Origin of the sequence: Actinophytocola glycyrrhizae (genome assembly GCF_042653545.1) — a bacterium.
Lineage (GTDB): Bacteria > Actinomycetota > Actinomycetes > Mycobacteriales > Pseudonocardiaceae > Actinophytocola > Actinophytocola glycyrrhizae.
In genome coordinates this window covers 1-48277 of the sequence record NZ_JBHSIS010000014.1, presented here as the reverse complement: position 1 = coordinate 48277, position 48277 = coordinate 1, and the positions used below count along the sequence as shown (strand labels likewise).

Genomic DNA, 48277 nt, shown 5'->3' with positions numbered 1-48277 from the left:
ATCTACACCACCGCGTCAGCGGCCTGAAAACAGTCAGCCCCCGGTGACAACCGAAGTCTGGGCAGACCCCTCCGACCGCACCACGACCAGAACCGACAAGGCCGGTACGTCCGAGGCGAAGACCACTGATTTCGCCTACCTCGGGTTGACGGACAAGGTTGCTGCGGAGGAGATCGCCGGGCAGCTCGACCGCACCTACCAGTACGACGCGTACGGGCGCCGGCTCACCCAGCAGAAGAAGGACACTGACGGGTCGGGGCCGGAGGTCGCTGAGGACTCCTTCTACGGCTACAACCCGCACACCGACGTCGAAACCCTCACTACTACTGCGGGGGACACGAAGGCTACGTACGGCTACACCGCCTACGGCAACAACGACGAGCAGTCGTTCAGCGGGATCGACAAGCCGGATGCCCAGAACCCGGGCAAGGAGCCGTTCAACTTCTACCGCTATACCGGCAAACGGTTCGATCCAGACTCCGGCGGCTACGATATGGGGTTTCGCGACTACCAACCCGGTATCAACCGCTTCACCGTCCGCGACACCTACAACGGCGCCCTCGCCGACGTCAACCTCGGCACCAACACCTGGACCGGCAACCGATACAGCCTCGCCGGCGGCAACCCCATCACCGGCATCGAAATCGACGGCCACATTGCCTACCTCGGTGGAAACACCAGCGTCAGCATCCCCCGCGCCGCTGCCTCTGACGCAGCCATCGCAACAGCACAGAACCTTGTCTCTGCCAATCCGGTCGGCAGCCATGTAGAACTACCCGCACTTGCCGAACCGAGCCAGACATCCTCTATTTTGCCGCCAGGTACGGGACCCGACCAGGATCCGAGTGTTCCAGGAAGGGGGGAAGAGACCGGCGAAACCAACGTCAGGCGGACTCCTCGGTTCAATTCTTATTGCGATGTCCCAGGTATTGGCCAGCGACTCGCCCCAGCAAGAAGGCATTCAAGTCAACATCAATGAACAGGCTAAAAATTGCCTGAACGCTGATACGTCGTACGTTGCAGAAATATTTTACCATCCACTCGATCGTGACACTCGTCGGGCAACTGGGGCGGAAGCCTGCCTCCACGGACGCGTTGTCAAGAAGGACGAGGCAGGTCGGTTCACGCCGCCCGGCTGGAAGAAAGGCATGGATCGCGGGCACCTGATTGGGAGGCAATTCGGGGGCAGTAACACCAAACCGGAAAAATTCGTTCCGCTATACCCAAATGTCAATCAGCAGCAACAAATGAAGAACGGTGCCGAGCAAGCCGTAGTCGATCGTCTCAACAGAGGCGAACGAGTCTACTACTTCGTCCGACCGATGTACGGAGCGGATGCGTATGTGCCGGAAAGAATAGAAATATATGTCCGCCGCAACAACTCGCCGGACGCCACATATATCATTAACAACAAATAGAGCAAGAGGCCGCCGGTGTCTTCCGGACCTCACTCGAGCACCTGTGAGCGGGATGATGTAATGTCGGCTCCACATGCTCGGGTCACGTGGAGGGAGGCGAGGTTGTTGAACAGTGCTGTCGATGAGCTTTGCGCGCTGGTCGGTCTTACCGATTTCGCACAACCCGAATATCAATGGGATGAAATCGAGCACTCTTTGGGGCTCCGGCTCCCGGATGACTACAAGGAGCTGGTCGGCAAATTTCCACCAGGTCATTTCCAAGGATTTTTGCATGTAATCCGACCAGGCGACGTGGGCGAAGCGTCGTCAGAATATCTCGGCTATTACAGTCATCGACTCGACGACATGAGGACTTGGCGAGCCGACGAGCCCGATCGCTTCCCATATCCGATCTTTCCGGAGTCGGGCGGCCTCATTCCGTGGGGTGTGACAACCCAAGGAGACCTGTTCTTCTGGGCAACGGATCTAACCGACCCGAATTCATGGCCAGTGGTTGTAACCGACTACGAATTTTCTAACTGGAAGAAGGTATCCAAGGGTCTGGCCAGTTTTCTTCGTGATGTCGTGACTGGGCGATTTGATGGCCAACCTTACGGGGCTGACTCAGCGTCCAATACGCCGTGGTGCAGAATCAGTGCACCCCAACCTGCAGTGACACGCACCAGTTTCGAGGGATTCTGGCGGAACTTGCCTGACTCCGGGCAACGCCCGGTCAACGCAATGCAAGATATTTTTGCGATTCTTTCGGTGTCACGTACAATGAATCAGTCGATCGAATGGGCTCCGATCGAGGCCAGGTTAGGCATAACGCTTCCTTCCGACTATAAATCCTTTGTCAACACCTTTGGGTCCGGTACTGTCGGTGATGTAAGCATTATGGCGCCTGGTGCTCAGTACGACAGCGATGTCCTGCAGTTCATCGAAACTGTGCAGGCTATGTTCGGTGGTGATCAGCGACGAAAGGAGATAGGGCCACCCATATACCCTGAACCGCAAGGAATGATTCCCTGGGGTCGAGTTAAGGGAGAGGGCATCTGTTGGTGGGCGCCCGTGTCCTCGGATTCTCTATCATGGGGGATCGTCGAGTCTAGCACGGGAATGTCGATCAAATATTCCCCAACCTTGTCATTCAGCTCTTTCCTGTTGGCGTACATGTCCGGGCGCGAGCGACTATTTGCAACTGGTGAGCTGATTCGAGGCCCTATATCCTTCGTTCCTGCGGTGGATTGATGTCATACCTGCGGCTGGACACACCGGGCACACCCGTGGCCATCGAAACCAGCGCTGCGCTGCAGACGGACGATGGGAACTGGTCGCCAAACGTCGCCATGCAACTCCGCGCAGAGTGCTCGACCTCGTCGCTGACGACACCGCGGAGCCCGGCCTCGCCGCCTGGTCGGGTGAGCGCCGTGAGCCGCCGGCCGACGGCAGCATCCCGGCGCTCACGATCCCGAGGGCGCCCGGCCGGCCGGCCGCCCGGCTCTGGACTTCCGCGTATCGTTCACCGCACGGGGCGGCAGGCGCAGCGTCTGGTTCGTGCGCTTCGTGGGCAACGGGTCCTCGGCCGTCAAGCTGCAGAGCATCGCCTTCGTCGACCGGGCCGACGAGGCCGCGGGGGTGGGCGCCGCGGGTGGTGGCACACGGACTGCGGACGACCCGGTCGCCGTCGGGTCGTACCGGGTGCGCAGGCTGCTGTGCGAGGCGGCATGGCAGGGTATATCTGGCCGTGACGCCGGACGGGTGCCCGGTCGCGCTGAAGGTCATCCGCGCCGAGAACGCGGGCGACCGTGAGTTCCGGATCCGGTTCCACCGTGAGATCATGGCGGCCAGCCGGGGCAGTGGGGCGCACACGTTCCCGGTCATCGACGCGGACCTCGCCGGTCCCGCGCCCTGGCTGGCCACTGCGGCCGCGCTGACGACTGGACGTCGAGCCTGTCGGTGATGGTTGATCGCGCTGCGCGACCCGTGCAGCGTCGTGGTCCACTCCGATCGCGGAGCCCAGTTCCGGTCGACGGCCTACCGGCGCGTCCTGCGTGTTCACGGGCTGATCGGCCCGATGGGCCGGGTCGGCGCGTGTGGCGACAACGCAGCCATGGAATCATTCTTTTCGTTGCTGCAAAAGAATGTTCTCGACACACGACGGTGGCACATCCGGGAGGAACTCCGGCTGGCGATCGTGTCCTGGACCGAGACGAAGTACCACCGCAAACGCCGACAACGCGCCCTGGGCAAACTCACCCCAGTCGAGTTTGAGACCATCAACACAACCGCGTCAGCGGCCTGAAACCAGCCAGCTCCCGGTGTCAACCGAAGTCGGGTCGGCGGTCGACCGCGGAACCACGGCCGACGCGCTGCGCTTCGAACTGAACACCGGCAACGCGCTCGGCACCGGTAGCGTCAAGTGGCACTACCAGAAGGCAGTCGACCAGTTCAACCGATTGTCGGAATGGCTTGACGACGTGCGCAAGGGCAATATCGTCGCCGGTGACGCCGACATCACAGTCGCCAAGACCGAAGCAGGCGATCTGTGGGACACGTTGAACACCTCGGATCGCACCGGTAACGTAGTCGCCGACATCAAAGCCAAGGACGCCAGTGGAAACCGCCACTTCCGCAACACGTTGAAGAAGGCGACCGGCAGGGCGGCGGTCAGCTACCTGACTGCCGCCGAGTTCGATTACGACGCACGTGGTGAACCAACGCAGAAAGGTCCGGCGAAGTTCACAGCGCGTGGTTTCATCGCCGTAGACCTGCTCGGTTTTGGCGTCAACGTGCGCAACGGAGGTGTCGGGGACGCTGTTTTCGACCTGTTCGACGTCACCGGCATCGGTCGCCAATACCTCGGGATGCCCCAATGCCCGCCCAGCGGCTGCGTGGCATGAGCGATGGCCAACCAGATTCCTTACAATGTCTCCATGACAGAGCACTGGAGACGTGTCGACCTACCCAATGGTACGTCCGTCCCGGTTCGCCGCAACAGCCCCGCAGACGCGGCCTTCTCCCATGACGTCACCGCGCTGGGTTCTGGCGTGCCCATGTCGTGGAGCCTGGGTACGCTGGGTGACCTCATGTGGATGCGGTTGCCTGAGACCCGTCCTTTCCTGGCCGAACGAATCGCCAGAGCGGTGCAAGACGCCATCGATCAAGACGACGAGTTGATTTTGCTGGTCGGACCTGTTGCTGCGGACGCATTGTGGCATCCGGTCATGCGCCCGGCGCTGGACAGCTACCCCAACACCAAGGACCGAGTAGCTGCGCAGTTCCTGGTGGTCGGCGAGGCATACCTTGCCGACCACCCTGACTGGGACGCAAGGCGAGGCGCTCTGGAGAACTACGTGTTCAGCAACCTCCAAGAACCCGAATACCGCCACATCGTCGAAGAGGTAGACCCTGCGCTGGCATCTCTCATCGAGGCGGTGGGAGGGTGAATGGACGGTCGTGCGGGTCCGAACCCTGTCCGGCTATGGCCTGTCGAACGTAAATCCGGCGGGGCGCCGCCGATCGCGTGACGGGGTGTGCATCGTCATCATCGGGACGGCTGACGACCAGGGCGTGATGGTGTTGAAGTACCCGGACAAGGGCCACGACCCGAAGACGATCGACGCGGCCTGCGGACTGTTGACGTTGCTCGGCGAGCGAGTTGTGGAGAACCTCGGCGTCTGACCCTCGGACACCCCACTCAAAGACCGATGCGACACCGCGACCTGCGCAGACCCGAGGGTCTATCCCATGATCGGCTCTGGCGCACTTTCGGTGGCGGTGTGGTGGGGTCCCGGCGGAGCCGGGGTTTGGGGTTGTCATGATCGTTTGTGACTGAGATGGCGAAGCTTGTCAGCGCGGTGTTCTCGGGACTTTCGGAGCTGTCGATCGAGGATGTCGAGGACGCTGGCGATGTGATCGTGGTGCGGGCATCGACCAGGGGCGAGGAGGTGGCGTGTCCTGCTTGTGGCACTCCGACGGGCCAGGTTCACGCCTTCCACGAGCGAATCCCCGCGGATGTGCCGGTCGATGGGCGCCGGGTGCTGGTGAGGTTGCGGATGCGTCGGATGCGTTGCCCGGTAACCGAATGCGCCCGCCAGACCTTCCGAGAACAGGTACCAGGTCTGGTCGAGCGATACCAGCGACGCACCGTCCGGCTCGGTGAACAGGTCCGTCGTGTCGTGCGCGAGCTGGCCGGCAGGGCCTCCGCCCGGTTGCTGCCAGCGATCGGTATCGAGGTCGGGCGGGACACCGCGGTGCGGGTCTTGATGGGCATCCCGCTGCCGGATCGCGCGGTTCCGCGGGTGCTGGGGATCGATGACTTCGCTCTGCGCAGGGGTCATGACTACGCCACCGTGTTGATCGACGCCGACACCGGTGCTCGGATCGACGTGCTGCCCGGCCGCGGCGCCGAGGTGGTAGCTGGTTGGCTACGGACCCATCCAGGAGTCGAGGTCGTGTGCCGGGATGGTTCGGCGGCCTATGCGCAGGCTGTGCGGGATGCGCTGCCGAACGCGGTCCAGGTCGCCGACCGATGGCATACCGGCCCAGCCGGGTGGTGCGCCGCTCCCCTGCGGCGGCCCATGCGGCCCCACCGGACGCGGCGGTGGTGGCCCTGACCGGTGGATCCTGGGCATGCCTCCGCCCAAGGGCGCGCTCCGCCGGATCCAGATGCCACCGAAGACAGCCCGGAACCCGAGACGTTCTACCGAGGCATGTCCTGGGGTGAGTACCGCCAACAGCTTGAAGCCTACGGCTCGCTGTACCCGAGGTACGGCGAGACGTTCGTGACGCAGGAAGTTGCTTACATCGAACAGTTGGCGGCTCGGCACCCAGAGGACTACGAGGTGTTGGTGTCCTTCTCGATGTTGCCGGGAACCCGCGACGCACTTCTCGAGGCGGGTGCACGCGACCTGGCGGTCTCCCAGGGTGTTCGGGAACTGGGCCTCGATTACCTGCCAGTACTGGCGACCAAGAAGGCCGGTAGGAGCCAGGTGCACATCAAGGTCGAGTTGGGATACCTCAACTTCGGCTTGCGAAAGGGCTCTGTCAAGATTTTCAACGACCGGATCCTGGGCTGGGAGATTGTGCAGGTGTTTCACGATGAGTAACTGCGACGAATTGCGATCCGTGCTGTACGACAGCGCTCTATCTAACTCCGAGCGTATGGTGCGGATTCAGCAGATGAGCGGCATCGAGGGCTGCGTGGCGGACGCAATCGTGGTGGCGACGGAGGAGCAGGACTGGGCGACGTTCGAGGTGTACCTGCGGGCGGCAGTACACCACCCATCATCGGCGATAACCGCGTCGTTGTGCGCAGCGCTGAGCCTGAAGGCTCCTGAGGTGCCGAACGAGGACACGCTTGAAGTGCTGGGCGAGGTCGCTGACCCGGCTTCCCTGGATTGCTTGCGTGAGATCTTGTACTGGGACCCTGAGTGGGACGAGTACCACCACCTCAACGTCAAGGCACTGTCGGCAATTCACAAGGTGGGAACAGCTGAAGCCTGGGGGTTGATTGCGGCCGCGACCGATCACCCCGCGGCCGCCGTCGCAGACCGGGCACGGACGATGGTCGACAGGCGGTAACCAAGCACGCATCGATTTGACCGACGGGCGACCACATCGAGGTGTGGGGTCTCGACCCATGTGGACAACCGCCGCTATCGCGCGGACGCCCTGCTGGCACATGACTGCCGCGTCGCTCGCTGTCGGCCGGTAGGTCCCGGACGCGGCCAGCGCGGACACGGCGATGTCGTGACCCATGCCGCGACCTCGTAGCGGGCGGACGTCGGCGAGCACGTGCGCCACACCTCGATGCGTGGGGTCGAGCCAGGCGCGTGCGACGGATGGCTGGAGGGAGCTGACCTGGGCAAGCGGCCGTCGTCGTAGGACATATCGATCCAGAATTTTCCCAGAATGAGGTCGGTAGACCACGGCAGCCAACAACAGGCGACGGGCACGTTCCCGCAGGTCAGCGGGGGAAGTGGCCATATCGCCGCAGGCCACGATAGGCCCGAATAAGATCAAGGGGTCGCAGGTTCAAATCCTGTCAGCCCGACGGTCGCGATAGGCCCGCTGGTTCTGGATGAAAGTCCAGGTCAGCGGGCCTTTTTGCTGTCCGGGTGACGATCTTGCGCGACCGTCTACTTAGGTCTAAATGGAGATCAACAAGGGCAAGAAGGAGAAAAATAAGGAGACGATCATGGTTGGGCTTTGACCAACGGCCATGTGGGGTCGCCTTACAGGCTCTCCTCCGTCATCCGGGCTCAACGGACGTCATCGGTGGTCAATCGCTGCTGGGTTGGGTCCGGTTGCGGGCCGGTTGGTGGTGGTTGCGCCCGGCTGACGGCGGCGTGAGCGGGTCGATGACTGGTGTGGATGGCTGGGGTGTGGTCTGGCCGGTTCATCGCGGCAGATCGCCTGCGAAAGCCGTCGTGTCGATGGGGATGCCGAAGCGAGGAACGGCCGCCACCTCCGTGGGGGGAGGTGGCGGCCGTGTGCTGGGGTGGTGTCAGGCGGTCAGGTCGATCGCGGGGATGGTCGCGGCGGGTAGGGCGAGTCGGGTGAGCCGCTCGGCGCTGTGTTCGGCGTCTGGCGTGGTGGTGTTGCCGGTGAGGGTGTGGAGTGCGGTGGTCCACCGGTGTTGGAGGGCGTTGATGAGGCGTGTTCAGGGCGGACTTCGTCGCGCGCGACCCTTCCGGCAACTGGGTGGCTGTCGAGGCCAAAACCGGCCGCGGTGCACGCATTACGCCGGGGCAGGCAACGGGGTATCCCGCGTTGAGCACGGTCGGTGCGATCGTCGACACGTCGAAGCTGCGGGGCTTCGGTTTCCCAAAGGGGGCCTCTGTGACGATGGGTATCGAGATTGACCTTTGGAGTTGTCCAGCATGTGGCTCTTGACGGAGCAGTTCCTGGCGCGGTTCACGGAACACGCCGCCACCGGGGGTTGGCGCGTTGATACGGTCGACGATGATGATTTTGCGGGCTTCACGCGTGAGGAAGGGTTGGAGGTCGAAGCCCAGTTCGGGCTGGATCTGACTCCGCGTGACTACGGTCTGTCGCTGAATCCGTCGCTGGGGGTGCGGCACCCGGGCGTTGATGATCTCGCGGCCAATTTGCTCGGTTTCGGTGGTGGTGCCGCTCAGGCTGGTGCCACGCTCGCGGATCTGGTGTACGAGGCCGGTCGTCGCGACCTGATGTGGGTCGTCGAGTCGGAGGAGGACGTCGCCCCTGTTGTACAGCGTCTGCTGGTGGACCTCGAAACGTACGGCGAACCGTTTTTCGAGCGGTTCACGTCACTGCCCGACCTCATCGACAACCTGGAACAGACTGCGACGACGACCGTGCCGTTCGCGCACCTCGCGGTCGCACACGCCATCAGCGGGAACACAGCGCGGGTGCCGGCGGTCCTGCGCCGTATGGCGGACTGGGCCGGACAACAGCCTCCGCTGGTAGCGCAACAGGCTAAACGGTTCCTGACCGAGTTCGGGGCCTACTTCGACATCGCGTGGAACTGAACCGCGGCAGTGAGGTGATCTCACCAAGCTCGGCTTAGGTGAAGGGCGTAGCGGTGGGATGGTTGGCTCTGTTGCTGGTGGGAGCCTGTGAGAGGTGGGCGGGGAGCCTCCTGGTAGGACTGGATTTGCGAAGATCAAGTCCGAGGTCAGGGCTCCCCGTGATTGCCTATCGTGCCATGCTCGACGTGCCGCGTGACCTCGCCCAGTACGGCAGCCGGTTGCTGCATGCCGAATGTCGTCGGCGCGGTACTCGCAAGAACAGCAAGGTTCTGACCTGCTTTTGGCAGGCGGTGCTGGGGTTGCGCTGGTTCCGGCAGAACGCCGAGGTCGCCGCGTTGGCGAGGGACCACGGAGTCTCCCGTGCCACCGGGTACCGCTACCTCGACGAGGTCATCGATGTGCTCGCCGACCAAGCACCGGATCTGCATGACGCCCTGGCCAAGGCCAAAGCCGACGGACTCGCGTATGTGATCCCCAACGGAAAGATCTTCTCTACTGACCGGTACAGCGAGAAAACCCTGAGTGTCGACGGGAAACAGATCGATCTCTGGTACTCCGGCAAGCACCGCGAGCCCGACGGCAACGTCCAAGCACTCTCCGAACCAGACGGTCTCCCGCGATGGGTGGCCGACGTCGAACCCGGCTCCACCCACGACCTGACCGCGGCCCGCGAGCACGTCCTCGGCGCCCTGTACTGGGCCCACTCCCAGCTCGACCTGCCCGCACTCGCCGACGGCGACTACGAAGGCGCGGGCATCGAAGGTCGGTGAGCTGTCCAGGAGACCGTGGTCCACGAGTACGACCAGGACGGTCTGCCGTCGAGGACGTACGGCGCCAGCACCTACGCCTCGGAGCACCTGTACTCCCCGTATGGCGAGTCGCTGCGGGTCACGCTGGGGACGAGTCCGAACAAGGTGTGGGTGAACGCCTCCTACGAGGAGGGTACTCGGAGGCTCGCGAACTTCGAGATCCGCCGGGACAAGACCGTCCAGCCGCAGGTCGCCAACCGGGCGTTCTCCTCATGAAGGCGGGCGGAGCCTACGTGCCGCTGGACCCCGAGCACCCGGCTGACCGGTTGGCGTACATGCTCACGGACACCGGTGCGGGAGTGGTGTTGACCCTGGAAACGTTGCGCGACAGGCTCCCTGCCACATTCCCCGGTCGCGTGCTGTGCCTCGACACCGAGTGGGCGGACATCTCCACCTCGCCGGGCACGTCACCGGGGTCGGGAGTGCGCGCGGAAAACCTCGTGTACGCGATGTACACCTCGGGATCCACAGGCCGTCCGAAGGGCGTCCTCATTACACATCGCGGCTTAAACAACTACCTGTGGTGGGCGATTGACGGCTACGGGCTGCCGTCGGGGTCCGCGACCCCCATGGTCGGTTCGATCGCCTACGACCTGTCGGTGCCGAACTTCTACCTGCCGCTGATCGGGGGCAGGACGGTGCACCTGTTGCCGGTGGTGGACCGGGTGCCGAACCTGGCGGCCCTGCTCGCCGCACCCGGCGACTTCAGCCTGCTGAAGATCACCCCGGGGCACCTCGACGTACTCCGGGCACTCCTGGTCGACCGGCGGGTGACCTCGGTGAACACCTTCGTGGTCGGCGCGGACGAAGTCCGGCCGGAGACGATCGTCGGCTGGCAGCGGATCGCACCGACGGCCACCATCATCAACGAGTACGGGCCCACCGAGACGGTGGTCGGCTGTTCGGTGTACCCGGTTGGTGAGAGTTTCGACCCGGCCGCCCCGGTGCCGATCGGCAAACCGATCGCGAATATCCGGATGTACGTGCTCGACGAGCAGCTCGACCCGGTGCCCATCGGTGTGACCGGCGAGCTCTACATCGGCGGGGACGGGGTGGCGCGTGGGTACCTCGGCAGACCGGACCTGACCGCCGAGCGTTTCCTGCCCGACCCCTACGCACCCGAACCCGGAGGTCGGCTCTACAGGTCGGGCGACCTGGCGAGACGTCGCCCGGATGGGGACATCGACTTCCTCGGCAGGATCGACCACCAGGTGAAGATCAACGGGTACCGCGTGGAACTGGGCGAGATCGAGGCGCGCCTGTTGTCGCACCCGGGGGTGTCCGAGGCGGTCGTCATCGCCCGGTCGGCACGGTCGGGGCACAAGCGCCTGGTCGCGTACCTCGTCGCGGCCCCGAGAGAAGCGCCGGGAACCGAGTCGGCCGAGTCCGGGGAGCTCGTGTCGTGGGTGTCGCGGGCACTCCCCGCACACATGGTGCCTGCCCAGTTCGTGCTGCTCGAGAGGATGCCGCTGACCCAGGCGGGCAAGGTCGACCGGACCGCCCTGCCCGACCTGGCCGGACAACGAGGTGCGCAACGGGGTTAGAACGCCTGGTCCAGCTCACCGACGCGGACCGCGGTGCGCAACAGCACGCGGGCACCGGCGACGAGGTCGTCGTCGCCGGTGCTCTCCTCGGGTACGTGGCTCGAGCCGCCACGGCTGGGGACGAAGAGCATGCCGACCGGTGCCACCGACGCGATGATCTGCGCATCGTGTCCGGCACCGCTCGGTAGGTCCGTCCTGGACAGCCCGAGGTCGTCGGCGGCGTCACCGATCGCCGCGCGCAGTCCCCGGTCGGCGATGGACCCCGGGTACCGGTCGGTGACCGATGCCTCGATCCGGGTACCGGTTCTGGCACCCACCTTGGCGAGCTCGTCCGCGAACGCGCGTTCGGCCTCTTGGAGCCGCGTCTCCGAGAGGTCGCGCAGGTCGACGGTCAACCGGACCACGCCGGGGATGACGTTGGTGACGTCGGGATCCACCTGGAAGCGACCGACTGTGGCGACTGTGCAGAGCCCTCTGCGGGCCACATCCTCCGCGGCGAGCACGACGCGGGACGCCGCGGCGAGGGCGTCTGCGCGGAGATCCATCGGCACTGTGCCAGCGTGTCCTGCTTCGCCGTGCACCGCCACCGTGATCACGGTGCGGCACGTGATGCCCTCCACGACGCCGATTTGGTCGCCACCGCGTTCCAGCACGGGGCCCTGCTCGATGTGCAGTTCCAGGTAGGCGCCGATCGAACCGGTCGCCCACTGCGCCGCCGTCACCGCGTCCGGATCACCGCCGACGGCACGCAACGGCTCGCGCAGCGAACCACCGGAGCGGTCCAGCAGTTCGTCGGGCGTGTACTGGAGTTCGCCGGTCACGGCGAGCGAACCCCAGAAAGGACAGGGGAAGAGAGCGCCCTCCTCGTTGGCGAAGGCGATGACGACCGGCTCGTAACGCATCCGCGCTCCGTGGTCGCCGAGCGACTGCAGCACCTCCAGCGCGGCGAGCACGCCATAGGCACCGTCAAGGGCCCCACCGTGGATGACTGTATCCAGGTGGGAGCCCATGAGCAGCGCCTGCCGCCGTCCGGGAGCGCTGTCCGGCTGGCGCACGACCAGGTTGCCCGCCTGGTCCACCGTCGCCACGAGGCCCGCCTGCCGCGCCTGCTCGGTCACGTAGGCGATGCCCTGCCGGTCCGCGGCGCTGAACCCGGGTCGAGTGACACCACCACGCGAATCCGCGCCGATCCTGGCCAGTTCCCGGATGCGCGTGAGCAGTCGGTGTCCGTCGATGTCTGGCAGCGACGAGGACGCTCCACTCGCCGCGCTTCTGCCGCCGTGGGCGGGGACAAGGTTCACGGTGCGATGATTCCGCGACCGGCGCGCTCACCACTATTGGCCATGAGACTAGGGTTTCCGCGTTGCCCGACCTGAGTCTAGTGCGCGGTCCCGCATCCGCCGGTGCACATCAGGTCATGCTCACCCCGCTCGGTCGGCGGCGAACCCGTGGGCGAGTCTGAGAAACCGCTGGACCATCGTGTCGACCGAGGAACGGTCGTAGAGGGCGGTGGCGTAGTGCCACCGGCACCGGAACGAACCGTCCGGCTGGTCCTCGGTGTCCAACGTCATGTCGTACTTCGACGTCGTGAACGGCAATGTGACAGGTTCGGCGCGCAGTCCGTCCACAGACCATTCGACGGTGCGTGCTCCTGGCACCCCGCTGCCGAAGGCTACCTGGAACAGCGGTGTGCGGCTCGTGTCACGCGGCGGGTTGACCGCCTCGACCACCTTCTCGAAAGGCGCGTCCTGGTGGGCGAGCGCGTCCAGCACCACCCGCCGGGTGCTGCCGACCAGTTCAGGAAAGGTCGGCGCGCGCACATCGTCGAGGCGCAGCACGATCGTGTTGACGAACGGGCCGACCGTGCCGGCAAGTTCCGGCAACGGCCTGCCGGACACCACGGTGCCGATGCTCAGGTCGTGCTGCCCGGTGACTTCTGCCAATGCTGCGGCGAACACCGAGAGCATCACCACGAACGGGGTCGCGCCCTGCGTGCTGCCGAGCCGCCGGAGCGTCCTGCCTGCCGGGGCGGGGACGTCGAACGTGACGACGTCCCCGCTGTCGGGCAGTACCGCTGGCCGCGGCCGGTCAGTCGGCAACCGCAGCGTTTCGGCGCCGGTGAGCCGGTTTCGCCACCACGAGAGCAACGCGGGCAGCCTGTCGCCGTCGAGCTCCGCTCGCTGCCAGGCCGCGAAGTCCGCGAACTGGAGGACGGGTGGCGCGGGTGGCGCCGCGCCGGACGAGGTGGCTCGGTAGGCCGTGCCGAGGTCGCGGCTGAGCACTCCCACCGACCAGCCATCCACCGCGATGTGGTGCACCGCCAGCACGAGGAGGTGCTCATCGTCGGCCACGCGCACGAGGTCGGCGCGTACTGGTGGTTCTGCCAGATCGAACGGCTGGTTCACCAGCGCCGTCGCGATCCGCACCGTACCGGTGACGGAAGCCGGTGTGGACGCGATGGCCAGGCAGTTCACGCTCCGGCCCTTCGACCTCCGCTCGGAGACGCCCTTCCGGGCCGAGGTTGTGCGCGTGTCGGACCACGACCACGCGCTCCTGTTCTCCTTCCATCACATCGCGACCGACGGCTGGTCCCTCGACATCTTCGAACGGGAACTAGCGGACGCCTATGCCGCGATCATCGCGACCGGGGCGTGGCAGCCCGGCGGGGAAGCGACCCAGTACAGCCGGTTCGCGCGCTGGCAGCGGACGACGCTGACTTCGGAGGTGGAAGGACGGCAGGTGGCCTACTGGCGAGCCGCGTTGCCCGCCGAACCGCAGCCCCCGTCGCTGCTGGCCACCCGCCGGTCGGACGTGATCGACTCCGGGCCTTCTCGCAAGCACGTCTGCGACGTACCCGTGGAGGTGCGAGCCGCGATCGAGTCGGTGAGCGCCGCATTCGACGTCACCTCGTTCGCCGTGGTGCAGGCGGTGGTGCAGGCGGTGGTGCAGGCGGTGGTGCAACGGTATTCGGCCTATCCCAACGTCGTGCTCGGCACGACGACACTCAACCGCAAGAAGCCGGAGTTCGAGTCGTGCCTCGGCTTCTTCGTCAACACGATTCCCCTGTACACCGACCTGTCCGACAACCCGTCCTTCGCAACGGCGCTCCGCCGGAGCAAACAGACACTGACCGGCGCACTGTCCCACGACGACATCCCGTTCCACCGGATCGTCGACGGTGTCCACGGGCAGTCGGCGCACGAGCGGGCGACCCTGTTCCGGGTCGTCGTCGAGCAGCAGCCGCTCACCGCCGCCGGCGAACGCCGGTGGCGGGACATCACCACCGAGCTGACCGGTTTCGACGACAAGGGCGCGAAGGTCGACCTGGCCTTCTTCTTCCTCACCGGCACGGATTCGCTTCGCCTGCTCGTCGAGTACGACTCGGCGCTCTTCGACGAGACGATGGTGACCGGTCTGGTCCGCGCCCTGTTCACTCTGATCCTGTCCGGCGCTGGCAACCCGGACACGGCCATCGCGGACCTCGATCTTCTCGACCAGGACGGCGCTCGCCTGATGCGCACAATCCGACGCGGTGCACCACCACGGGACGTGCCGCCGGTCAGCGACATCATCCGAGGGCTCGGCCGGCTGCACGGACCGAGGATCGCGATCCAGGCACGCGACGAGGTGCTCACGTTCGCCGAACTCGTGCGCCGCGCCGAGGGGGTCGCGAGCGAACTGATCGCCCGTGGGCTGCGTCCCGGTACGTTCGTCGGAGTGGCTGCCGACCGTTCGGTGCACTCCATCGTCGCGGTGCTCGGCACCTGGCTCGCCCGCTGCGCCTACGTGCCGATCGACCCGGCGCTGCCCGCGGCACGCCGACGGCGGATGGTCGGCGACGCGCGGATACCGGTCGTGCTCGGGTCCGTTTCCACCGCGGACGGACCTGTCCTGGACGTGCGTGAACTGACCGGTGACCGCCGGCACGATCTCCCGGTCCGCACCACCGAGCCCGAGGACATCGCCTACGCCATGTTTACCTCGGGCACGACCGGAAGGCCGAAGGCCGCGCTGGTCACCCACGCGAACCTGGCGAACCTGATCCAGGGGTTGGAGGAGACGTGGGAGGTCGCCGACTGGAGCACCGAGGTTGTCTCCCTCAACGCGCCCCTCGTCTTCGACGCGTCCGTCCAGCAACTCGTCGCTCTGCTCGGTGGGGCGAAGGTGGTGATCGTGCCGGAGGCGGTGCGCCTCGACCCGGAGGACATGCTCGACTACCTCGCCCGCTCGGCGGTCACGCTGCTCGACTGCGTGCCGTCGCAGCTCCAGCTGCTGGTGGAGAACGGTTTGCTCACGCGCGCGGACCTGGCTCTGCGGCGGATCGCCACGGGTGGGGAGGCGTTGCCCGCCTCGCTGTGGGCACCACTCGCGCAGGCGCAGCACCTGCGCGTCTATAACGTCTACGGACCGACCGAGACCACAGTCGACGCGACGTGCCAACGAGTACACGCCGACGTCACGCGTCCTGCGATCGGCGTGGAGCTGCCCGGCGTGTCGTTGTTCATCGCCGACGAGCGACGGCGACTCGTGCCCTACGGCGCGGTGGGGGAGTTGTACATCGGTGGCGGCGGAGTTGGCCCGGGGTACCTCGACGAACCGGAACTCACCTCGGCGCGGTTCGTCGACGCCCCGTGGGGACCGGACGGGGAACTGGTTCGCGTCTACCGCACGGGCGACAGAGCCCGGCTCTGCCAGGGCGGTGCGGTGGAGTACCTGGGACGGCTCGACAACCAGGTGAAGATACGTGGTCAGCGGGTGGAGCTCGGCGAGATCGACGCCACGCTCGACAATCACGCGTCGGTACACGCCGCCGTGACACTCGCGGTGGACGACGGCGAACGCGGCGCCTCCCTCCACGCGTTCGTGGTCGTCGATGAGGGCGGTGTGGACGACGGCGGTCTTCGGCAGCACCTGCTCGGCACGTTGCCGGAGCACATGGTGCCCGCGCACATCCACCGCGTATCGCGACTCCCCGAAACGGCGGCAGGCAAGGTGGACCACGCGGCCCTGCGGGAGCTCGCCCGGTCCTCCTCGGCGCCACCCACACCGGAACCCGTGCTCTCCGCGCCCGCTGACCCGGTCGAGCGTCAGCTCGTCAACGCCTGGCGGGACGTTCTCGGCATCGCCGAGCTGAACGTGGATTCGCACTTCTTCGAGATGGGCGGGCACTCGGTCACCGCGGCCCGCCTGATCGCCCGGGTGCGCCACGCGTTCGACGTGCCGGTCACCTTCGGCCACCTGCTGCGTGCGCCCACACCACGTGGGCTGGCCGCACACGTGCGGTCACGTGGTCGTGGGAAGGCGACCCGCTCCCGCACCCGGCGGCGGCACGTCGTCGAACTGGTCGCTGCTCGCGATGACGCCCCCATCGTCTGCCTGCACCCCCTCGGGGGAGACGCGAACGTGTACCGGCATTTCGTGTCCGCGCTTCCGGTGCCCAAGACGGTCTACGGCGTCTTCGACGGTGCCACGGACGGGGGGCCCGGACGACGTGGCCGACACCCGAGGCCATGGTGCGCGGCTACTCCGACGAGATCGCCGGTGTCCTCGCCGGGCAACCGTGCCACCTGGTGGGATGGTCGATGGGCGGGTTACTCGCCCACGCCGTCGCCGGAGTACTCGAAGAGCGCGGAGCGACGGTGTCCTCCGTCTCGCTCTGGGACTGCGGCTTCTCGGCCGCACGCGACATCCGTCCGTCCACACCGGACTGGATGGAAGGTGCTGTCTCGGTGCTCGCGTCCCTCGTACCCGACGGGGAGGAGAAAGTGGATCTGCGTGCGACGCTGCGAGCCCACGGCGGCCCGGCGGAGAGGCACCTCGGGCAATGGGTGTCGGCTGCGGCCACGTCGTTGTGGGGGGACGGGGTCGCGGTCGACACCGACGTGCTGGAGGACAGGGTGGTCGTGGCCGCGCTCCACCGTCACCTGTTCACCGGCTGGCGGCCCGGCGTCGTGGCGGCACCGCTGTCGGTCGCGTGGGCCCGGCACTCGCTCGACCACGGTCTGGTCACACAGGTCGACTGGAGTGTGCACACGAAGTCCACCGTGGACGAACGCGAGGTCGAGGGCACGCACTATTCGATCGTTCGCCCGCCAAACGTCACGCAGCTGGTGGACATGCTCGTTGACGCCCTGGGTGTCCGGACGGCGAGGGGGGTGCGGTGAACGGGGGCCGGAACGACGACCGCCGCGTGGTGATCGTCTACGATCTCGGCGCCGCGGTCCCGGTGGACATCCTCACCAGTTTGCACGGTGTGGCCGCCCCGGTCTTCGTACTGCCGGACTCTGCCTACGGCCGCAGGATCGCGACGATGCTGGACGGGATCGCGGAGGTGGCGGGCGAACACGAGCTCGCGGAGCTCGAGCCGGACGGGATCACCACGTTCAGCGACTTCCAGATGGACACGACGGCTCGCCTGGCCGAGTCCCTCGGTCTGCCGTTCCACTCGACGGAGGTGGCGGCCGACATCACCCGGAAGTTCCGGCAGCGAAGGGTGCTGAACGACGCGGGCGTGGGTGGTACGCCGACCGCTCTCATCACCGACCGGGTGTCGGCGCTGCGAGCTCTCGACGAGGTGCCGTTGCCGGCCGTGCTCAAACCGAACCGGGGGGTGGGCGGCAGGAACACCTACCTGGTGGAGTCGCGCGAGCAGTTGCTCCGGCTCGTCGGCGAGCACATCGGCGGTGTCGTGTGCGCTGACGACGATGGTTACGTGCTGGAAAAACGTATGGTCGGGCAGCCGGCCGATGAACCGTGGGCCGGGTACGTGTCCGTCGAATCGATGGTCCGGTCCGGGGTGGTGACCCACCTCGGCATCACCGGCAAGTTCGCGCTGAGCCCGCCGTTCCGCGAACACGGCGGTTTCGTGCCGCCGCGTCCTGGTCAGTTCGACGAGGACGTCCTGTTCGAGTTCGCTGCTCGTGCCCTGACGGCGCTTGGCATCCGGGACGGCGTCTGCCACACGGAGATCATGCTGACCGCCGACGGCCCGGAGATCATCGAGGTGAACGGCCGCTCCGGCGGGAACATCTATGACCTCTTCCTGCGCGGTCACGGGGTCAACCTGATCGAACTGGGCGTCCGCATCGCGCTCGGGGACACACCCGAGGTCGCGCCGCGCACCCCGGAGGAGGTGGTCTTCCACTACTTCGGACTGGCGCCGCTGTCCGCCCGCAGGCTGACCGCGGTGCCGGGGCTCGAGAACGTACGTGCCATGCCCGAGGTCTCGCGGCTCGACCTGAACGTACCGCCGGGAGCGGAACTGGACTGGCGGCGGGGGTTCCGCGAACGCGTCTACTCCTGCCGCGGGTCCGTGCCCTCCCACGGGGAGCTGGCCGGGTTCCTCCCCACCATGCGGCGGACGCTCGACGCGAGATACGACTGACCGAGTGTGTGATGAGGAGTGAGGGCTGGTGGCAGTGGGCTCCGGAAATGGGTTGAGCATCGTGATCTCCTCGACCGCGTCCGACACGCACACCTGGAACCTCGTGTTTCTGCGGATGTACCTCGAGGAGCTCGGACACGACGTCGTCAACCTCGGCCCGTGCGTGGCGGAGGACGAACTTGTGCCGGGATGTCTGGACGCCAGGCCCGACGTGATCGTCCTCAGCTCCGTGAACGGGCACGGGTTCCGGGACGGCCTCCGCGCGATCGCACGGATCCGGGAGCACCCGGACCTGCGCGGTGTGACAACGGTGATCGGCGGCAAGCTGGACGTGGCGGCACTCACCGCCGACCAGGAGCGGGCACTCGCGGACGCGGGTTTTGACGCGGTCTTCTCCGACAGTCACCCGGGTGGGTCGTTCGTTGCGTTGCTCGCCGGAGTCCGTGCCGAACTCGCTTCATGAGCGAACAGTCCGTGTCCTTCGGTGAGTTCGTGCGCGGCAGGTACGCCGCGGGTGACTTCGTGGTCCAGCCTCGCATGGGGTTCGCCGGCATCGACGCGATGAGGGCCGGACTCCTCGCTACCCGCCAGGCGGCACGTGCCACCGTCGGGACGATCACCGTCGACAGCTACACCCGTACAGGAGATCTCCGGGCCGCTGCCACTGTGCTGCGCGACGGCGGCGACCTCAACGGCTTCCCGCTCGTCGCGCACGGAGGGGAGGCGACCCGGGAAATGCTGGCCGGCGTGCGAACCGCGACGTTCCCCGTGCAGGTTCGCCATGGTTCTCCCCGGCCGGAGGCGATCGTGAGGACCCTGGTGGCCGCCGGCCTGGATGCCACCGAGGGCGGACCGGTGTCGTACTGCCTGCCGTACGGGCGTACGGCGTTGACCGACGCTGTGCGCGCGTGGGCCGACGCGTGCCGGTTCATGGCTGACACCGCGGCGTGGCCCCACCTCGAGACCTTCGGGGGATGTCTCCTCGGCCAGCTGTGCCCGCCGGGGTTGCTGGTCGCGGTGAGTGTGCTGGAAGGCATGTTCTTCCGGCAACACGGCCTGCGCAGCGTGTCGCTGAGTTACGCACAACAAACCAACCCGGAACAGGACATGGCAGCCATCGCGGCGCTCCGCGCGCTGGCTGGGGAGTTTCTTCCGGATGTGGATCATCACATCGTGGTCTACACGTACATGGGCCGTTTCCGAGGACGCGGCGCGGAGCGACTCTCCTGCTCACAGCCGCGGCGCGACTAGCACGTGCGGGAGGTGCGGCGCGCCTGATCGTCAAGACCGTCGCCGAGGCGCACCACATCCCCACCGTCGCGGACAACGTAGCGGCCCTGAGGCAGGCGTCCGAGACGGTGCGGCGAGCGGTGCCGGACCCACCTCCGTGCACGGTGGACAACGAGATCCTCCACGAGGCGCGCCTCTTGATCGGTACCGTGCTCAACCTGAGCGGAGACATCGGTCATGCCCTCGAAACGGCAGTCGGCCGAGGCGTCCTCGACATCCCGTACTGCGTGCACCCGGACAACGCGGGCCGGTCACGGTCGTACGTCGACGCGCAGGGGTGGTTGCGGTGGGCCGACACCGGCGCGATGCCGCTTCCCCGCCCGACCGGAGCGGGGCGGAAGGTCCCGACTTCGTCGGAGCTGCTGACCGCGTTGTCCTATGTGGAACGCACGTTCGACGGAGTTCCGGTGCTTCGCCGGCCGGCAGGGCTCCCGTTGGCGAGCGAGGCAGGCGGCTGACCACCTCCGGCGACGGCTCGATCGTCCGCGTCGCGGACCAGCAGCGCGATCTGTACCCGGTTATCGAGCGCCAGCTTGACGAATAGGTTGCCGGTGTGGACTTTCACGGTGGCGACGCTCGAACCCGAGCGCGCCGGCGTGCAGTGCGCCGAGCACCAAGTCGTCGGAGTCGAACGTCGTCAGCACGAGCACCCCCGGCGGCAACGGCTGATCGAGGGTCTCGCAGGTGGCGCTGAGGCCGTCGCGGCCGGGCATCCGCACGTCCATCAGCACGACGTCCGGCCGGTGCTCGTCCACTGCGGTGATCGCGGCGTCGCCGTCCTCCGTCTCCGCGACCACGGTCGGTCCGGTTCGCCGCCGACGACCAGTCGCAGCGCCATCCCGCACCAGTTGTCGTCGTCGACGAGAACAACCCCGCACCGGCTGCCGCTCGCTCGCAACTCACACCCCAGGGCAGTTGTGCTCGATGACCGCAAGCACGTACAGGCGGGTGCCGGTCAGGGTGGATGTCTCGAAGAAGTCGCAGGCCAGTAGTGCGTCGGCTTGGGTGCGGAGGAAGGTCGACCAGGTGGTGGAGGTGCGTTTGTTCGCTGGGTCGATTCTGGCGTCGTTGAGTATCTGCCAGACGGTGGAGGCGGCGACCTTGATGCCGAGGACGAGTAGTGGTTCGCCGTGGATGCGACGGTAGCCCCAGGCAGGATTCTTCCGTGCCAGGCGCTGTGTCAGGAGCCGGATCGAGCGTACGGTCCGAGGGCGGCCGGGACGTCTGGAGCGGGATCTGGCTGCGTGGCTGCGCGCGACGAGGTTGCGGTGCAAGCGAAGCACCGTTTCAGGGCGTATCAGCAGTCGGAACCGACGAAGCGTCTCTGCTGGGAGTCGGTGCAGCAGTGCCGCGAGGAAGGCTCGGTCGCCGGGGGAGAATTGCGGTCGGGTCTTGCCCAGTTGGCGTTCCAGGACTGTGATCTGGTGGCGTAATACCAGGATCTCGACGTCTTTGTCCCGGTCGCCCATGGGCAGCAGACGTAGTAGGGCGAATGCGTTGGTCACGCTCAGGTAGGTCAGTCGGGTCAGCACGACCGGCCATCATGCCGTCCTGGCTGACAGCATCCAAGGATCATGACCGTTTCCGTGCAATGTCTCGGCAGGCCTGTGACCTGCGCGGATGAGGTTATCGGCAGGCACGACGTCAACACGCAGAGTAGTCCCACTTACCGGCCACGAATCTGCGATGCCAGGCGAGCAGGGTGCCCGGCGCCACCGGGAAGACCTCCCGCCACCGCCGACGATCCACCAATCCGGACAAGGCGGCAAACCAGATCCAATCCGCAGGGTCATAGCGGACCGGACCGCCAATTGCCGACGTAGGACCACGTTCTCGTGCCGCAACACGAGCAGTTCGGCATCCTTCGCAGCCTCCCTGCGCAGCAGCACCGACGGACCTGACAGCAACCTCCGGGTCACCTTGTACAACAGAGACACGACCACCCCGCCATACTCCCAGGACAGCGTCACCCTCGCTCTACCAGCAACGATGACTTTTCGAGCGGCACACCGACGACCCGGCCCGCTACCCGACCGACGACTACTGCTGAACCGCGTGCACAACCAAGCAGCACTCGTCACCTCCTACTACTGCGGCCTCCCCGATCTGGCGCGACAGTGGTGCCACCACCAGGTGAGGGCAAGGAGAGCAGGCGTCCGCAATCATGGACGCTCTGTCACTGCGGTCTCGGCTCGCACCGATACCGACGTCGATGGCATCGAGATCCCTGCGGACCTCACCGACTCAGTCGAAACGCCGCCTGCGGCCTCTACCTCAGCCATCCTGCCTGCCCCAGGCATCGAACTATGGCATCAACTGTACAGCGCGAGCGCAATCGGGCGCGCATATGTCGAGGACTTCAAGGCAGGACTCCCGGACGCCCGGGTCACCAGCCAATGCCTCACGAACCAAGAGCCATCCGCCCTCAGTTGCAGCCACCATGCACCGTCGACCGAGATCGTTACCGCGGAAGCTGGCGGCGTGCACGAGGTGGAAGAGCAGGTCAAGGACTGCATTCCGGACACCAACTGGAAGCGGCTCGGCTAGCGCTGCAAGGAGGACGCGGATCGTCGGCTCGGCGGCACTGAACACGTCATCTTGCGCGAAGACCTGGTTCTCCATGGCTTGCCAGAGTTCGCCACGCGCAGCGGTCGCGTTGGGCGATACGAATGCGGCGAGGCGCTCACCGAACCCATGAGCAGGGCCGGTCATCAGCTCGAACTCGGCCCAGTTCACCGATCGGATAAGGAACTGTGCAAGTGTTACTGGGGTGTGGCTCACCGTCCCCACGCTCCTCCAGGATCTGCTCCGGTACCTCGCGGGAAGATCGAGGGCGGATACTTTGGCTGACACTGAACGCAGACGTTAATGGGCTGCCACGTGATCTCACCAGAGGTGGGGTCTTTCCGCCAGCCAAAAGGTCTGCTCATCGGACCTCCGGGCGCGAGTCCTTGAGCCACGTCCTCGGCGTGAAGCCCAGGGCGCGACCCGACGGTCACGATCGTCCCATCCGGCTTCCGGACGCTGATGTAGACAGCACTGGTCCGATCACGAACCCCAGAGGGCTTCAGAACCGGCGCGGGGTCGGGTACCTCCTTTGCAGCCGTTCCGCCAGCGGCGCTGGCTCCTCGGCCAATGGGGATAGCAAGGAGTGCAGCTTCGGCGATCGTCCACAGTGCATCCCATCCGTTGGCTTTTTCGTTGCCGACGGTGTAGGACCATTCGCAGAAGCCGGGGTGGGCGCGGGCACCGCCACTGTTGCATTGGTAGGTGGCCCAGTTGGCTACAGCCTGCTGGTATGTGTCTCCTGGTGCCATTGGGGTTGGCATGCCAATGGACATGCTGTGTTGCATTTCCTCGGCGGTGGGGAGGCGCATCCCGTGGATGATCGGCTGGTTGGAGCCATCGCCGGTGCCGGTTTTCCATTGATAGAGCAGTTTCTGCTCTTCTTCGGAGTGGCCGGAGCCAGATGGGCCGCAGTAGCCGTTGGTGGAGTAGCTGCATCCGACGCTGTTGCCTGCTGCTGAGTCCGGGTCGTAGAGGTTGCAGGAGTCGCAGTAGTGGCCGTCGATTTCGATGCCGGTGATGGGGTTGCCGCCGGCCATGGTGTAGCGGTTGCCGGTCCAGGTGTTGGTACCGAGGTTGAGGTCTGCGAGGGCGCCGTTGTAGGTGTCGCGGACGGTGAAGCGGTTGATGCCGGGCTGGTAGTCGCGAAAGCCCATGTCATAGCCGCCGGACGCCGGGTCGAACCGTTTGCCGGTGTAGCGGTAGAAGTTGAAGGGCTCCTTGCCCGGGTTCTGGGTGTCCGGCTTGTCGATGCCGGTGAACGACTCTGTGTCGTTGTTGCCGTAGGCGGTGTAGCCGTAGGTGGCTTTGGTGTTCCCCGCCTGCGTGGTGAGGGTTTCGACGTCGGTGTGCGGGTTGTAGCCGTAGTAGGAGTCTTCGGCTACTTTCGGGCCGGCGCCGTCGGTGTCCTTGGTGGACTGGGTGAGGCGGCGGCCATAGGCGTCGTACTGGTAAGTGCGATCGAGTTGCCCTGCGATCTCTTCGGCGACGACCTTGTCGGTGAGACCGAGGTAGGCGAAGTCGGTCGTCTTCGCCTCCGACGTGCCCGCCTTGTCGGTCTTCGACGTGGTGCGATCGAGCGGGTCATAGACGTAGTTCGTCGAGGTCAGCCCGCCGCCACTGCCGCGTTTGCGGTGGGTGGTGGTGCGGTCGAAGCCGTCGTAGACGTACTGCTCGATGGTCTGGCCGGTGGAGATGACGGTGTCGAGGCGGCCGAAGGGGTCGTAGTTGTAGGCCGCGGTGCTGCCGCCGCTCGTGGTAGTGACGAGGCGGTTGCGGTCGTAGGTGAACTGGGTTTGGGTGCCGTCGACGGTCTGGTCGATGACGTTGTTGTTGGCATCGTGCCGGTAGGTCTCGGCCTCGACCACCGCGCCGCTGATCGGGTTCTTCTTCTCGACCTGGGAGAGTCGTTCGCGCGGGTCGTAGGTGTAGGCGTAGATGTGGTCGAGGTAGGCGGCGTGGTTGTCCGCGTTCTGGATCTTGGTGTGGTCGGTGGCTCGGTGGCCGTTGGGGGTGTATTCGATGAGGTGCTGGGCGACCAGGGTGCCGTCGGTCTTCTTCTCGACCTGGGAGGCGAGGGCGCCGTCGAGGTGGTAGCCGTGGTCGACGGTGTTGCCGTTGGCCTTGGTTTCGAGGTCGATCTGGCCGCGGGGGGTGTAGGTGAAGGTGGTGGCTTTGGGGGTGGCGCCGGTTTCGGTGTTGGTGACCTTGGACAGGAGGTCGCGGGTGTTGTAGTCGAATACCGCGTCCTGGCGGTCGTGGTCGCGGGTGTGGATGGCGCCGTTCTCGTTGTAGGTGAACAACGTGGTGTTCTTGATGGTGGTGGCGAGTTTCTCTTCGACCTTGGTGAGCTGGTTGAGCCCGTTGTAGCCCATCTGGTAGGTGTCGATGGGGGTGCCGGGGCTGGCGTCGGTGAGGGTGGTGAGGTTGGCGTTGGCGTCGTAGGCGTGGGAGAACGTCTTGGCCTCGTTGTCCGGGACACCCGTGTTGTCGCGGACCAGCTTCACGGCATCCGCGAGCAGGTCCCCGGGCGCGACGTCATCGGAAAGCTCGACCTTGGCGGCTGTGCCCGCGGTGAGTTGGTGGCGGCCGAGGCTGACCCAGGTCCCGCCGCCCTGGGTCTGGTTGACGTTCTTGGATGTCCGGCTGCTGCCGGTGTCGACCGTGTAGGTGCCGAACTGCGCGCCGTTGGCGGCGACCGGGTAGCGGACGAAGACCTCGTAGGTGCCGTCAGCGGGGACGACCGGGTTCCAGGTGAACGTGCCTGCCGGGGCGCGGCCGTAGTCGTAGCCGTGGTAGCCGGTGCCGGAGGTGTCGCGCACCGTCACGTCCTCGCCCGGACCGATGAAGGAGACACGCGGACTGTCGGAGTTGTCAACCACGACTTCCTGCTTGCCGACCGGGATGCCACTGTCGCTACGGGACTTCAGCTTCCCGTCTGGGTAGTAGTCCCAGATCATCGTGCGGTCGCTCGAACCGCCCGCGCTGGTCAGCGTGCGCAGGGTCTGCTGGCCGAGTGCGTTGTAGTCGTAGCGGGTCTCAATCCCCCACGGATCCGTTGACGTCCGCTGCCAGCCGTTGTCGAAGTAGGAGTACTTCGTGACGTTGCGGACCGTCTGCCCCGCCGAGGGCGGCATGGAGACCTCGGCGAGGTTGCCGACCGGGTCGTAGGTGTAAATCGTCTTGTCCGGGGTCTTGATCTCGGCGTGGTCCCGGTCGAACGGAGTCAGCTGCTCTTTGGGACGGTTGAGCTTGTCGTAGATGGTCTCGGCGACGAAGTCGTCCGCGTCGTCAGTGGTCTCGACACCGCGAGGGGTGATCGTCTTGGTGCGGTTGCCGACTTCGTCGTAGACGAACTGGGTCACCCGGGTGACGCCGGTCCTGTGCGGAACGCGGGCCTCGACCAGGCTGGCGCGTTCGTCGTAGACCAGCGTGGTGGTGTTGTTCTCCGCGTCGGTCTGCGCGACGACGTTGCTATCGAGGTCGTAATCAACCTTGGTGACGTTGCCATCCGGATCGGTGGTCGTGCGCTGCCGGTGGTTGCGGTCGTAGATGACCTTCGCGGCGTAGTCGTCGGTGTCCGCGGTCGCGTTCTTGCGCGGATCAATGAGAGTGGTGACGTTGCCGACGTTGTCGTAGCGCCAGGTGGTCTTGTTGCCCGCGGCGTCGACGGTGTCGGTGAGCTGATAGATGGGGTCGTAGGTGTAGCGGGTGACGTAGTCGTTCAGGTCGGCCGGGGTGAGGGTGCCCAGTGGCTCGGTTTGGGTGAGGAGGTTGCCGACCTTGTCGTAGGTGAACGCGGAGACGCGCGCCGGTCCGGTCGGGGTGTCGCGCGGCGCGGTGACCGTGAGCGGCCGGTCCATGGGGTCGTAGGTCGCGGTAGTCACCGCGCCGTTGGGTGCGGTCGCCTGCTCGATGTTGTCGTTGGCGTCGTAGACCGGCGCGAGAGTGGTGATGTAGGCCGCCGCGTCCTGATCCTTCGGCATGCGGGTCTCGAGTGGACGGCCGAACGTGTCATAGGTGGCGCTGGAGGTCTTGCCCCGGGCGTCGGTCAAGGAGGTGGGGTTGCCGCGCGGGTCGAGCACCATCGTCGAAATATGGGTCAGCGGGTCGGTGGTGCTGCGCGGGAACCCCGTCGGGTGGTAGTCGCCGTACGTGGTGGTGTTGTTGTTGGCGTCGGTGACTGTCTGGAGCTGGCCGTACTGGTCGTAGGTGTGGACGGTTTGGTAGTCCCCCACCTCGGGGGTGGCGACGCCCTTGGGGTCCGTGACGTGGGTCAGGTTGCCCTTGGCGTCGTAGGCGAACACCCATTTGCGGCCCTCGGGGCTGGTCTTCGATGCCAGTTCAGCCGTGTAGCCACCCAGCCCGGTCTGGTAGGTGAGGACGGTGGCCGGGGTGTTGTTGGCGACCGCCTCGGCGTCCCGTATTTCCAGCGGGTACCCGGTTTTCGGGTCGTACCGCCACGTCGAGACGGCTTCGTTGGCTTCCTTGAGCGATATGACGTTGTGGTCGCCGTCCCACTCCAGGGTGGTCGTTTCGTTCTTGGCGTTGACCGAGGTGACCGGGCGGCCGAAGCCGTCCATGTGGTAGCGGGTGGTGTGGTTTTCGGCGTCGGTGACGGTGGCGTCCATCTCCGCGCCCTGCGGCCCGTCCGGATCGGAGTAGGTGAACGTGGTGGTGTTGTTCCGCCGATCGGTGATCGTGTGGACTTTCCACTTGTCTTGCGGGTCCACGGGTGCGGTGTAGTAGGTCAGGTCGGTGTGGTTGCCGCGCGGGTCGGTGACGCGCACGAGTTTGACGTTCTTGTTGCCTTGGGTGGCGTCGTAGTCGAAGTGGAACGGTTTCGGCTGGCCGCTACCGGCGCCGTCGACCACGTCGGTGAGGAGGCCTTTGTCGCTGTAGGCGAAGGTGAGGGTGCGGCCGGAGATGTCGCGGATGGACTTGACCTGGTCGATGATGTGCGGATTCTGCGTGTCCGTTTTGGTGTGGTAGTCGAGCACCATCGTCTGGCGCCCGGCTGGGTCGGTGACGTAGGCGAGGAACTTGCGTGGCTGGTTGTTTGACTTCCGCTCGGTGTAGGTGAACGACTGCTCGTTGCCGTTGCGGTCCCGGACCGCCGTGAGCCAGCCTTCGGTGTCGAACCAGAACTCCGTGCGGTCCGGGGAGGTCATCACCCACCGCCGGGAGGTGTCCTCGCCTGCTTTGCGCTGCAGGTACAGGTGCACGCCCTTCGGGCTGACGTAGGTCCACGTCGCGGGGTCGACAGAGCCGTGTTTGTCCAGCAGGAACACGTGGGTGGTGCCGTCGCCGTCGGGCAGCGTGACCCGGGACGGATAGTCCTGGCCCTTCGGGTGCAACTCGAGCGAGGCGCCCAGCCGGACGAGGCCGGAGGCGGCGAGGGACCAGCCGTAGCCGGTGGTGGTGGTGGCGGTGTCGAGGCTGTTGTAGGTCAGGCGGAGGAAGGTGTTGAGGCCGCGGCCTGGGTTGGTGAACGCGTCGTAGGAGAACACCACGTTGCCCGCGTACTGGTTCACCAGCAGGTTGCTGCCCGCACCCGTCGCGGTGCCGGAGTAGGAGTAGAACTTCTCCAGCCCCAGCTGGTCGGAGGTCGGGTCCTCGACCGACACGTTCTGCGGCAGTGCGGGTGGGCCGCCAGTCGCGGACAGCCAGGCGCCGGTGGTCTTGTTCCGCAGGTCCCACGAGAGGACCTGCTGCTCACGCATGTTGTTCTCGACACCCTGCAGGGTGGTCTTCACACTCGCCGCCACCGTGACCGTCTGCCCGGGCGCGATGTCGGCGGGCAGTGCGGTGTCGATCCGGTTGGTGCCGGTGATGTCGGTGCCGTCCGGCAGCGCCCACCGCTGCGACAGCGCGTAGTCGGCGGCCCGCCACGTCGCCGTCGTGGTGTTCGTGACCGTCACCGGCACGGTGCGCTGCTCGTCGGACACCATCCGCACCGTCGGCGTGTCCGGCGCGTGATAGGTCAGCTCCGCCGTCGGGGCGGTGTAGGTGACCGTCAGGCTGGGCCGCAAACGCACCTCGGGCGCCTCACCGGACAGCATCAAGACCCGCTGCTTCGCCGCACCGGCCTCGTCCCGCACCTTGAGCAGGTAGCCGTGGTTCGACGCGGGGTTGTCCACCCAGCCCTGCACCACCGCGGCGTTCTCCCAGATGTGCATAAACGGCTGATTCGGGATGCCCACGACCTGGTCCAAACGGGCACCGAAATCGCCACCGGGCGTGGTCCATGCCGTCGCCGTGGAAGCCCGGGCCCAGGTGGCCTGGTTCTCCACGAACGGTTTCGACAACGCGTGCGCGTCGAAGGTGGCGCCGCTGCCCTCGGAGTAGAACCCCCACACGGTCATGTCGGCGTCCACGATCCGCGCCCCCGTAGGCAGTGCCGCGTTCAGGTTGTCGAACCGCACCAGCGCGCGGGTGTTGCCGTAGGTGGTGGAGTTGTTGCCCACCATCAGCCACGGCTGCCCGGTGAGCACCTCCAGGTTCGTCGTCGGCGTGCCCGAGGCGATCGTGGTGTCCGCCGCGCTACCGGTGAACGTGTGCGTGATCAGACCCGCCTTGGGGAGCCGGACGAGCTGCGTCGGGCCCGGGATCAGCTGCCCGTCCCGGGTCTTGGCCGCGACCATGTAGTAGTAGGCGTTGCCGAACGGATCCGGGTCATCAGCCGGGGTCGGCGCCGCAGTCGTGTCGTTGAACGAGGTCGCGGACCCGGGCAGCGGCGCGATCAGCGTGGACCGCGAAGGCGTGAACGTCTGGAACACCGTGCGGTGCACCTGCAACTCGACCACGTCATCGTTCGGGTCGCCCGGGGTCGGGTCCACATAGGATGGCCACGACAGGTTCGCGCCCGTCGCGGTCACCGTCGCGGGTGGCTGCAGGTCCACACTCGGGCGGCCGTAGGTGAGCACCAGTTTCGGCCGGTTCACCGTCTCGCCGTTGTAGGCGTACTCCGCCGCCTGGTACACCGCCCCGCCACGACCCAGCGTCTCGTCGGTCGCCTTCACCATCACACCGTGGTTCGCCGTTGGTGTCGACACCCACGACTGGGCGATGTTGCGGATGTCCAGCTCGTGCCACACGTTCGCCTTGTTCGCCTGCTTGACCACAGTGGACAGACCAGCCTCGGCGAACGCGGTGTTGATCGAGTTCCAGGTGACCGTGTCCTCAGCCCAGGACTGGGTGACCCGCCGGGCCTCGATCGTCACGTTGTTCGCGCCGGTGTGCAGCTCGTTGTCGTAGTACAGCCGCAACTTGGCGCCCGTCAGCGCGGTACCCGCGGGCACTGTCGAGGTGTCGAAGCGCAGCAGGGAACGTGCACGCCCCCACGGGTCGGTGCCCACCGACAGCGAGTACAGCGCGCCGTCCGCCCGGGTCGGGGTGTCCGACCAGATCTGCGCGTCCTGTCCCGTCGTCGGCGTCGGCTCAACCCGGATCGTCGGGTCGATCCGCACCGGATACTCACGGTCCGGCGCGTCCAGCCACGCCTTGTCCGCACGCACCGTCACCGTCACGTTCGCGCCCCGCTGTTCCACGGACTGGGTGACCTTGTCGCTGAACCGAGTGCCCGTCGGCGACTTCGCATCCGGAGCGCTGTCGGTCATGAACGGCCGCGGGAACACGAACACCGGCGGCCCGTCCGGTGTGTCGGTGGAGAAGAACCCGATCGATCCGTCCGCCTGCTCACGCGCCACCACACCGGCGGTGCGCACCGTGAACTTGAACGTCGGGTCATCCACCCGGCCGGCGAGAACGATGTTCTCCTTCACACCTTCCGGCGTGACCACGTACTCGACATCCGCGCCGTCGAACACACCCGGATACGTGACCGTCGCGCCCTCCACCCTCGGCGCGACCGGCCGGCCCTTGCCCACGGCACTCAGCGCGACTTGCCGCCCGCCGTGCTCGAAACGCACCAGCTGATCGGTCCGATCACCAAACCGCACCACGGAGTTGTTGCGGTCACTGGCAAACCGGTACCCGTCCCGCGCCGACTCCCGCACCGACAGGTCGATGTCCCGCCACGCCCCCGACGCGTCCCGGTACCTCTCCGGCTCCGGCGACACCTCCGCCTCGAACGTCCCATCCGACATCGCGAACACCCGCGTCGACGCCGACGCCCGCTCCGGCACCTCCCGCACCCGACGCGGCGGCTCCTTCGGCTCACCCGTCCGAACCGGAACTGCCGCTGCCGCCGAGCCGGTGCCCGGTTCCGCTGACGCGGCCGCAGGTCCCGAGAACAACCCACCCAGCCACTGCCACACCGACGACGCGCCCGGCCACTGTCCACTCGAGAACGGCTGCCCCACCGGCGAACCGACAAACACGAACGCGACAACCACGATCAGCAAAACGACACGCGAAAGCGCGCCGCGTGAACGCGACGACAACATGTGAGACCCCCAGGTCCGGGTACTACGGCGAGGTCAACCACCCACCAACAAGCAGGCAGTTCCGAAAATGAGCAAACCCCACACCCCTACCCCACCGAACCCACCAAACAGCCCAACCCGAAAGTCGGTTCACCGCCACCAAACGGACCAGCTCACCCACACAGACCACCCGGCGCACACCGAAGAAGGCACCCACCCGAATCCCTTACGACCAAACGAGTGAGAGCGACATCGCGCACCTCACCCTGGCCTCCAATGGACCGCTGTGGAAACGATCGCCGACGCTAACCAAGGTTCGGGAAGGCGTCTCGCCCGAAGGATACAGAGCAGCTTTACCGTCTATGGCGCCCAAAGCATCACAAGCGTCACATCGGTCTTCCAGCCACACGACCGGACTGCCTTCTTTGGAGCCGCGGCTGCCGCGGGAATCATGCCGCACGCTCCCCCGACTCGGCGCCCGGTTCGCCGGAACGACAGGACCAGGGCGAGCAGCCGTCCGGGACCCCGTCCTCGTCGCGGTCCTCACGGACATCACGGTCGTCGCGGACGGCGTCACGTGCCGCGGCAGCGGTGACCAGCCGCAGGCCGTCTGTTCTTCGGGGGTGCGTCGAGGTCGACCTGGTCCAGGGGTGTGCAGGAGCGGTGCAGGAAGTACTGTCCACGCAACTCCTGGCCCTGCTTGGTGGCGTGTGGGTGGCCGTGGCGGATGGCGCGGTCGAACTCGACCGCTCCCGCCCAGCCGTCCGGGTCGTGGTCGCGCACCCAGCGCCAGCCCGCGTTGCCGTGGAACGGGCACCCGACACAGGCTGACTTCACGGTCTCCCCGAAATCCCGCTCGGCGAGGAACTCCCTGCTCTGGGCCCGGTCGAAGCCGAGATCGATCAGCGGGAAGACGTTGCGCAGGAACCGCAGCCCGGAGTCCTTAGCGCGGGTGAACTCGTCGGTGCTGATGCCGATGGCCTGCTCGGCGTACACCCCGCGGGGCACCCGTCGCGGATGCGGATATCCCAGCAGCTCCCGCGCGGCCTTCTTCAGCGGATTGATCTTGTACTCGCTGGTGCTTATCTGCACCACAGCGTCGAGTCGGGACTGGCCCGTCCACTTGGGCGCGGTTTCGTGACCTCTGGGGCACCGCCGAGGTTGTCGGAAACCTGGTGGCTGCACGACTCGCCGGCGTGCAATGATCTGGCTATCCCGACAACCGGCGTCCCGGGACGCCCGAGGCTCGTTGAGCCGAACCGGTGGGAGTAAGAGGCGGTAGGCGGGAGGCCCGCAGGCGAGGCGCGCGGTCCGCGTCCCGAGTAGTCCCCACCGGACCCGGTGTACTGTGATGGCGTCAGCGGAGAGATTGAACAGCGGATGAAATACGTCAAGGTGGAGGCCACCGGGACCGGCGATTTCCTTGACCCTGACAGATATCTTGGTCTGTTGCCCACGTTGGTCAACGTTCTTCCGCCTGGGGCACGAGCATTTTCTGTCGATCCTGATCATTACAACTTCTTCAGCCGACGGTGTGTCAAGGACCTCAAGCCCGACACGCTGCTGCGCGGAGAGACCGTTGGCGAAGATTGGCTGCAACTTGGCTTCCGCCACAACTGCTGGAAGCACGAGGAAGACTTGAGCATTCGCTATCTCGGCATCAGCAGTCTCAGCCTCGACACGATCAACGAGCTCGACTGGGCCAGCTTCCATGCGGTCACGCTGGACGAGATCCTGCCTCACAAGCACGGATGCAGCCATGAGATTGGCTTCCTTGACAGATCGCTCACCGTCGTCAGTCGTGACTTGATCGCCACCTGGACCGAGGCCGACTGCCCGGACAAGCCGCCGCGTAGCTGACCTGGTCGCTTCAGCTGGCGAGAGTTGAGTCGGTCCCACCGTTTCCCTGGCCTGACACGCACGTTGATGCGAGTGGATCAGTTGGACAGGAACATGTCCACGAGTCATTTCGCCTCCTCGGGCGGTGTGGGATTAGCGGGATCCCGAGGTCGACGGCTGGCCGGTTGGCGCGGTGTTGGGTGTCGTCGCGTTTGGCGCGGAGGAAGGTGAGGGTGAGGTCGATGCCTTCGATCTCACCTTTCCAGCCTTCGGTTTCCGCGCGATCGCGGCGGGCGAGGAGATCGGTCCGAGTTCGTTGAGCCGGGCGAGCATTGTGGGGTTGACGTGAAGCACGGGGCGGCGAATGCAGGCGTGTTCGTGTTGGCAGGGAGTGCCGTAGGCGCGTCCGCAGGAGCCGAGTTCGACTTTGCGTTTGTCGAAGTGACCTTCGAATTCGTCCCATTCCTCGGTGGCGGGTGGGCGGTATTCGTGCCCGCTGGTCCTCGCTTCGCACAAGTCGCGTGAGCATGGAGTCATCGTGTGCCGTTTCGGGAGCGGCGGACCGCGACTGCTCGATGAGTGGTGATGCCGACGTGGCGACGGCAGTGGCGTCGCCGACGGCGGTGGCGTCCGTCGCGCCCGAACAGGGCCAGGACGATCATGACCGGTGCCACTCCCACGGCCAGCGCGAGCGCCGGACGAGAGCGGCCCCAGTGGGTGTCAGTTCGCTGCCAGCCGGTAGCGGCCGCGGTCGGTTCGTTCGAGGTCGTCGTAGGTGGTGGTGGCGTTGTCTGGGGCGTTGCGGCACAGGTGTGCAGTGATCATTGTGCGGATGGTGGACTCCGCGTAGCCGGTGCCCCGGCGGGTCATCTCGGCGACGATCTCGGCGGGGGTGAATGTGTCACTGCCAGAGCGTGTCAGGACGGCGTGGACCGCGGCGAGTATCTCCCGGCGTACACCGGCCCGGGCCGTGCTGGTGGGCACCGCGCTGGAGGGGAGTTCGAGGGCATCGTCGTCGCGCGGTGGCGTGAGCGGGTCGACCTGATACACGGCCAGCCTGAGGCTCTCGTCGATGGGGAGTAGGGCGAGCCGTTGCGCGGTTACCTGGTGCACGACCAACTGAGGGCCGATGATGGCGGTGGCTGTGCTCGGTAACGCGTTGATCGCGGCGGGCCGCAGGATCACGGTGTCCGTGTCCAGGTTCACCCCGTACCGGGCTACGACTCCGGTCATGTACCTGCGCAGATGAGCGGTCTCGACATAGACGAACACGCGGTCCACTGCGCCCGGGTAGGCCGCCAGCCGGTAGAGGTCTTTGAGTACCTCACCCAAGGTCATCGTCCACGCCGCGTTGGCCGGGTTCGGCTCCCGCGGGTACTTCAACTCCATCAACGCGATCGGCTGATCGATTCCGACCACGAGATCGATCCTCGCACCTTTCAGCACCGGGTGCGCGACCTCTACCCGCAACCACGAGGCATCCACGCCCGCGGCAGCCAACGCCCGCGCAACACAGAACCGCACCGCATCCTCAGTCAGCAACGAACCGAACCCGCGCTCCCGATGACCCCGCACCTCGGCGGCAACCGCGGCCCACACCGCCTGCAACAACCAGGGCCGCGCACCTGAACCGGTGCTGTCCTCGTCCGCGTGCTCGTGCCGGGGCGTCATGACACCTACATCGACGACGACCCGTCAACCGTGACGCCCGATAGCCGTACGACGCGGCGGGCAACCTCACCCGCCAGACCACTGCGGGTGGCCGCGTCACCACGTACGAGACGGACGCGGTGGGCAGGCGCAGCGCCATGACCGCCGATCCGGGCGGCCTCGCGCGCCGAACGGGGTGGGCCTACGACCTGAACGGCAACGTCACCCAGGTCCGCATGACCGGCCGCGAGTCCGGCGCCGGCGAGTTCGACGACCTCACTACCGCGGAGGTCGTGGACTTCGGCTACGACACGGCAGGCAGGCAGACGAGCGAGACCGTCCACACCGGAACCGAGGACCTCACCACCACCTACGGCCACGACCAGCGCGGCCTCGTCACGTCCACGACGGACCCGGCGGGCGCGACGACCGACTACCGGTACGACGCACTGGGTCGTCTCGTGGCGGCGACCGCACCCGAGGTGGAGATCGAGCCCGGCGGCCTGACCCGCCCGACGACGGCCACCGGCTACGACACGTTCGGCGCCGCCACCCACGTGACGGACGCGAACGGCGAGACGTGGCGGTACGGCTACGACAAGCTGAGCAGGCTCGTCTCCGCCACGTCACCCGAGTACACCCCGCCGGGTGGCGAGCCGATCACGGCGACGTCGTCGCAGACGTACGACGCCATGGGCCGGGTCGCGTCGTCGACGAACCCACGCGGTGCGGTGACCAGGTACGAGTACGACCAACTGGGCCGCATGACCACCGAGACCGATCCACACGCCGACCAGGCGGGTGACTCCGGGGGAGCGTGGCAGTACACCTACACGCGCACCGGTGAGCTGCTCTCGGCAACCGATCCCATGGGTGCCCGCAGCGAGTACACCTACGACGACCTCGGCCGCCTGCGGACCACCAGTGAGATGGAGAGGTATCCAACGCCGGGCACGTACACGAGCGAGTTCACCTACGACGACGCGTCGAACCTGCTCACGACCAAGGCCCCGTCGGGCGCCACCGCCACCTACGCCTACGACAAGCTGAACCAGCTGATCCGTGCGACGGACCCGTCCGGCGTCGTGACAAACCTCGGCTACGACAGGTCGGGCCGCCCGGCGACGACCGCCGACGCGGCGGGCCGCACGCAGCGCACCCACCACGACCTGGCAGGCCGCCCTACCCAGGTGCTGGACCTGTCCCCGGCGGGTGTGCCGCTGCGGAAGTCGAAGTTCGCCCACGACCGAGCGGGCAACCTGGCGTCGGTCACCAACCCGCTGGGCCACGTCAGCCGGTACACCTCCGACGCTCTGGGCCGCCTGCAGGAGCAGGTCGAACCGGTCTCGGCGACGGAGTCGATCACGACGACGTTCGGCTACGACGCCGCGGGCAACCGCACCCGCTACACCGACGGCCGCGGCAACACCACCGAGTACACCGTCAACGAGTGGGGCCTGCCGGAGTCGGTGATCGAACCGTCGACGACAGCCCACCCGAACGCGACGGATCGCACGTGGACAGTCGCCTACGACGCCGCCGCGAACCCGGTCCGCACGGACCTCCCCGGCAACGTCGAACGCACCCACACCTACGACCTGCTCGACCGCCTGACAGGTGCGACAGCCACCGACACCGCGGCGAATTCGTTCGACCACGACGCGCTGGGCCGCACGATCAGCGCCTCCACCGAATCGGGGGAGAACCGCTTCGCGTACAACGACCGGGGCGCGCTGTTGTCGACGGGCGGCCCGTCCGGCGATACCGACTACACCTACGACGCCGACGGCAACGTGGTGAGCAGGACCGACGCGTCCGGCACCGCGAACTTCGGCTACACCGCGGGCCGCCTGACCACGATGCAGGACGGCGTCACCGGCGTAACTCAGGTTCTGGACTACGACGACACCGGCTTGGTGTCCACGGTGGACTACGGCAACGGCCGCCTGCGTGAGTTCACCTACGACGATCTGGCCCGCCCGACCAGCGACACCTTCGCCGACGCGACGATCGAGTACGGCTACGACCTCAACGACCGTCTGACCACGAAGGAGACCACAGGCCTTGCGGACGAGGGCCTGAACACGTACGGCTACGACCGCGCCGATCGCCTGACGAGCTGGACCCACCAACCTGCCGGCGGCCCGCCGACCACCACGACGTACGGCTGGGACGCGGCGAGCAACCGGGTGGCGGCGGGTGCCAAGGCCGCCACGTACGACGAACGCAACCGCCTCCAGTCCGACGGCACCGACAGCTACACCTACATGCCTCGCGGAACCCTGTCGTCGAAGTCGGGCTCCCCGGTCACCTTCGATGGCTTCGACAGGCTGAAGCAACAGGGCGCCGCGACGTACACGTACGACGCGCTGGGCCGGGTGGCCACCCGCAACGGCGCACAGTTCACCTACAGCGGTGCGACCAACGAGTTGGCCACGGACGGCACGACCACGTTCGGCCGAGGCCCGTGGGGCGAACTCCTGTCCACCGACCAGGGCCTGGCGATCTCCGACCAGCACGGCGACGTCGTGGCCAGCCTGCCGACCACAGGCAGCGCGGTCTCCGACAGCACCGCCTACGACCCGTGGGGCAAGGTCACCGACGGCACCGAACGCAAGATCGGCTACCAAGGCGACTACACCGACCCGGACACCGACCAGGTCAACATGACGGCCCGCTGGTATGACCCGGGCACCGGATCCTTCTCCAGCCGCGACAGCGCCGCGCTGCCGGTCACACCGTCACCCGTCACGAACCGGTACGGCTACACGGGTGGCTCGCCGCTGAACTACGTCGACCCCGACGGTCACGCCAGAACCCAGCCGGGGGGCGGTATCGGGTCCGGTCTGTGCCCGCTGCCGCCGGAGGTCCGTGTGCTGACCGGTAGCTGCCTCCAGACCGGGAACGGCCAAGCGCCTGGAGTGGGCGACGGTGTGATCACGGGTTCGGGCGGCAGCTCGTTCGAGGGCCCGTCGCCCAACGGCCCACCCAAGGGAGCACCCGGCGGCAGCGGCGTCAACCCGCCCGACCCGTCGAAACGAGCCCGCGAGTCGAACCGCGACGCGGCCATGAACAACCCGATGCCCATCCCACCCGCGATGCTGGCCCCGCTGTACAGCGACTCCGTCGCACCACCGGTCTCCTCGGCCCCCGACATCCCGTCCAACCAAGCAGACGACTACCGAGACCCCGTCGACGACGTCAACGAGTCCTACCAGGACCTGGAGAACTCGGTCACGCCCGACCACCGGACGCTCCTGGGCCCCGTCAAGGACACGCTCGCGGCACCGCCCGAGGTCAGGCCCATCAACTACCGGCAAGACACGCCGTACGGATGCGTGGCACTGTCGGGTGACTCGTACCACTGCCCGAAAACGGGATGGGGAACACAGGAACCCGGGATAGACCCGCACACCGCCATGGGACTCGGCGGCATGGCGCCCGGAGTGGGCGCACTGTGGGACATCGCGGACGCGATCACCTACGCGGGTGAAGGGGACTGGTCAGGTTTCTTCGACTCCCTCCTCTTCGCCATCCCAGGCGCGGGGGACGCCGCCAAGGCCGCGCGGATGCTCGAGGAAGGCACGGACCTCTACCGCGGGATGAAGGTCGACCCGACCGACGGCAGACCGCTGGTGCAGGACAGTAAACGAGGACTGGGCGCGAAGATCGACGAGCCCAATCCGGACATCCACGTCGACAAGAACGGGATGGTGCACCCGAATACCGGCGGCATGTCGGTTTCCCCGGACAGCCTCCAGAACCTGCCTAGCCACAGAAGACCGAAGACCCACGGCGGAACCTCGCCCGACACCGGTTGGTGCATGAACAGCTGCGACCTCCCACCCGGGCTGAAGTACCGGCCGGACCCGTCGAACCCGAAGAAGCACGGATTCATCGAGCCAGCACGCTCGATGCCGCTCAGCGAGTACCAGCGCCTGCTCCGCAGCACGCGACACCTGTGGGAAGTCGTGCCACCCTCGTACGGGACACCGCCACCGCCCGGCGGTGGGGTGGCCTGACGTGACAGGTTGAAATCGATCTCCGCAGCAAGCAGGGGGAGGATCCAGGTATGTCATTGAGAGAAAAACTGTCTGACTGGACCGACTGGGACAGTGCGAGCTACATCCTCGGATGTGAGTTGAACATCTTTACCGGTAGCGAAGAATGGATGTCGGTCAAGGGGGTTTTCTGGGGCAGCAACAAGTTGGGAGAAGGGCTCACCGACACCTTGCGCGCACTGGTGCGGGCAGGGGTGCTTGAGCACCGGCCCGAGCCGGATGACCAGTACCGTTGGGCAATGACAGGTGGACCGCTTGACCTCGTTGCTGACTAGGGCCTGTTTCAGATGTCATGGAAGCCACTCGTTGATCGCCGCGATGAGGACTGTGGCTTCGTAGCGGACGGCCAGTTTGTCGTATCGGGTGGCGACGGCACGGTTGCGTTTGAGGCGGTTGATGCCGCACTCCACCGCGTGGCGCTGCTTGTAGATGTCCTGGTCGAACGCCGGTGGTCGTCCACCGCGGTGGCCCCGGTTCTTGCGGTTGCGGATCTGGTCGGTCTTCTCCGGGATGGTGCATCGGATACCACGGCGGCGCAGGTAGGCCCGGTTGGCGCGGGAACCATAGGCCTTGTCGCCCAGAACCCGGTCTGGACGAGTCCGTGGCCGCCCCCGACCGATACGGGGCACGCTGATCCGCTCCAGCACGGCCTGGAACTGCGGCGAGTCGCCCCGCTGTCCCGCCGTGACCACCAATGACAACAGCTTCTGACCTTGCTCGGTGGCCAGATGCAGCTTCGTGGTCAGCCCGCCCCGCGACCGGCCGATCCCGTGATCGTCCGGCTCGACGTCGACTCCACCCGGCGGTTCGCGCTGGTCAGCCCCTTTTTGCTTGCGCCAGCGGCGTGCTGGTGCGCGCGAGCGACAGTGGAGTCCACACTGACATCCCAGGTGATCAGCCCTTCGGCGTCGGCCTGGGCTTGCAACTGAGTCAGGATCCGTTTCCAGGTCCCGTCACGCTGCCAACGCCGGAACAGCCCATACACCGTCTGCCACGGGCCATACCGGTCCGGAAGATCACGCCACTGCACCCCAGTCCGCACCCGGAACCGAATCCCGTTGATCAACTGCCGCTTCGGATGCATGGGCGGGCGTCCGGACTTCTTACCCTTGGGCAGCAACGGTTCCAGCTTCTCCCACTGCTCGTTCGTCAGATCACCACGACCCACACGAAGATCATCTCAAACCGAGATCAACTTCTGAAACAGGCCCTAAGGCGCCTCGGTCCAGGCAATATAGGAACACGCGACGTCATCGCCGTGAGCGATCATCGAGCAGGCGACATTGATTCGACAAGAGTAACTGTGCGGCGACTGCCGTGTCAGGCCGTGTGTAGGTCGGCTCCTCGGCTGATGGATGGCTGGACGGGCCTGAACTGGGTAAAATGACCGTCCGCTTAGGACGTTCCGATCCAGGATTTTCCCAGAATGAGATCGGCAGACCACCGCAACCAGCAACAGTCAACGAGCACGTCCATGCAGGTCAGTGGGGGAGCGGGGTGAATCGCTGCAGGTCACAGAGGACCCGAGCAAGGTCAAGGGGTCGCAGGTTCAAACCCTGTCAGCCCGACGGCCGCGATGGGCCTGCTGGTTCTGGATGAAGGTCCAGGTCAGCGGGCCTTTCTGCTGTCCGGGTGTCGATCTTACGCGACTGTCTACTTAGGTCTGAATGGAGATCGACAAGGGCAAGAAGGAGAAAATAAGGAGACGATCATGGTTGGGCTTTGACCAACGGCCATGTGGGGTCGCCTTACACGCTCTCCTCCGTCATCCGGGCTCAACGGGGGTCTATCCCATGATCGGTGTTTCCGGCGTTGTTGATCAGTAGGTCTCGGCTCCCGGCCAGCGGTCACCGAAGGTGATGGCGAACGCGTTGATCACGGGTTTCCAACGCATCGTCCACCGGGCGCGGCCGGTCCCGGTCGGGTCCAGGCTGCGAGTCACAAGATACAGGCACTTCATCGCCGCCTGCTCAGTCGGGAAATGTCCGCGTGCGCGGATTGCCCGCCGGTAACGGGCGTTCAGAGATTCGATAGCGTTAGTGGAGCAGATCATGCGCCGGATCTCGATATCGTATTCGAGGAATGGTAGGAACTCTTCCCAGGTGTTACGCCATAGCCGGATCATCGCACCGTACTTCTTCCTCCATTTCTCGTCGAGTTCGTCGAGGGCAATCGCAGCCGCATCGGGGTTCGGTGCGGTGTAGATGGGTTTGATGTCCCGTTTCACCGCGTCCCAATCCTGACGAGCGACCAGCCGGAAGGTGTTCCGGATCAAATGAACAATGCAGGTCTGCACGATTGTTTGTGGCCACACGTTCGCCGCGACTTCGGGGAGTCCTTTCAGGCCGTCGCAGACGAGGAAGAACACGTCCCGAGCGCCGCGGTTCTTCAGGTCGATCAGCACACTCATCAGAACTTCGCGCCCTCACCGCCGACACCCATCCACAGGCCCAGAACGTCCTTGCGACCGTCCACGGTGACCCCGATGGCGGCGTAGACGGGCCGGTTGGCGACCTGGCCGTCGCGGACCTTCACCACGATCGCGTCGATGAACACCGCCGCGTAAACGGCGTCGAGCGGACGGTTAGTCCAGTCGTTCATTTCGGCGACGACCTTGTCGGTGATCCGCGATACCGTCTCCTTGCTGACCGAAGCTCCGTAAATTTCGGCGAAATGTGCGGATATCTCCCCAGTGGTCATCCCTTTCGCATACAGCGACAGCACGATCTCGTCCACATCCGTGAGCCGCCGCTGCCGTTTCTTCACGATCTGCGGTTCGAACGTACTCTCCCGGTCCCGCGGCACGTTGATCTCGACCTCGCCCGCGGCATCCGAGAGCACAGTCTTGGACCGGCTACCGTTCCGCACATTCGTCGACTCACGCTCGGGTTCGACTCGGTTCTTCTCGTGGCCGAGGTGCTCGGTCGTTTCTTCGTTGAGCGCGGTTTCCAGCACGTTCTTGGTGAACAGCTTCAGCAAGCCGTCCGGGCCGGTCAACGCCAACCCGCGAGCTTTGGCCTCGGCCACCATCGCCGCCGCGGCGGCCTGCTCCGGCGACAGCTCCCTCGCCGGCTTCCGATCACTCTTGCGTGGACTCACAAGGTCCGATGTCATCACTCACAGTGCCCATCCCGCCAGACCATCGGCCCGGCGTGTCGGGCCAGAAACACCGATCTTGGAACAGTCCCCAGTCATCGCGGCCATAGCGCAGGCGAACGGACTCGAGGGGCCGGTAACAACCGATCTCGGCTCCGGTGGAACGACTGCCAACACCATTCCGGGGGCTGCCAAGGATGGGCGGGGCGGTAAAGGTGTCGCTGATATCATCCTTTGGACTGAGGACTTCGTCTATATATGGGAAGTCAAGCCCGGCACGAAGGCAGGGAGAAACGAAGCGCCAGACCAACTGGCGCGATATATCGAAAAATTGCAAGAGAAATTGATTTCCGAAGGAAAGACGCAGCGTGTTGTGCCTGGCTTCTCGCTGCCCGTCCAAGATCCAATATATACACGTCGCGGGTCGGCGCGGGCCTGGTCTGAACCAGCGAACTCAGACTACGACGGCGTAATATTCTATGGGAACTCAGATAAGGATAAAGTAAGAGTGCCAACTCGTAGTCCAAAGAAGGAAGACGAGGAAAAGCAGCGTATGCCTATTCCTGCGCCATCGCCCGCCCCGGTTCCTGACTGGGCTCCCGTGGCGGTCGGTATTGGAGCAGTGTTAGGTGGCACTGCGGCCTGTCTGACAGGAGTAGGATGTTCAATTGGTGGACCTGCCATCGTAGGCGGATTGGGCTCCCTGATCTTCGGTGGCTGACACGTTGAGACGTCTCATAGTAGGCTTCGCGGCCATGTAGGTTCTGTCCTGCCGCTTGCTGGCCGGTTCGGACCTCCCGCCTCCCGCCTCCCGCCTCCCGCTTCCCGCCCCTTCGGGCGTGCAGGCACGCCAGTGCTCCTGGAGAGCTGCGCGTCCGACCTAGCAGCCGTAGTCCGGTCAACCGGCCATTCGCAAAAGATGGAGTCGCAGCATCCGTCCAGATCAGAGCCGTCTCGCGTCATCCCACCCTGTTCGTGCCGGAAGCTCTGCAACCCTCGCCACCTGCTTACGGCCCACAGCAGAGCAACCACCGCAACGCGGTTCGCACCGAACATGTGGTATTCGGTGGCGAGGCCGGTTGTGACGAGCTGTGAATCAAGAGGGGGCACGTCTGCAACCCGCGCCTCCGTGTGTCGCGCCGTCGGTAACTGCGCGGCGGATCACGGTAGAGGTTGTCGAGTTCGGATCCGCAAGCGATCCGTACCGGATCGCTTGATCGGGTGAGTGGACTTAAGCTGATCGGCGTAGAATGACCGGCGAAGTGAGCTTGGAGTAGATGGAGGGGATCCGTGGATCGCGAGACCCTGGCAATCAATCTCAGTGTTGATCGGGACGATTTTGGTGAATATCAGCAACTTGGCTCGCGATGGCTCCTTGAGTTTCCACAGGAGATGAGCTCGGAGCTATGGACGAGGATGTGTGTTGGTGATCCAATTGCAGAAGCGGGCATGGTGATCGTCCCGCATCCTGGGGGTCCCATTGAAAGTGAAGATTTTAATAGAACGCGATTTGAGCATTTCGTTTCAAAACTTTCCGACCCAGTCGAGTCGATACGATACTCAGGATCGACGGATGACGCTAGAATTAGCGCCCAAGTGTCATGGACAAGGAGACATCACATACGGATGAGCGGGTATCTGTCTATTGTACCTGATTCGGTTCGCGACGACGTGGCCGAGCTTGTGTCTTTCTTGGTTTCATTTCTCGATGAGGTAGACCCAGCGTTTGGTTGCGCGTCCACACATTTTAACTCTTACACGGGAACTGAATTAGACCTCGCGCTGCGTCGCATTGACTGGGATTCGATTGCGGCGAGTCGCGAGTTCTTGCGTGGATACTCATGGTTGACCGTGATTCCGAAGGAGTTGGTCGCTCGCCTGGGTGGGATCGCCGCTCTACAGGAAGCTCCGCTGGCGGCTGTTTATCCACTGACTGCAGGTGGAGCGCTGGTATTGGCGGCGTCCACGCCAGCCGAGTATGACGATGTGGCGATGAAAGGACTATTCCGCACACTTGCGCCAGTGTTGCCGCCCGGCAAACCGAAGCCTGTGTTCGGATACGAACATATCCGTGTCGTATACGAGGACGTCACCACCGGATAGCGGGAGTGGCTGGAGCGGGATGAACACCAGCATTGCTGGCGGTTGATCAGGGGATCATCACCAGGGCTGAGGCAAAGTCGGATCCCAGCGGTTTGACCTGCTGATTTGTGTGGTGGCGCACCGAAGGGCGGGTGGTTGGGAGCAGGCACGGCGGGACCGTTGATCATGAAGGTTCCTACGGAACCTTATCGACACCGGCGTGTCCTACATCCGCGGCGGCACCCTCGACCGCGTCGAGTACGGCCTGCGCGATGACCTGCCGACCGCGCCCGCGACCGGGCGTGTCGTGTTCACCACCGCCGACCGCTGCGTCAAGAGCATCGGACATAGATGGCCGGTGCCTGGTCCTGGTCTGGTTGGCGGGGTGCGTGCCACTGTCGGTGGCACGTTCGAAGCCGTCGGGAACGCGTGCTTCGCCAACCTACCCGGAGATCACCCGATGACGCAGGGATTCACCGTCAACCTCGAAGCTCTGGAGCAGTGCCGTACCGAGGTGTCCGGCCAGGTCGGGCCGATGGCCGCCGCCGCGGACAACCTTCCCGCCGGGGTCGGTGCCGGCTCGTTCGGCGACCTCGACGGGGCGGGCAAGCTCGCCGACGCCGTGACCGCGTTCTCCGACGCTGTCGGCGTCGAGATCGACAAGGCCAGCGAGCGGCTCGCCCAGATCGGTGTCGCGGTCGAGGCGGTCATCGACAGTGTCCGCGAGACTGAGCAGAACAACGCGCTGTGCCTCACCCCGGCAGGCACCCCGTGACCAACAAGGACGCCGCCGGGACGCTGCCCGGAAACGCGCCGCAACTCGCCGCTCTGGCCGACCCGGTCTACGCCACGGTCGACGCCGGTGTGTTCGACGACCTCGGCAACAGGTTCTCCGAGGCGGGTGGGAAGACCGCGGTGGCGACGAACAAGGTCAGGGTGGTGGTCGCCGAGGTCGACGGCGCGTCGGCCGACGCCTTCGTCGACTACATGAACGGCTTCACCGCCGCGGGCATGTCGGTCGCGGACGCGCTGACCGACGCGGCGTCCGACCTGTACAACGCGGGCGGCACGGTGCAGGGCTGGAAGGGGTGTTCGGCAACCTCGTCACCGAGGTGACCGCGATGGACTGCCCGGCGGAGGACGGCGAGTACGAGCGGCAGGTCAACGAGGCGGTCGAACGCTACCGCCCCGAGGTGACCGAACAGATCGACCTCGCGAACTCGGCGCTGACCGATGCCGCCGCCGCGATGACGGAGATCCTGGACGGGATCACCGCCAGGTTCTCCACGATGCCGGAACCGGACACCGGCACGTTCGTGCCGCCCGCCGGTGAGCCGCTGGAGTGGATCCCGGCCGTGCCGGAACAGCCAGGACCCGCTGACGGGGAGACCCCGGGCGGTGAGGCACCGGGTGGGGAGACCCCGGGTGGTACGGATCCGGGTGGCGCTCCCGGTGGCGAGAATCCGGGCGGTGGCGCGCCGAGTGGCGAAGCACCCGGCGAGGAGACCCCGCCGGGTGCGGAGGTCCCGCCTGGGGAGACGCCGGGCGAGGTGCCGCCGGACGGCGAGACAGAAGGCAGGATCCTCGACGCCGCCCGGGGCGAACTCGGCTACGAGGAAGGCCCCGGCGACGCGAACAAGTACGGCCCGTCCGCGGCGTGGTGCTCGTCGTTCGCGACGTGGGTGTGGCGGGAGTCCGGTGTGGACATCCCGTCCCTGCCGTTCACCGGCGACGTCTACACCTGGGGCCAGGAGCGTGGCCTCGCCTACGACGCGAACAACCTCGGCCAGGCCCGCCCCGGGGACGTGCTGCTGTTCGGCACCGGCCCGGAGCCCACGGACACCAGTACCCACATCGGGGTCGTGGAGTCGGTCGACGGCGACCAGGTCACGCTGATCGAGGGCAACTCGAGCGACCGGGTCCAGCGGGTCACCCACAGCCTGTCCGGCGGCGAGTTCTACGGCGGCGTGCACCCGAGGTAGGGGGAGAGGCTCTGACGGCGCGAGGGGCGCGCCGTCAGAGCGAGCACCTACTTGTCGCTGGTGAACTTCACCAGGTTGTCCGTCACCGCCTGGTCGTACAGCTCCTGGGCGAACCTGGCCGCCGTGGAGGCGTCCAGGTCGGCGAGGTTGCCGTTGATCGTGTCCGCGATCTCCCGCAGCTGCGCCTCGCTCAACTGGTCGACCGTCGGCAGGTCCGGGGTGCGCTGCCCTTCCCAGACCGTGCGGAGCCACGACGGGCCGGCCACCCCCAGCTGGCGCCCGCGCTCCTTGAGGAACAGGCCGGCGAGGTGGTCGACGACGTCCTGCTGGGAGTCCCAGTACTTGGTCTCCAGCGTCGACATGATCTTGGTGACGAGGTCGCCCATCGGCTGCTTGAGGAACTGGACCTGCGAGGCGAAGAACATGTGGATACCGGCCGCGGCCGTGTTGCCCACCACGGTGTGGAACGGGCCGAGGCCCCACTGCGCGTAGTAGCCGTAGCTGCCGGGGGGACACGCCGCGAACAACTGCGCGAGCATGTCGCGCTGCCCCTCCGGCTCCACCTCCTCGCGCAGGGTGGGCCCGGTGGCGGGCAGCCGCAGCTCACCGAAGATCGGGTTCCACTCCATGTCGACGTAGGTGTAGACGCGGGTGCGGAAGCCGGGCCAGTCCGGCAGGTGGCGGCGGACGTGCGTGAGCAGTTCCGGGCTGTTGGACGGGCTCTCCACGGTCCGCCAGCTGATGTCCAGCAGCTGCCGGTCGGTGTGGCTGATGATGGCCTGCTGGAACCGGAACCAGCGGGGCGACGTCCGGAAGAACGTGGTGCGCCGATGCCACAGGTTGGCGCCGATCGACCGGTAGTTGGTCAGGAAGTAGGCACGCATCGTCGTCATGGGGAACTCCTCGGGGTACGGTCGCGGCTGGTCAGCTGGCGGTGGTCAGGACGATCTCGAAGCCCTCGGCGTCCCCCTCGGCGAGGAACCCCTCGATGGCGTCCCGCAGCGCGTGGTAGCTGGCCTCCCGCACGGCTTCGGGGTCCGACCACGTCTCGGGTGACGCGTCGATCTCGGCCTGGATGGCCGGGCGGACCTCGGCCCACACCGCGCGCACCAGGTTCGCCTCGAACTCCGGCATCGCGGTCGTGAGCGCCTCGGCGAGGTCCTCGCCCGCCGCGTCGCCGAGCACCTGGAAGATCTCCTCGGTGCTGGGCGCCTGCACGGGAACGTCCTCCTCGGTGACGGTTTCGTCGCCCGGCAGGGTCTCGCAGAGGCTGTCGACCGCCGCCGTGAGCTCCTCGGCCTTCGCCGCACCGATGTCGGTCGACCCGAGCTGCTGGTCCACGACCGTGACCACGTCGCCGGTGCTGTACCCGGACCCGGCGTAGTAGTCGACGAGGCGCCCGAAGTTCTCCTTCGTCGCGCTGTCGATCTCGCTGAACACCTCGGGCATCGCGGTGCTCAGCGCGGTGTCGATCTCATGCATGTCGGCCATGTCGGCGCCTTCCCTGTCTACGAGCGCGGGCACACCGCCCCCACGACAGGACTATCGCCGGACGACCACCCGGGGAACCTCTCCTTCGGGCGACGCCCAGGCCCGACCGACCTACCCGAAAGGGCATTCGCCATGGGGCATGGCTCGCCGTTGCTGCGGACACGGCGCACTCGGGTGGAGGATGCGGGGGTGGCGAGAACGCGGCGGGTGCCCGGCAGGCTGTCCACGCTGTCCGAGTACGAACTGCGCCACCTCGGGCGGCATCTGGCGGCTTCCGGGAACAGCCGGGACCTGCGCCTGCTCCTCCACCTCGACACCGAGGACGGTCGCAACGCCTGGTTCGAGGCGAAGCAGGCGGTCGACGACCTCGACGGTTATCACGGTGACGTCGGAGCCGCCTGGCAGCTGGCCGACGCCGGCGGCACGGCGGGCGATCACGTGGACTACGCGTTGATCGCCGCGTCCGTCACCGGGATGGCTCGCGAACTGCCGGCGGACCTGCTGGCGACAACGGTCGCGTACGGGGTCGTCTCGTCCTACGCGGTGGAGTCCGTGCGGCGGGTTCCGGTCGCGGCGCGGCAGGCGGACATGATCTGCGCGGTGGCACCCCACCTCTCCGGGGAGCACCGCCTGCCACTGCTCGAGGTGGCACGCGGCATTGCACCCGGACCGGTCCGGGCCCGGGCACTCGCCGCCCTGGCGCCGTACGTGCCCGCCCAGCTGACGGCGGCCGTCGTCGCGGAGGTCCTGGCCGATCCGCCGTCGGGTGGATAGCCGACAAGTTCTGGATCACCTCGCCGCTGTGCAGCCGACCGTGTCCACGGCGTGGGTGGATGGCGGCTACAACAACACCGTCATCCGTCACGGAGCCCGCCAAGGCATCCGAGTCGAGGTCGTCAACGCCCCACCACCAAAGGGTTCCACGTGCTACCGCGCCGTTGGATAGTCGAGCGCACGCTGGGGTGGCTGATGCAACACCGCCGACTCGTCCGAGACTACGAAGCCCTGCCCCAGCGCTCCCGCACGATGATCCACTGGGCGATGGCTAACAAAATGAGCCTAGAACTGGCCGGTGAATCCACCCAAACCTGGCGACACGATCCACCCAAAACGGACATTGAACCGCCCCGGGTTCGGTAGAGACTCGTTACTGGGGTCAGGCGGCCAGACTGGTCAGGTCGCC

The 48277-nt window shown here is 66.1% G+C and carries 37 protein-coding genes and 5 pseudogenes; 31 read left to right on the top strand and 11 right to left on the bottom strand.

Annotated features, from left to right (window positions below; genetic code table 11):
- The 15 genes and pseudogenes from ACFPCV_RS25835 to ACFPCV_RS25765 form a co-directional block, all read left to right on the top strand.
- Nucleotides 1-979, top strand: a 979-nt coding sequence (locus tag ACFPCV_RS25835; protein WP_378058923.1) for an RHS repeat-associated core domain-containing protein, incomplete at its 5' end; no start/stop codon positions are given.
- Nucleotides 918-1418 carry a DNA/RNA non-specific endonuclease gene (locus tag ACFPCV_RS25830; RefSeq protein ID WP_378058922.1) on the top strand — a complete coding sequence of 167 codons (501 nt, stop codon included), beginning with the start codon at nucleotides 918-920 and terminating at the stop codon, nucleotides 1416-1418. The genes ACFPCV_RS25835 and ACFPCV_RS25830, both read left to right, overlap by 62 nt.
- Before the next feature lie 105 nt (nucleotides 1419-1523).
- Nucleotides 1524-2648 carry an SMI1/KNR4 family protein gene (locus ACFPCV_RS25825; protein ID WP_378058921.1) on the top strand — a complete coding sequence of 375 codons (1125 nt, stop codon included), beginning with the start codon at nucleotides 1524-1526 and terminating at the stop codon, nucleotides 2646-2648.
- Nucleotides 2649-3144: 496 nt separating this feature from the next.
- Nucleotides 3145-3360: a protein kinase family protein gene (locus tag ACFPCV_RS25820; protein ID WP_378058920.1), complete on the top strand. Its 216-nt coding sequence runs from the start codon at nucleotides 3145-3147 to the stop codon at nucleotides 3358-3360.
- A 21-nt stretch (nucleotides 3361-3381) separates the two neighbouring features.
- Nucleotides 3382-3702: pseudogene (locus ACFPCV_RS25815) on the top strand (integrase core domain-containing protein); the annotation flags it as partial.
- 16 nt (nucleotides 3703-3718) lie between these two features.
- On the top strand, nucleotides 3719-4300 hold the full coding sequence (locus ACFPCV_RS25810; protein WP_378058919.1) for a hypothetical protein: 582 nt from the start codon (nucleotides 3719-3721) through the stop codon (nucleotides 4298-4300).
- Between the two features lie 33 nt (nucleotides 4301-4333).
- Nucleotides 4334-4846: a hypothetical protein gene (locus ACFPCV_RS25805; RefSeq protein WP_378058918.1), complete on the top strand. Its 513-nt coding sequence runs from the start codon at nucleotides 4334-4336 to the stop codon at nucleotides 4844-4846.
- Between the two features lie 10 nt (nucleotides 4847-4856).
- On the top strand, nucleotides 4857-5081 hold the full coding sequence (locus tag ACFPCV_RS25800) for a hypothetical protein (RefSeq protein ID WP_378058917.1): 225 nt from the start codon (nucleotides 4857-4859) through the stop codon (nucleotides 5079-5081).
- A 146-nt stretch (nucleotides 5082-5227) separates the two neighbouring features.
- Nucleotides 5228-5938 (top strand): annotated as a pseudogene (locus ACFPCV_RS25795) (ISL3 family transposase); the annotation flags it as partial.
- A 174-nt stretch (nucleotides 5939-6112) separates the two neighbouring features.
- Nucleotides 6113-6508 (top strand): hypothetical protein, encoded by a 396-nt coding sequence (locus ACFPCV_RS25790; protein WP_378058916.1) that lies wholly within the window; start codon nucleotides 6113-6115, stop codon nucleotides 6506-6508.
- The gene (locus tag ACFPCV_RS25785; protein ID WP_378058915.1) at nucleotides 6501-6983 is read left to right on the top strand and encodes a hypothetical protein; all 483 of its coding nucleotides are present in this window, start codon (nucleotides 6501-6503) and stop codon (nucleotides 6981-6983) included. The genes ACFPCV_RS25790 and ACFPCV_RS25785 overlap by 8 nt, the downstream gene beginning before the upstream one ends.
- A gap of 1310 nt (nucleotides 6984-8293) precedes the next feature.
- Complete coding sequence (locus tag ACFPCV_RS25780) at nucleotides 8294-8914, top strand: hypothetical protein (protein ID WP_378058914.1); 621 nt, start codon at nucleotides 8294-8296, stop codon at nucleotides 8912-8914.
- A 158-nt stretch (nucleotides 8915-9072) separates the two neighbouring features.
- A complete protein-coding gene (locus tag ACFPCV_RS25775; protein WP_378058913.1) occupies nucleotides 9073-9684 on the top strand; it encodes a transposase family protein in 612 nt (203 codons plus the stop codon).
- Between the two features lie 15 nt (nucleotides 9685-9699).
- Nucleotides 9700-9939: a hypothetical protein gene (locus tag ACFPCV_RS25770; RefSeq protein WP_378058912.1), complete on the top strand. Its 240-nt coding sequence runs from the start codon at nucleotides 9700-9702 to the stop codon at nucleotides 9937-9939.
- The gene (locus ACFPCV_RS25765; protein WP_378058911.1) at nucleotides 9936-11267 is read left to right on the top strand and encodes an amino acid adenylation domain-containing protein; all 1332 of its coding nucleotides are present in this window, start codon (nucleotides 9936-9938) and stop codon (nucleotides 11265-11267) included. The genes ACFPCV_RS25770 and ACFPCV_RS25765 overlap by 4 nt, the downstream gene beginning before the upstream one ends.
- Here the strand turns inward: ACFPCV_RS25765 and ACFPCV_RS25760 are convergent.
- Both ACFPCV_RS25760 and ACFPCV_RS25755 read right to left on the bottom strand, forming a co-directional pair.
- On the bottom strand, nucleotides 11264-12568 hold the full coding sequence (locus ACFPCV_RS25760; RefSeq protein ID WP_378058910.1) for a Zn-dependent hydrolase: 1305 nt from the start codon (nucleotides 12566-12568) through the stop codon (nucleotides 11264-11266). The genes ACFPCV_RS25765 and ACFPCV_RS25760 overlap by 4 nt on opposite strands.
- A gap of 120 nt (nucleotides 12569-12688) precedes the next feature.
- Nucleotides 12689-13741, bottom strand: coding sequence for a condensation domain-containing protein (locus ACFPCV_RS25755; protein WP_378058909.1), 1053 nt, complete (start codon nucleotides 13739-13741; stop codon nucleotides 12689-12691).
- Here ACFPCV_RS25755 and ACFPCV_RS25750 point away from each other — a divergent pair.
- From ACFPCV_RS25750 to ACFPCV_RS25730, 5 genes and pseudogenes are all read left to right on the top strand, one after another.
- Nucleotides 13725-16487: pseudogene (locus ACFPCV_RS25750) on the top strand (non-ribosomal peptide synthetase); the annotation flags it as partial. The gene ACFPCV_RS25755 and the pseudogene ACFPCV_RS25750 sit on opposite strands and share 17 nt — an antisense overlap.
- Nucleotides 16488-16639: 152 nt before the next feature.
- On the top strand, nucleotides 16640-17431 hold the full coding sequence (locus ACFPCV_RS25745) for a thioesterase domain-containing protein (RefSeq protein WP_378058924.1): 792 nt from the start codon (nucleotides 16640-16642) through the stop codon (nucleotides 17429-17431).
- Nucleotides 17428-18651, top strand: coding sequence for an ATP-grasp domain-containing protein (locus ACFPCV_RS25740; RefSeq protein ID WP_378058925.1), 1224 nt, complete (start codon nucleotides 17428-17430; stop codon nucleotides 18649-18651). The genes ACFPCV_RS25745 and ACFPCV_RS25740 overlap by 4 nt, the downstream gene beginning before the upstream one ends.
- Before the next feature lie 28 nt (nucleotides 18652-18679).
- Nucleotides 18680-19114 (top strand): cobalamin B12-binding domain-containing protein, encoded by a 435-nt coding sequence (locus tag ACFPCV_RS25735; protein ID WP_378058908.1) that lies wholly within the window; start codon nucleotides 18680-18682, stop codon nucleotides 19112-19114.
- A pseudogene (locus ACFPCV_RS25730) lies at nucleotides 19111-20399 on the top strand (methylaspartate mutase). Before ACFPCV_RS25735 ends, ACFPCV_RS25730 begins: the two are co-directional and overlap by 4 nt.
- A gap of 60 nt (nucleotides 20400-20459) precedes the next feature.
- Here ACFPCV_RS25730 and ACFPCV_RS25725 read toward each other — a convergent pair.
- Together ACFPCV_RS25725 and ACFPCV_RS25720 are read right to left on the bottom strand one after the other, a co-directional pair.
- Nucleotides 20460-20738 carry a response regulator gene (locus ACFPCV_RS25725; protein WP_378058906.1) on the bottom strand — a complete coding sequence of 93 codons (279 nt, stop codon included), beginning with the start codon at nucleotides 20736-20738 and terminating at the stop codon, nucleotides 20460-20462.
- 102 nt (nucleotides 20739-20840) lie between these two features.
- Complete coding sequence (locus ACFPCV_RS25720; protein ID WP_378058905.1) at nucleotides 20841-21473, bottom strand: hypothetical protein; 633 nt, start codon at nucleotides 21471-21473, stop codon at nucleotides 20841-20843.
- A gap of 523 nt (nucleotides 21474-21996) precedes the next feature.
- On the opposite strand from ACFPCV_RS25720, the gene ACFPCV_RS25715 reads away from it, so the two are divergent.
- On the top strand, nucleotides 21997-22488 hold the full coding sequence (locus tag ACFPCV_RS25715) for a hypothetical protein (protein ID WP_378058904.1): 492 nt from the start codon (nucleotides 21997-21999) through the stop codon (nucleotides 22486-22488).
- 230 nt (nucleotides 22489-22718) lie between these two features.
- On the opposite strand, the gene ACFPCV_RS25710 is transcribed toward ACFPCV_RS25715, so the two are convergent.
- Both ACFPCV_RS25710 and ACFPCV_RS25705 read right to left on the bottom strand, forming a co-directional pair.
- On the bottom strand, nucleotides 22719-30662 hold the full coding sequence (locus tag ACFPCV_RS25710) for a DNRLRE domain-containing protein (RefSeq protein WP_378058903.1): 7944 nt from the start codon (nucleotides 30660-30662) through the stop codon (nucleotides 22719-22721).
- A gap of 804 nt (nucleotides 30663-31466) precedes the next feature.
- Nucleotides 31467-31988: a hypothetical protein gene (locus ACFPCV_RS25705; protein ID WP_378058902.1), complete on the bottom strand. Its 522-nt coding sequence runs from the start codon at nucleotides 31986-31988 to the stop codon at nucleotides 31467-31469.
- A gap of 285 nt (nucleotides 31989-32273) precedes the next feature.
- Between ACFPCV_RS25705 and ACFPCV_RS25700 the strand changes: the two genes are divergently transcribed.
- Both ACFPCV_RS25700 and ACFPCV_RS25695 read left to right on the top strand, forming a co-directional pair.
- Complete coding sequence (locus ACFPCV_RS25700; protein WP_378058901.1) at nucleotides 32274-32753, top strand: hypothetical protein; 480 nt, start codon at nucleotides 32274-32276, stop codon at nucleotides 32751-32753.
- A gap of 172 nt (nucleotides 32754-32925) precedes the next feature.
- Nucleotides 32926-33081, top strand: a complete 156-nt coding sequence (locus tag ACFPCV_RS25695) for a hypothetical protein (RefSeq protein WP_378058900.1) — start codon at nucleotides 32926-32928, stop codon at nucleotides 33079-33081.
- 371 nt (nucleotides 33082-33452) lie between these two features.
- On the opposite strand, the gene ACFPCV_RS25690 is transcribed toward ACFPCV_RS25695, so the two are convergent.
- Nucleotides 33453-34403: a DUF7669 domain-containing protein gene (locus ACFPCV_RS25690; RefSeq protein ID WP_378058899.1), complete on the bottom strand. Its 951-nt coding sequence runs from the start codon at nucleotides 34401-34403 to the stop codon at nucleotides 33453-33455.
- Between the two features lie 137 nt (nucleotides 34404-34540).
- Here ACFPCV_RS25690 and ACFPCV_RS25680 point away from each other — a divergent pair, with 137 nt between their 5' ends.
- Both ACFPCV_RS25680 and ACFPCV_RS25675 read left to right on the top strand, forming a co-directional pair.
- Nucleotides 34541-38404, top strand: a complete 3864-nt coding sequence (locus ACFPCV_RS25680; protein ID WP_378058898.1) for an RHS repeat-associated core domain-containing protein — start codon at nucleotides 34541-34543, stop codon at nucleotides 38402-38404.
- A gap of 50 nt (nucleotides 38405-38454) precedes the next feature.
- Nucleotides 38455-38718, top strand: a complete 264-nt coding sequence (locus ACFPCV_RS25675) for a hypothetical protein (protein WP_378058897.1) — start codon at nucleotides 38455-38457, stop codon at nucleotides 38716-38718.
- A gap of 15 nt (nucleotides 38719-38733) precedes the next feature.
- Here the strand turns inward: ACFPCV_RS25675 and ACFPCV_RS25670 are convergent.
- Nucleotides 38734-39611, bottom strand: a protein-coding gene (locus ACFPCV_RS25670; RefSeq protein WP_378058896.1) for an IS5 family transposase whose coding sequence is annotated in 2 segments (ribosomal slippage) — nucleotides 38734-39221 and nucleotides 39221-39611 — 879 coding nt in all. Because the reading frame shifts where the segments join, the coding sequence is not laid out codon by codon here.
- A gap of 651 nt (nucleotides 39612-40262) precedes the next feature.
- Nucleotides 40263-41557: pseudogene (locus ACFPCV_RS25665) on the bottom strand (IS256 family transposase).
- 1272 nt (nucleotides 41558-42829) lie between these two features.
- Here ACFPCV_RS25665 and ACFPCV_RS25660 point away from each other — a divergent pair.
- The 4 genes from ACFPCV_RS25660 (at nucleotide 42830) to ACFPCV_RS25645 (ending at nucleotide 45603) form a co-directional block, all read left to right on the top strand.
- Nucleotides 42830-43642 (top strand): type VI immunity family protein, encoded by an 813-nt coding sequence (locus ACFPCV_RS25660; RefSeq protein WP_378058895.1) that lies wholly within the window; start codon nucleotides 42830-42832, stop codon nucleotides 43640-43642.
- Between the two features lie 199 nt (nucleotides 43643-43841).
- Nucleotides 43842-44396 (top strand): hypothetical protein, encoded by a 555-nt coding sequence (locus tag ACFPCV_RS25655; RefSeq protein ID WP_378058894.1) that lies wholly within the window; start codon nucleotides 43842-43844, stop codon nucleotides 44394-44396.
- Nucleotides 44393-44737: a hypothetical protein gene (locus ACFPCV_RS25650; protein ID WP_378058893.1), complete on the top strand. Its 345-nt coding sequence runs from the start codon at nucleotides 44393-44395 to the stop codon at nucleotides 44735-44737. Before ACFPCV_RS25655 ends, ACFPCV_RS25650 begins: the two co-directional genes overlap by 4 nt.
- Nucleotides 44710-45603 (top strand): C40 family peptidase, encoded by an 894-nt coding sequence (locus tag ACFPCV_RS25645; RefSeq protein WP_378058892.1) that lies wholly within the window; start codon nucleotides 44710-44712, stop codon nucleotides 45601-45603. The genes ACFPCV_RS25650 and ACFPCV_RS25645 overlap by 28 nt, the downstream gene beginning before the upstream one ends.
- Nucleotides 45604-45650: 47 nt before the next feature.
- Here ACFPCV_RS25645 and ACFPCV_RS25640 read toward each other — a convergent pair whose 3' ends face one another.
- Together ACFPCV_RS25640 and ACFPCV_RS25635 are read right to left on the bottom strand one after the other, a co-directional pair.
- Complete coding sequence (locus ACFPCV_RS25640; protein WP_378058891.1) at nucleotides 45651-46496, bottom strand: hypothetical protein; 846 nt, start codon at nucleotides 46494-46496, stop codon at nucleotides 45651-45653.
- Between the two features lie 31 nt (nucleotides 46497-46527).
- On the bottom strand, nucleotides 46528-47094 hold the full coding sequence (locus ACFPCV_RS25635; RefSeq protein WP_378058890.1) for a hypothetical protein: 567 nt from the start codon (nucleotides 47092-47094) through the stop codon (nucleotides 46528-46530).
- A 189-nt stretch (nucleotides 47095-47283) separates the two neighbouring features.
- On the opposite strand from ACFPCV_RS25635, the gene ACFPCV_RS25630 reads away from it, so the two are divergent.
- Both ACFPCV_RS25630 and ACFPCV_RS39000 read left to right on the top strand, forming a co-directional pair.
- Nucleotides 47284-47868 (top strand): hypothetical protein, encoded by a 585-nt coding sequence (locus tag ACFPCV_RS25630; protein WP_378058889.1) that lies wholly within the window; start codon nucleotides 47284-47286, stop codon nucleotides 47866-47868.
- Between the two features lie 51 nt (nucleotides 47869-47919).
- A complete protein-coding gene (locus ACFPCV_RS39000; protein WP_417281557.1) occupies nucleotides 47920-48234 on the top strand; it encodes a transposase in 315 nt (104 codons plus the stop codon).
- Nucleotides 48235-48277: the final 43 nt, after the last annotated feature.

Coding starts and splice junctions, on each gene's coding strand:
- ACFPCV_RS25830 (WP_378058922.1), top strand. CDS start 918: ATGTCCCAGGTATTGGCCAGCGACTCGCCCCAGCAAGAAGGCATTCAA.
- ACFPCV_RS25805 (WP_378058918.1), top strand. CDS start 4,334: ATGACAGAGCACTGGAGACGTGTCGACCTACCCAATGGTACGTCCGTC.
- ACFPCV_RS25790 (WP_378058916.1), top strand. CDS start 6,113: ATGTCCTGGGGTGAGTACCGCCAACAGCTTGAAGCCTACGGCTCGCTG.
- ACFPCV_RS25785 (WP_378058915.1), top strand. CDS start 6,501: ATGAGTAACTGCGACGAATTGCGATCCGTGCTGTACGACAGCGCTCTA.
- ACFPCV_RS25765 (WP_378058911.1), top strand. CDS start 9,936: ATGAAGGCGGGCGGAGCCTACGTGCCGCTGGACCCCGAGCACCCGGCT.
- ACFPCV_RS25700 (WP_378058901.1), top strand. CDS start 32,274: ATGAAATACGTCAAGGTGGAGGCCACCGGGACCGGCGATTTCCTTGAC.
- ACFPCV_RS25690 (WP_378058899.1), bottom strand. CDS start 34,403: ATGACGCCCCGGCACGAGCACGCGGACGAGGACAGCACCGGTTCAGGT.
- ACFPCV_RS25680 (WP_378058898.1), top strand. CDS start 34,541: ATGACCGCCGATCCGGGCGGCCTCGCGCGCCGAACGGGGTGGGCCTAC.
- ACFPCV_RS25675 (WP_378058897.1), top strand. CDS start 38,455: ATGTCATTGAGAGAAAAACTGTCTGACTGGACCGACTGGGACAGTGCG.
- ACFPCV_RS25640 (WP_378058891.1), bottom strand. CDS start 46,496: ATGACGACGATGCGTGCCTACTTCCTGACCAACTACCGGTCGATCGGC.
- ACFPCV_RS25635 (WP_378058890.1), bottom strand. CDS start 47,094: ATGGCCGACATGCATGAGATCGACACCGCGCTGAGCACCGCGATGCCC.